This is a genomic window from Mesorhizobium kowhaii (assembly GCF_003253745.1).
Lineage (GTDB): Bacteria > Pseudomonadota > Alphaproteobacteria > Rhizobiales > Rhizobiaceae > Mesorhizobium > Mesorhizobium kowhaii.
The window spans coordinates 1-53,705 of sequence record NZ_MZXV01000082.1; the positions used below are offsets into that span (position 1 = coordinate 1).

64 protein-coding genes and 1 pseudogene are annotated in these 53,705 nt (G+C 61.8%); 54 read left to right on the forward strand and 11 right to left on the reverse strand.

What is annotated here, in order from left to right:
• From B5V02_RS37495 to B5V02_RS37680, 38 genes and pseudogenes are all read left to right on the forward strand, one after another.
• Positions 1–134: EF-Tu C-terminal domain-related protein (locus B5V02_RS37495; protein WP_477422135.1), on the forward strand; the 134-nt coding region annotated here is incomplete at its 5' end.
• Positions 135–203: 69 nt separating this feature from the next.
• Positions 204–512, forward strand: coding sequence for a 30S ribosomal protein S10 (gene rpsJ, locus B5V02_RS37500; RefSeq protein WP_010909272.1), 309 nt, complete (start codon positions 204–206; stop codon positions 510–512).
• 61 nt (positions 513–573) lie between these two features.
• A complete protein-coding gene (rplC, locus tag B5V02_RS37505) occupies positions 574–1,287 on the forward strand; it encodes a 50S ribosomal protein L3 (RefSeq protein ID WP_111548978.1) in 714 nt (237 codons plus the stop codon).
• Positions 1,287–1,907 (forward strand): 50S ribosomal protein L4, encoded by a 621-nt coding sequence (gene rplD, locus B5V02_RS37510; RefSeq protein WP_111548979.1) that lies wholly within the window; start codon positions 1,287–1,289, stop codon positions 1,905–1,907. Before rplC ends, rplD begins: the two co-directional genes overlap by 1 nt.
• The gene (locus B5V02_RS37515; protein WP_027028839.1) at positions 1,904–2,197 is read left to right on the forward strand and encodes a 50S ribosomal protein L23; all 294 of its coding nucleotides are present in this window, start codon (positions 1,904–1,906) and stop codon (positions 2,195–2,197) included. The genes rplD and B5V02_RS37515 overlap by 4 nt, the downstream gene beginning before the upstream one ends.
• 22 nt (positions 2,198–2,219) lie before the next feature.
• Positions 2,220–3,053 (forward strand): 50S ribosomal protein L2, encoded by an 834-nt coding sequence (gene rplB / locus B5V02_RS37520; protein WP_027026960.1) that lies wholly within the window; start codon positions 2,220–2,222, stop codon positions 3,051–3,053.
• Between the two features lie 16 nt (positions 3,054–3,069).
• Positions 3,070–3,348 carry a 30S ribosomal protein S19 gene (gene rpsS, locus B5V02_RS37525; RefSeq protein WP_006205463.1) on the forward strand — a complete coding sequence of 93 codons (279 nt, stop codon included), beginning with the start codon at positions 3,070–3,072 and terminating at the stop codon, positions 3,346–3,348.
• Positions 3,349–3,350: 2 nt separating this feature from the next.
• A complete protein-coding gene (gene rplV / locus B5V02_RS37530) occupies positions 3,351–3,740 on the forward strand; it encodes a 50S ribosomal protein L22 (protein WP_006205462.1) in 390 nt (129 codons plus the stop codon).
• Positions 3,740–4,465: a 30S ribosomal protein S3 gene (rpsC, locus tag B5V02_RS37535; RefSeq protein WP_023672753.1), complete on the forward strand. Its 726-nt coding sequence runs from the start codon at positions 3,740–3,742 to the stop codon at positions 4,463–4,465. The genes rplV and rpsC overlap by 1 nt, the downstream gene beginning before the upstream one ends.
• Before the next feature lie 27 nt (positions 4,466–4,492).
• Positions 4,493–4,906 (forward strand): 50S ribosomal protein L16, encoded by a 414-nt coding sequence (rplP, locus tag B5V02_RS37540; RefSeq protein ID WP_013531427.1) that lies wholly within the window; start codon positions 4,493–4,495, stop codon positions 4,904–4,906.
• A gap of 13 nt (positions 4,907–4,919) precedes the next feature.
• Entirely contained in the window at positions 4,920–5,120 is a 201-nt protein-coding gene (gene rpmC / locus B5V02_RS37545) for a 50S ribosomal protein L29 (RefSeq protein ID WP_006205459.1), read from the forward strand.
• An 11-nt stretch (positions 5,121–5,131) separates the two neighbouring features.
• Positions 5,132–5,371 carry a 30S ribosomal protein S17 gene (gene rpsQ / locus B5V02_RS37550; protein ID WP_010909280.1) on the forward strand — a complete coding sequence of 80 codons (240 nt, stop codon included), beginning with the start codon at positions 5,132–5,134 and terminating at the stop codon, positions 5,369–5,371.
• A gap of 72 nt (positions 5,372–5,443) precedes the next feature.
• Complete coding sequence (rplN, locus tag B5V02_RS37555) at positions 5,444–5,812, forward strand: 50S ribosomal protein L14 (protein WP_006205457.1); 369 nt, start codon at positions 5,444–5,446, stop codon at positions 5,810–5,812.
• A gap of 12 nt (positions 5,813–5,824) precedes the next feature.
• Positions 5,825–6,139 carry a 50S ribosomal protein L24 gene (gene rplX / locus B5V02_RS37560; protein WP_006205456.1) on the forward strand — a complete coding sequence of 105 codons (315 nt, stop codon included), beginning with the start codon at positions 5,825–5,827 and terminating at the stop codon, positions 6,137–6,139.
• Complete coding sequence (gene rplE, locus B5V02_RS37565; protein ID WP_111548980.1) at positions 6,132–6,731, forward strand: 50S ribosomal protein L5; 600 nt, start codon at positions 6,132–6,134, stop codon at positions 6,729–6,731. Before rplX ends, rplE begins: the two co-directional genes overlap by 8 nt.
• Before the next feature lie 27 nt (positions 6,732–6,758).
• Complete coding sequence (gene rpsN / locus B5V02_RS37570; RefSeq protein WP_013895695.1) at positions 6,759–7,064, forward strand: 30S ribosomal protein S14; 306 nt, start codon at positions 6,759–6,761, stop codon at positions 7,062–7,064.
• A 12-nt stretch (positions 7,065–7,076) separates the two neighbouring features.
• Entirely contained in the window at positions 7,077–7,475 is a 399-nt protein-coding gene (rpsH, locus tag B5V02_RS37575; RefSeq protein ID WP_006205453.1) for a 30S ribosomal protein S8, read from the forward strand.
• A 92-nt stretch (positions 7,476–7,567) separates the two neighbouring features.
• Positions 7,568–8,101, forward strand: a complete 534-nt coding sequence (gene rplF / locus B5V02_RS37580; RefSeq protein WP_013531432.1) for a 50S ribosomal protein L6 — start codon at positions 7,568–7,570, stop codon at positions 8,099–8,101.
• A gap of 87 nt (positions 8,102–8,188) precedes the next feature.
• Positions 8,189–8,548 carry a 50S ribosomal protein L18 gene (gene rplR / locus B5V02_RS37585; RefSeq protein ID WP_111548981.1) on the forward strand — a complete coding sequence of 120 codons (360 nt, stop codon included), beginning with the start codon at positions 8,189–8,191 and terminating at the stop codon, positions 8,546–8,548.
• A gap of 135 nt (positions 8,549–8,683) precedes the next feature.
• Entirely contained in the window at positions 8,684–9,247 is a 564-nt protein-coding gene (rpsE, locus tag B5V02_RS37590; protein ID WP_006333394.1) for a 30S ribosomal protein S5, read from the forward strand.
• Positions 9,248–9,271: 24 nt separating this feature from the next.
• A complete protein-coding gene (gene rpmD, locus B5V02_RS37595; protein WP_023736690.1) occupies positions 9,272–9,469 on the forward strand; it encodes a 50S ribosomal protein L30 in 198 nt (65 codons plus the stop codon).
• 22 nt (positions 9,470–9,491) lie between these two features.
• Positions 9,492–9,965: a 50S ribosomal protein L15 gene (gene rplO / locus B5V02_RS37600; RefSeq protein WP_111548982.1), complete on the forward strand. Its 474-nt coding sequence runs from the start codon at positions 9,492–9,494 to the stop codon at positions 9,963–9,965.
• A 184-nt stretch (positions 9,966–10,149) separates the two neighbouring features.
• On the forward strand, positions 10,150–11,490 hold the full coding sequence (gene secY / locus B5V02_RS37605; protein ID WP_111548983.1) for a preprotein translocase subunit SecY: 1,341 nt from the start codon (positions 10,150–10,152) through the stop codon (positions 11,488–11,490).
• Entirely contained in the window at positions 11,487–12,083 is a 597-nt protein-coding gene (locus B5V02_RS37610) for an adenylate kinase (RefSeq protein WP_111548984.1), read from the forward strand. The genes secY and B5V02_RS37610 overlap by 4 nt, the downstream gene beginning before the upstream one ends.
• Before the next feature lie 191 nt (positions 12,084–12,274).
• Positions 12,275–12,643: a 30S ribosomal protein S13 gene (rpsM, locus tag B5V02_RS37615; protein WP_006205445.1), complete on the forward strand. Its 369-nt coding sequence runs from the start codon at positions 12,275–12,277 to the stop codon at positions 12,641–12,643.
• Between the two features lie 139 nt (positions 12,644–12,782).
• Positions 12,783–13,172 (forward strand): 30S ribosomal protein S11, encoded by a 390-nt coding sequence (gene rpsK, locus B5V02_RS37620; protein WP_006205444.1) that lies wholly within the window; start codon positions 12,783–12,785, stop codon positions 13,170–13,172.
• A 104-nt stretch (positions 13,173–13,276) separates the two neighbouring features.
• Positions 13,277–14,287, forward strand: coding sequence for a DNA-directed RNA polymerase subunit alpha (locus B5V02_RS37625; RefSeq protein ID WP_013531438.1), 1,011 nt, complete (start codon positions 13,277–13,279; stop codon positions 14,285–14,287).
• Positions 14,288–14,384: 97 nt separating this feature from the next.
• Positions 14,385–14,816, forward strand: a complete 432-nt coding sequence (rplQ, locus tag B5V02_RS37630; RefSeq protein WP_056588614.1) for a 50S ribosomal protein L17 — start codon at positions 14,385–14,387, stop codon at positions 14,814–14,816.
• Positions 14,817–15,014: 198 nt separating this feature from the next.
• Positions 15,015–16,502 carry a DegQ family serine endoprotease gene (locus tag B5V02_RS37635; protein WP_111548985.1) on the forward strand — a complete coding sequence of 496 codons (1,488 nt, stop codon included), beginning with the start codon at positions 15,015–15,017 and terminating at the stop codon, positions 16,500–16,502.
• Positions 16,503–16,549: 47 nt separating this feature from the next.
• Complete coding sequence (locus B5V02_RS37640; RefSeq protein WP_111548986.1) at positions 16,550–17,857, forward strand: replication-associated recombination protein A; 1,308 nt, start codon at positions 16,550–16,552, stop codon at positions 17,855–17,857.
• 57 nt (positions 17,858–17,914) lie between these two features.
• Positions 17,915–17,992, forward strand: a pseudogene (locus B5V02_RS42110) (DUF930 domain-containing protein); the annotation flags it as partial.
• Between the two features lie 22 nt (positions 17,993–18,014).
• Complete coding sequence (locus B5V02_RS42115; protein ID WP_245446389.1) at positions 18,015–18,173, forward strand: DUF930 domain-containing protein; 159 nt, start codon at positions 18,015–18,017, stop codon at positions 18,171–18,173.
• A gap of 180 nt (positions 18,174–18,353) precedes the next feature.
• The gene (locus B5V02_RS37650) at positions 18,354–19,184 is read left to right on the forward strand and encodes an aspartyl/asparaginyl beta-hydroxylase domain-containing protein (protein ID WP_111548987.1); all 831 of its coding nucleotides are present in this window, start codon (positions 18,354–18,356) and stop codon (positions 19,182–19,184) included.
• A gap of 181 nt (positions 19,185–19,365) precedes the next feature.
• Positions 19,366–19,740 carry a fluoride efflux transporter CrcB gene (gene crcB / locus B5V02_RS37660; protein ID WP_111548989.1) on the forward strand — a complete coding sequence of 125 codons (375 nt, stop codon included), beginning with the start codon at positions 19,366–19,368 and terminating at the stop codon, positions 19,738–19,740.
• A gap of 60 nt (positions 19,741–19,800) precedes the next feature.
• Positions 19,801–20,781: an RluA family pseudouridine synthase gene (locus B5V02_RS37665; protein WP_024505072.1), complete on the forward strand. Its 981-nt coding sequence runs from the start codon at positions 19,801–19,803 to the stop codon at positions 20,779–20,781.
• Positions 20,782–20,828: 47 nt separating this feature from the next.
• Positions 20,829–21,701, forward strand: a complete 873-nt coding sequence (locus B5V02_RS37670; RefSeq protein ID WP_167458824.1) for a DMT family transporter — start codon at positions 20,829–20,831, stop codon at positions 21,699–21,701.
• A 12-nt stretch (positions 21,702–21,713) separates the two neighbouring features.
• Positions 21,714–22,505, forward strand: a complete 792-nt coding sequence (locus tag B5V02_RS37675; protein WP_111548991.1) for an ATP12 family chaperone protein — start codon at positions 21,714–21,716, stop codon at positions 22,503–22,505.
• A 193-nt stretch (positions 22,506–22,698) separates the two neighbouring features.
• Positions 22,699–24,588, forward strand: a complete 1,890-nt coding sequence (locus B5V02_RS37680) for an MFS transporter (protein ID WP_111548992.1) — start codon at positions 22,699–22,701, stop codon at positions 24,586–24,588.
• Positions 24,589–24,676: 88 nt separating this feature from the next.
• Here the strand turns inward: B5V02_RS37680 and B5V02_RS37685 are convergent, their stop codons facing one another.
• Complete coding sequence (locus B5V02_RS37685) at positions 24,677–24,874, reverse strand: DUF2735 domain-containing protein (protein ID WP_111548993.1); 198 nt, start codon at positions 24,872–24,874, stop codon at positions 24,677–24,679.
• Positions 24,875–25,189: 315 nt separating this feature from the next.
• Between B5V02_RS37685 and B5V02_RS37690 the strand changes: the two genes are divergently transcribed.
• Positions 25,190–26,230, forward strand: coding sequence for a glutamine synthetase beta-grasp domain-containing protein (locus B5V02_RS37690; protein ID WP_111549040.1), 1,041 nt, complete (start codon positions 25,190–25,192; stop codon positions 26,228–26,230).
• A 1,141-nt stretch (positions 26,231–27,371) separates the two neighbouring features.
• On the opposite strand, the gene glnA is transcribed toward B5V02_RS37690, so the two are convergent.
• Both glnA and B5V02_RS37705 read right to left on the reverse strand, forming a co-directional pair.
• Entirely contained in the window at positions 27,372–28,781 is a 1,410-nt protein-coding gene (glnA, locus tag B5V02_RS37700; protein WP_111548994.1) for a type I glutamate--ammonia ligase, read from the reverse strand.
• Positions 28,782–28,847: 66 nt separating this feature from the next.
• Entirely contained in the window at positions 28,848–29,186 is a 339-nt protein-coding gene (locus B5V02_RS37705; RefSeq protein WP_006205430.1) for a P-II family nitrogen regulator, read from the reverse strand.
• Positions 29,187–29,545: 359 nt separating this feature from the next.
• Here B5V02_RS37705 and B5V02_RS37710 point away from each other — a divergent pair, with 359 nt between their 5' ends.
• Together B5V02_RS37710 and B5V02_RS37715 are read left to right on the forward strand one after the other, a co-directional pair.
• Positions 29,546–31,078: an NAD(P)H-hydrate dehydratase gene (locus tag B5V02_RS37710; protein ID WP_111548995.1), complete on the forward strand. Its 1,533-nt coding sequence runs from the start codon at positions 29,546–29,548 to the stop codon at positions 31,076–31,078.
• Positions 31,075–33,078: a hypothetical protein gene (locus tag B5V02_RS37715; protein ID WP_111548996.1), complete on the forward strand. Its 2,004-nt coding sequence runs from the start codon at positions 31,075–31,077 to the stop codon at positions 33,076–33,078. Before B5V02_RS37710 ends, B5V02_RS37715 begins: the two co-directional genes overlap by 4 nt.
• Before the next feature lie 46 nt (positions 33,079–33,124).
• Here the strand turns inward: B5V02_RS37715 and B5V02_RS37720 are convergent, their stop codons facing one another.
• Complete coding sequence (locus B5V02_RS37720; protein WP_111548997.1) at positions 33,125–34,657, reverse strand: acyl-CoA carboxylase subunit beta; 1,533 nt, start codon at positions 34,655–34,657, stop codon at positions 33,125–33,127.
• Positions 34,658–35,067: 410 nt separating this feature from the next.
• Here B5V02_RS37720 and B5V02_RS37725 point away from each other — a divergent pair, with 410 nt between their 5' ends.
• Positions 35,068–36,480 carry a DEAD/DEAH box helicase gene (locus B5V02_RS37725; RefSeq protein WP_111548998.1) on the forward strand — a complete coding sequence of 471 codons (1,413 nt, stop codon included), beginning with the start codon at positions 35,068–35,070 and terminating at the stop codon, positions 36,478–36,480.
• 120 nt (positions 36,481–36,600) lie between these two features.
• Here B5V02_RS37725 and B5V02_RS37730 read toward each other — a convergent pair whose 3' ends face one another.
• The gene (locus tag B5V02_RS37730) at positions 36,601–37,575 is read right to left on the reverse strand and encodes an alpha/beta hydrolase (protein WP_111548999.1); all 975 of its coding nucleotides are present in this window, start codon (positions 37,573–37,575) and stop codon (positions 36,601–36,603) included.
• A 96-nt stretch (positions 37,576–37,671) separates the two neighbouring features.
• Complete coding sequence (locus B5V02_RS37735; protein ID WP_111549000.1) at positions 37,672–38,493, reverse strand: SDR family oxidoreductase; 822 nt, start codon at positions 38,491–38,493, stop codon at positions 37,672–37,674.
• Between the two features lie 226 nt (positions 38,494–38,719).
• On the opposite strand from B5V02_RS37735, the gene B5V02_RS37740 reads away from it, so the two are divergent.
• The 5 genes from B5V02_RS37740 (at position 38,720) to B5V02_RS37760 (ending at position 42,623) form a co-directional block, all read left to right on the forward strand.
• Complete coding sequence (locus B5V02_RS37740; protein WP_111549001.1) at positions 38,720–39,754, forward strand: cysteine synthase A; 1,035 nt, start codon at positions 38,720–38,722, stop codon at positions 39,752–39,754.
• Positions 39,754–40,497 (forward strand): alanyl-tRNA editing protein, encoded by a 744-nt coding sequence (locus B5V02_RS37745; RefSeq protein ID WP_111549002.1) that lies wholly within the window; start codon positions 39,754–39,756, stop codon positions 40,495–40,497. The genes B5V02_RS37740 and B5V02_RS37745 overlap by 1 nt, the downstream gene beginning before the upstream one ends.
• A 138-nt stretch (positions 40,498–40,635) precedes the next feature.
• Positions 40,636–41,487 carry a 3-mercaptopyruvate sulfurtransferase gene (gene sseA, locus B5V02_RS37750; RefSeq protein ID WP_111549003.1) on the forward strand — a complete coding sequence of 284 codons (852 nt, stop codon included), beginning with the start codon at positions 40,636–40,638 and terminating at the stop codon, positions 41,485–41,487.
• A 5-nt stretch (positions 41,488–41,492) separates the two neighbouring features.
• The gene (locus B5V02_RS37755) at positions 41,493–42,056 is read left to right on the forward strand and encodes a GNAT family N-acetyltransferase (protein ID WP_111549041.1); all 564 of its coding nucleotides are present in this window, start codon (positions 41,493–41,495) and stop codon (positions 42,054–42,056) included.
• Between the two features lie 99 nt (positions 42,057–42,155).
• On the forward strand, positions 42,156–42,623 hold the full coding sequence (locus B5V02_RS37760) for a DUF1203 domain-containing protein (RefSeq protein WP_111549004.1): 468 nt from the start codon (positions 42,156–42,158) through the stop codon (positions 42,621–42,623).
• Positions 42,624–42,848: 225 nt separating this feature from the next.
• On the opposite strand, the gene ald is transcribed toward B5V02_RS37760, so the two are convergent.
• Positions 42,849–43,964 carry an alanine dehydrogenase gene (gene ald / locus B5V02_RS37765; RefSeq protein WP_111549005.1) on the reverse strand — a complete coding sequence of 372 codons (1,116 nt, stop codon included), beginning with the start codon at positions 43,962–43,964 and terminating at the stop codon, positions 42,849–42,851.
• 156 nt (positions 43,965–44,120) lie between these two features.
• Between ald and B5V02_RS37770 the strand changes: the two genes are divergently transcribed.
• Positions 44,121–44,594, forward strand: a complete 474-nt coding sequence (locus B5V02_RS37770) for an Lrp/AsnC family transcriptional regulator (protein ID WP_010909317.1) — start codon at positions 44,121–44,123, stop codon at positions 44,592–44,594.
• Here the strand turns inward: B5V02_RS37770 and B5V02_RS40325 are convergent.
• Together B5V02_RS40325 and B5V02_RS37775 are read right to left on the reverse strand one after the other, a co-directional pair.
• Complete coding sequence (locus B5V02_RS40325) at positions 44,591–45,007, reverse strand: hypothetical protein (RefSeq protein ID WP_146606218.1); 417 nt, start codon at positions 45,005–45,007, stop codon at positions 44,591–44,593. The two genes, B5V02_RS37770 and B5V02_RS40325, sit on opposite strands and share 4 nt — an antisense overlap.
• A gap of 329 nt (positions 45,008–45,336) precedes the next feature.
• On the reverse strand, positions 45,337–45,987 hold the full coding sequence (locus B5V02_RS37775; RefSeq protein WP_111549006.1) for a 5-formyltetrahydrofolate cyclo-ligase: 651 nt from the start codon (positions 45,985–45,987) through the stop codon (positions 45,337–45,339).
• Between the two features lie 165 nt (positions 45,988–46,152).
• Here B5V02_RS37775 and B5V02_RS37780 point away from each other — a divergent pair, with 165 nt between their 5' ends.
• Both B5V02_RS37780 and B5V02_RS37785 read left to right on the forward strand, forming a co-directional pair.
• Positions 46,153–47,418 carry an NAD(P)/FAD-dependent oxidoreductase gene (locus B5V02_RS37780; RefSeq protein WP_111549007.1) on the forward strand — a complete coding sequence of 422 codons (1,266 nt, stop codon included), beginning with the start codon at positions 46,153–46,155 and terminating at the stop codon, positions 47,416–47,418.
• Positions 47,419–47,567: 149 nt separating this feature from the next.
• The gene (locus B5V02_RS37785) at positions 47,568–49,544 is read left to right on the forward strand and encodes a bifunctional 2',3'-cyclic-nucleotide 2'-phosphodiesterase/3'-nucleotidase (RefSeq protein ID WP_111549042.1); all 1,977 of its coding nucleotides are present in this window, start codon (positions 47,568–47,570) and stop codon (positions 49,542–49,544) included.
• A 46-nt stretch (positions 49,545–49,590) separates the two neighbouring features.
• On the opposite strand, the gene B5V02_RS37790 is transcribed toward B5V02_RS37785, so the two are convergent.
• Positions 49,591–50,847 (reverse strand): SAM-dependent methyltransferase, encoded by a 1,257-nt coding sequence (locus B5V02_RS37790; RefSeq protein ID WP_111549008.1) that lies wholly within the window; start codon positions 50,845–50,847, stop codon positions 49,591–49,593.
• Between the two features lies 1 nt (position 50,848).
• Complete coding sequence (locus B5V02_RS37795) at positions 50,849–51,046, reverse strand: DUF1365 family protein (protein ID WP_425374453.1); 198 nt, start codon at positions 51,044–51,046, stop codon at positions 50,849–50,851.
• A 146-nt stretch (positions 51,047–51,192) separates the two neighbouring features.
• Between B5V02_RS37795 and B5V02_RS42360 the strand changes: the two genes are divergently transcribed.
• The 4 genes from B5V02_RS42360 to kdsA all read left to right on the forward strand — a co-directional run bounded on the left by B5V02_RS42360 (position 51,193) and on the right by kdsA (position 53,582).
• The gene (locus tag B5V02_RS42360) at positions 51,193–51,327 is read left to right on the forward strand and encodes a hypothetical protein (protein WP_281005072.1); all 135 of its coding nucleotides are present in this window, start codon (positions 51,193–51,195) and stop codon (positions 51,325–51,327) included.
• Positions 51,328–51,511: 184 nt separating this feature from the next.
• Entirely contained in the window at positions 51,512–51,802 is a 291-nt protein-coding gene (locus tag B5V02_RS37800) for a Dabb family protein (protein ID WP_111549010.1), read from the forward strand.
• A gap of 44 nt (positions 51,803–51,846) precedes the next feature.
• Positions 51,847–52,740: a VOC family protein gene (locus B5V02_RS37805; RefSeq protein WP_111549011.1), complete on the forward strand. Its 894-nt coding sequence runs from the start codon at positions 51,847–51,849 to the stop codon at positions 52,738–52,740.
• A complete protein-coding gene (gene kdsA, locus B5V02_RS37810) occupies positions 52,737–53,582 on the forward strand; it encodes a 3-deoxy-8-phosphooctulonate synthase (RefSeq protein ID WP_111549012.1) in 846 nt (281 codons plus the stop codon). The genes B5V02_RS37805 and kdsA overlap by 4 nt, the downstream gene beginning before the upstream one ends.
• Positions 53,583–53,705: the final 123 nt, after the last annotated feature.

A 53,705-nucleotide genomic window follows, 5' to 3' on the forward strand; every position in this document is an offset into this window, starting at 1 on the left:
TGATGCCGGGCGACAACATCACGGTCGATGTCGAACTGATCGTGCCGATCGCCATGGAAGAGAAGCTGCGCTTCGCCATCCGTGAAGGCGGCCGCACCGTCGGTGCCGGCATCGTCGTCACCATCAAAGAGTAATTTGGACTTAAACCGATCTGTCGCGGGCGCAGGAGTTGCCCGCGCCGCGCCAGAACAAGGAAGTGACGCATGAACGGACAGAATATCCGCATCCGCCTGAAGGCGTTTGATCACCGCGTGCTCGACGCCTCGACGAAGGAAATCGTGTCGACGGCCAAGCGCACCGGTGCCAACGTCCGCGGCCCCATTCCGCTGCCGACGCGGATCGAAAAGTTCACGGTCAACCGGTCGCCTCACGTCGACAAGAAGAGCCGCGAGCAGTTCGAGATGCGCACGCACAAGCGTCTGCTCGACATCGTCGATCCGACCCCGCAGACAGTCGATGCTTTGATGAAGCTCGATCTGGCCGCCGGTGTGGACGTCGAGATCAAGCTCTAAGGGAATGAGAGCGCGGTAAGGGGCGGTGCCCCTGGCCCGGAACTCTAAAGGAATTGAACCGATGCGTTCAGGTGTGATTGCAAAGAAGGTGGGAATGACCCGCATCTACAACGATGCCGGGGAACATGTTCCCGTCACCGTTCTCCAGATGGAGAACTGTCAGGTCGTGGCGCAGCGCACGCAGGAGAAGAATGGCTACACCGCCGTTCAGCTCGGCGTTGGCCTTGCCAAGGTGAAGAACACGTCGAAGGCGATGCGCGGCCATTTCGCGACCGCTTCCGTCGAGCCGAAGGCGAAGGTCGCCGAGTTCCGCGTCTCTGCCGACAACATGATCGATGTCGGCGCCGAGATCACCGTCGAGCATTTCGTCCCCGGCCAGAAGGTCGACGTGACGGGCACGACGATCGGCAAGGGTTTTCAGGGCGTCATCAAGCGCCACCACATGGGCGGTGGCCGCGCGACGCACGGTAACTCGGTCTCGCACCGTACGCACGGTTCGACCGGCCAGCGCCAGGACCCGGGCAAGGTGTTCAAGGGCAAGCATATGGCTGGCCACATGGGCGACACCCGCGTCACCACGCAGAATGTCGAGATCGTTTCGACCGACGCCGACCGCGGTCTGATCCTGATCCGCGGTGCGGTTCCCGGATCGAAGGGCGCCTGGATCCTGGTCCGCGATGCGGCCAAGGTGGCACTGCCGGCCAATGCGCCGAAGCCTGCCGCGATCCGCGCCGTTGTCAAGAATGAGGCTCCGGCCACAGAGGGAGCGGAATAATGGATCTCAAGATCACAACGCTTGGCGGCAAGGACGCCGGCAAGGTGGAACTCTCCGAGGAGATTTTCGGCCTTGATCCGCGTGAAGACATCCTGCAGCGCGTCGTGCGCTGGCAGCTCGCCAAGAAGCAGCAGGGCACGCACAAGGCCAAGGGTCGCGCCGAGATCGCGCGCACCGGCGCCAAGATGTACAAGCAGAAGGGTACGGGCCGCGCCCGTCACCATTCGGCACGCGCTCCGCAGTTCCGCGGCGGCGGCAAGGCTCACGGCCCGGTCGTTCGCAGCCATGAGCACGAACTGCCCAAGAAGGTTCGCGCGCTTGGCCTCAAGCATGCTCTCTCGGCCAAGGCCAAGAGCGCGTCGATCATCATCATCGACGAGCTGAAGCTGACCGAGGCCAAGACAAAGGCGCTGATCGCGAATTTCGCGACGCTGGGCCTGACCAACGCTTTGGTGATCGGCGGTGCCGAGCTTGACAATAATTTCAAGCTGGCAGCGACGAACATCCCCAACATCGACGTGCTGCCCATTCAGGGCATCAACGTCTACGACATTCTGCGCCGCGGCACGCTGGTCCTTTCGAAGGCCGCCGTCGAGGCTCTCGAGGAGCGCTTTAAATGACCGACCTTCGTCATTACGACGTGATCGTCTCGCCGGCGATCACCGAAAAGTCGACCATGGCCTCCGAGAACAATCAGGTCGTCTTCAACGTCGCCAAGAAGGCGTCGAAGCCGGAAATCAAGGCCGCCGTCGAAGCGCTGTTCGGCGTCAAGGTGATGGCCGTGAACACGCTTGTCCGCAAGGGCAAGATCAAGCGCTTCCGTGGCACGGTTGGCCGCCAGAGCGACGTCAAGAAGGCGATTGTGACGCTGGCCGACGGCCAGTCGATCGACGTCGCGACGGGTCTCTGAGCAAGGCCGCGAGGACAGAAACATGGCACTGAAAAAATTCAACCCGGTAACGCCCAGCACCCGTCAGCTGGTCATCGTCGACCGCTCGGGCCTCTACAAGGGCAAGCCCGTCAAGGGTCTGACCGAAGGCCTGACCAAGTCGGGCGGCCGCAACAATCACGGTCGCATCACCGCCCGCTTCATCGGTGGTGGCCACAAGCGTTCGTACCGCATCATCGACTTCAAGCGCCGCAAGTTCGACGTTGTCGGCACGGTCGAACGTATCGAATACGATCCGAACCGCACCGCTTTCATCGCGCTGATCAAGTATGATGATGGCGAGCTGTCCTACATCATCGCTCCGCAGCGTCTGGCTCCCGGCGACAAGATCGTGTCCGGTGAAGCCGTCGACGTGAAGCCGGGCAATGCGATGCCGCTGGCCTCGATGCCGGTTGGCACCATCGTCCACAACATCGAGCTGAAGCCGGGCAAGGGCGCTCAGGTCGCCCGTTCGGCCGGTGGTTATGGCCAGCTGGTCGGTCGCGACCAGGGTATGGCGATCCTGCGCCTCAACTCGGGCGAGCAGCGCGTCGTGCACGGTTCGTGCATGGCCACCGTCGGTGCCGTGTCCAATCCGGACCACGGCAACATCAACGACGGCAAGGCTGGCCGTACGGTTTGGCGTGGCAAGCGTCCGCACAATCGCGGCGTGACCATGAACCCGGTCGACCATCCGCACGGCGGCGGCGAAGGCCGCACCTCGGGTGGCCGCCATCCGGTTTCGCCCTGGGGCAAGCCGACCAAGGGCAAGAAGACGCGGTCCAACAAGGCGACCGACAAGTTCATCCTGCGCTCGCGCCATCAGCGCAAGAGCTAAGAAGAGGTAACGCCAAGTGACTCGTTCTATTTGGAAAGGCCCCTTCATCGACGGCTACCTTCTCAAGAAGGTGGACAAGGTTCGTGAAGGTGGTCGCAATGAGGTGATCAAGATGTGGAGCCGTCGCTCCACCATCCTGCCGCAGTTCGTCGGCTTCACCTTCGGTGTCTACAACGGCCAGAAGCATGTGCCCGTTTCGGTGAACGAGGACATGGTCGGTCACAAGTTCGGTGAATTCGCTCCGACCCGGACCTATTACGGTCACGGCGCGGATAAGAAGGCGAAGAGGAAATAATCATGGGCAAGGCCAAAGCTCCGCGCAGGCTTGCTGACAACGAAGCGCGCGCCGTGTTGCGCACGATCCGTATCAGCCCGCAGAAGCTGAACCTGGTTGCCGCGCTGATCCGCGGCAAGAAGGTCGCGACAGCGCTTTCCGATCTTGAATTCTCGGCCAAGCGGATTTCCGGCACGGTCAAGAAGACGCTGGAATCGGCAATCGCCAACGCCGAAAACAACCACGACCTCGATGTCGATGCACTGATCGTGGCGGAAGCCTATGTCGGCAAGTCGATCGTCATGAAGCGGTTCCATGCCCGTGGCCGTGGTCGCGCCAGCCGTATCGAGAAGCCGTTCTCGCACCTCACGATCGTCGTTCGTGAAGTCGAAGAAAAAGGGGAGGCCGCATAATGGGCCAGAAAGTCAATCCGATCGGTCTTCGCCTCGGCATCAACCGCACCTGGGATTCGCGCTGGTTCGCGAACACCGGCGAGTACGGCAAGCTGCTGCATGAGGACATCAAGATCCGCAAGTATCTTGAGAAGGAACTCAAGCAGGCCGCGATCTCGAAGGTCGTCATCGAGCGCCCGCACAAGAAGTGCCGCGTCACCATCCATGCCGCGCGCCCGGGTCTGATCATCGGCAAGAAGGGCGCCGACATCGAGAAGCTTCGCAAGAAGCTGATGGAGATGACGAAGTCCGAGACGCACCTCAACATCGTTGAAGTGCGCAAGCCGGAAATCGACGCGACCCTGGTCGCCCAGTCGATCGCCCAGCAGCTCGAGCGTCGTATCGCCTTCCGTCGCGCCATGAAGCGCGCCGTGCAGTCGGCGATGCGCCTCGGTGCCGAAGGCATCCGCATCAACTGCGCCGGCCGTCTTGGCGGCGCCGAGATTGCGCGCATGGAATGGTACCGCGAAGGCCGCGTGCCGCTGCATACGCTACGTGCGGACGTCGATTACGGCACGGCCGAAGCGCATACCGCCTATGGTATCTGCGGCGTCAAGGTCTGGGTGTTCAAGGGCGAGATCCTCGAGCACGACCCGATGGCTTCGGAGCGTCGTGCGACCGAGGGCGATGCTGCACATGGCGGTGGTGGTGATCGCGAACGCGGTCGTCGTCGCGAAAACGCCTGAGACATTTAGGAATTTGGAGTTAGAACGATGCTGCAGCCAAAGCGCACAAAGTTCCGCAAGCAGTTCAAGGGCCGTATCCATGGTACCGCAAAGGGCGGCACCAACCTGGATTTCGGTGGTTTCGGGCTGAAGGCGCTTGAGCCGAACCGCGTCACCGCACGTGAGATCGAGGCGGCTCGCCGTGCGATCACGCGTGAAATGAAGCGCGCCGGTCGCGTCTGGATCCGTATTTTCCCGGACGTGCCGGTCACTTCGAAGCCGACCGAAGTCCGCATGGGCAAGGGCAAGGGCGCGGTCGATTACTGGGCGGCGCGCGTCAAGCCGGGCCGCATCATGTTCGAGATCGACGGCGTGAATGAAGAAACCGCCCGTGAGGCACTGCGTCTCGGCGCGGCCAAGCTCTCGGTCAAGACGCGCTTCGTGCAGCGCATCGCAGAATAAGGACGGGCTGATCATGAAAGCCGAAGACATCCGGACCAAGACCCAGGACCAGCTGACCGACGACCTGGCCAGCCTGAAGAAGGAGCAGTTCAACCTGCGCTTCCAGAAGGCCACCGGCCAGCTCGAGAAGACCGCGCGCGTGAGACAGGTCCGCAAGGACATTGCGCGTATCAAGACCATCGCTGCGGAAAAGTCCGCGGCTAAGAAGGCTTAAGGACGAAAACCATGCCAAAGCGCATTCTGCAGGGCACCGTCGTCAGCGACAAGAACGAGAAGACGGTTGTCGTCAAGGTCGAACGGCGCTTCACGCATCCCGTGATGAAGAAGACCGTACGCATGACCAAGAAGTACAAGGCGCACGACGAGAACAACGCCCACAAGGTTGGCGATCAGGTGTTCATCCAGGAATCGAAGCCGATTTCCAAGGATAAGCGCTGGATCGTCGTGTCTTCGGACCAGGCGTAAACAAACGAATTTTGGACAGACCGGGGAGGGGTTTAGAGCCCGTCCCGTTAGAAAAGAAGAAGGCGGCCAGTCATGATTCAGATGCAAACAAACCTCGACGTCGCGGATAATTCCGGCGCCCGTCGTGTCATGTGCATCAAGGTGCTGGGCGGCTCGAAGCGGAAATACGCTTCCGTGGGCGACATCATCGTGGTGTCGATCAAGGAAGCCATCCCGCGCGGCCGCGTGAAGAAGGGCGATGTGATGAAGGCGGTCGTGGTTCGCACGGCCAAGGACATCCGCCGCCCGGACGGCAGCGTGATCCGTTTCGACAAGAACGCGGCCGTTCTCGTCGACAACAAGAAAGAGCCGATCGGCACGCGTATCTTCGGACCGGTTCCGCGCGAACTTCGCGCCAAGAACCACATGAAGATCATCTCGCTCGCGCCTGAAGTGCTGTAAGGAGCCGGACCAATGCAAAAGATTAGAAAAGGCGACAAGGTCGTCGTGCTGGCCGGCAAGGACAAGGGCCGTTCGGGCGAAGTCCTCTCGGTTCAGCCGAAGGATGACACCGCGCTGGTGCGCGGCGTCAACATGATCCGTCGTCACCAGAAGCAGTCCCAGTCCCAAGAGGGTGGGATCATCACCAAGGAAGCGCCGATCCAGCTGTCGAACATCGCGCTGGCCGACCCCAAGGATGGCAAGCCGACCCGCGTCGGTTTCATCTTCCAGAAGGACGGCAAGAAGGTGCGCGTCGCCAAGCGCTCGGGAGAAGTCATCAATGGCTAAGGCTCAAACCACGAAGCCCAAGGCTGAAAGCAAGCAGTCCAAGGCCCAGAACACGCCGCGCCTCAAGCAGGTCTACAACGAGACCATTCGCAAGGCGCTGCAGGAACAGTTCGGCTACGAGAACGAGATGCAGGTTCCCCGCATCGACAAGATCGTGCTGAACATGGGCGTTGGCGAAGCGACCGGCGATTCGAAGAAGCCTTCGATCGCGGCCGAAGACCTGGCGATGATCGCCGGCCAGAAGGCCGTCGTCACCCGCGCCCGCAACTCGATCGCCGGCTTCAAGGTCCGCGAGAAGATGCCGATCGGCGCCAAGGTCACGCTGCGCAAGGAACGCATGTACGAGTTCCTCGACCGCCTCGTGAACATCGCACTGCCACGTGTCCGCGATTTCCGCGGGCTCAATCCGAAGAGCTTCGATGGCCGTGGCAACTACGCCATGGGCATCAAGGAACACATCGTGTTCCCGGAGATCAACTACGACAAGGTTGATCAGATCTGGGGCATGGACGTCATCGTTTGTACGACTGCGAAGACGGACGACGAAGCCAGGGCATTGCTCAAGGCTTTCAACTTCCCCTTCCGCCAGTAACGGCAGCGAGAAAAGGAAAAATCTGAAATGGCAAAGACCAGCTCAGTCGAGAAGAACAACAGGCGCCGCAAGCTTGCCGACCAGTACGGTCCCAAGCGCGCCGCGCTCAAGGCGATCATCATGGATCAGTCCAAGCCGATGGAAGAGCGTTTCCGCGCTCAGCTCAAGCTTGCCGCCATGCCGCGCAACTCGGCCAAGATCCGCATCCGCAACCGCTGCGAAGTTACCGGCCGTCCGCGTGCCTACTATCGCAAGCTCAAAGTATCGCGCATCGCGCTTCGTGATCTCGGCAATAACGGCCAGATCCCGGGCCTGGTCAAGTCGAGCTGGTAAGGAGGACATAACATGTCATTGAGCGATCCTCTCGGCGATATGCTGACCCGCATCCGCAACGCCTACGGCCGCAAGAAGTCGAGCGTTTCGACGCCGGCCTCGCGCCTGCGTACCCGCGTCCTCGACGTGCTGAAGGCTGAAGGCTATATCCGCGACTACAGCCAGACCGACTTCGACAACGGCAAGTCCGAAATCGAGATCGAGCTGAAGTATTTCGACGGCGCGCCGGTCGTGCGCGAAATCGCCCGCGTCTCGAAGCCAGGCCGCCGCGTCTACGTTTCGGCCAAGTCGATTCCGCACGTCGCCAACGGCCTCGGCATCGCCATCCTTTCGACACCGAAGGGCGTGATGGCCGACCACGAAGCGCGTGAACAGAACGTCGGTGGTGAAATCCTCTGCCAGATCTTCTGATCTGGCGTGTGACCGGGAAAATTGGAATCCGGTCTTCGGGATCATGCCCGAAGACAGAGACCTGAAACAAGAGAAGTGACGAGGACAACAAAATGTCTCGTATTGGAAAGAAACCCGTTTCGCTGCCGCAGGGCGTGACCGCGACCGTCAACGGCCAGACCGTGACGGCGAAGGGCCCCAAGGGTGAGCTGAAGTTCGTGGTGAACGACGAAGTTCTGGTCAAGATGGAAGGTAGCGAGATCGCTGTCCAGCCGCGCGACCAGACCAAGACCGCCCGCTCCAAGTGGGGCATGTCGCGCACGCAGATCGTCAACATCCTGCAGGGCGTCAAGGACGGTTTCGAGAAGAAGCTCGAAATCACCGGCGTCGGCTATCGCGCCGCCCTTCAGGGCAAGAACCTGCAGCTGGCGCTTGGCTTCAGCCATGATGTCGTCTACGAGACGCCGCAGGGCATCACCATCACCGTGCCGAAGCCGACCGAAATCACCGTTGCCGGAATCGACAAGCAGCAGGTCGGCCAGGTTGCCGCCGAGATCCGCGAATACCGCGGTCCCGAGCCCTACAAGGGCAAGGGCGTCCGCTATGCTGGCGAGAAGATTGTCCGCAAGGAAGGCAAGAAGAAGTAATTGTAACGCCGCGGGGAGCGGTCGCGGGAGGCGCTTTCGCCTACCGCATATGGCGGCCCCCTTTTTTTGAAGGCAAGGAAGACTATCATGGGTACCAAGGAATCCACGCAGCGTCGTGCGCAGCGCGTTCGCCGCCAGATCAAGAAGGTCGCCGGCGACCGTCCGCGTCTGTCGGTCCACCGCACGTCGAAGAACATCTATGTGCAGGTCATCGACGACGCCAAGGGGCACACCATCGTCGCTGCTTCGACACTCGAGAAGGACCTCAAGGGTTCGCTCAAGACCGGCGCCGACACCGCCGCTGCCGCCGCGATCGGCAAGCTGATCGCCGAGCGCGCCACCAAGGCCGGCGTCAAGGAAGTCGTCTTCGACCGCGGCGCCTACATCTATCACGGCCGCGTCAAGGCGCTCGCCGAGGCTGCCCGTGAAGGTGGTCTTAGTTTCTAATGCCTGATCCCGAAAAGTTGCAGACTTTTCGGATAAGATCATGCAAGGGAAAAAATAACTTTCGCCCCCGGTGACCCACAGAGGCGCCGGATATTATCAGCAACCGTGCTTCCGGAAAAAAACAAGGAACAGGATATGGCACAGGAACGTAGGGATGGCGGCCGCGGCCGCGATCGTGAAGAACGCGATGACGGCATGGTGGACAAGCTCGTCCACATCAACCGCGTCGCCAAGGTCGTCAAGGGCGGCCGTCGCTTCGGTTTTGCAGCACTCGTCGTCGTCGGCGACCAGAAGGGCCGTGTCGGCTTTGGTCACGGCAAGGCGCGCGAAGTGCCGGAAGCTATCCGCAAGGCAACTGAATCAGCCAAGCGCGACATGATCTTCGTGCCGCTGCGCTCGGGTCGTACGCTGCACCACGACGTCGAAGGACGCTGGGGCGCCGGACGCGTGCTGCTGCGCGCTGCCAAGCAAGGTACCGGCATCATCGCCGGTGGCCCGATGCGCGCTGTCTTCGAGACGCTCGGCATGCATGACGTGGTCGCCAAGTCGATGGGTTCGTCGAACCCCTACAACATGGTTCGCGCCACCTTCGACGCGCTGAAGAGCCAGATGCATCCCAAGGATGTGGCTGCTGCTCGCGGCATCAAGTATTCGACCCTTCAGGCCCGCCGCGGCACCGCCGTTGCGGCTGAAGAATAGTCGATCTGACCAGGGATTTTGACCATGGCCAAGAAAGCAACAAAGACCGTCACCGTTGAGCAGATCGGCTCGCCGATCCGCCGCCCGAAGGAACAGCGCGCGACGCTGGTCGGGCTCGGCCTCAACAAGATGCACAAGCAGCGCACGCTGGAAGATACGCCCTCCGTGCGCGGCATGATCGCTGCCGTCCAGCATCTCGTCCGCGTCGTGGACGAGGGCTGAGCCAGAGCGCAGGAGAACTCAGATGAAACTCAACGATCTGCGTGACAAGGACGGCGCGACGCACTCCAAGAAGCGTCTCGGCCGTGGCATCGGCTCCGGCACCGGCAAGACCGGCGGTCGCGGCGTCAAGGGCCAGAAGGCGCGCTCCGGCGTCGCCATCAACGGCTTCGAGGGTGGCCAGATGCCACTCTACCGGCGCCTGCCGAAGCGTGGCTTCAACAACATCTTCGCCAAGAGCTTCACCGTCGTCTCGCTGGCCCGTATTCAGGTCGCCATCGACGCCAAGAAGCTCGACGCCAAGGCAACCGTGACGGCTGAATCGCTGGTCGCTGCCGGCGTCATCCGCCGCGTCAAGGACGGCGTGCGTATCCTCTCGGACGGCGAGATCAAGGCGAAGCTCGCCTTTGACGTTGCCGGCGCCTCCAAGGCCGCGATCGAGAAGATCGAAAAGGCTGGCGGCTCGGTCAAGTTGCCGGAAAAGGCAGCTGCCGAGTAACGGCAATTTGAAGCGCGAGCGGGATCCGTTTTTGCTCACGATTGCGCTTTGATCTGCTCAATTAGGCGGCCGCGTCAACGCGGCCGCTTGCATGTTTAGAGCCCGGAGCTTATCTCGTGAGCTTCGGTGAAACGCGCCGCCTGACCTCAAGGGCCATCAAGCGTTACCAAGCGGAGAATCAGGCATGGCTTCGGCTGCTGAACAACTAGCCTCGAATCTGAATTTCTCGGCCTTCGCCAAAGCGGAGGACCTGAAGAAACGCATCTGGTTCACCATCGGCGCGTTGCTCGTCTATCGCCTCGGCACCTATATCCCGCTTCCCGGCATCAACCCAGACGCCTTCGCCCAGGCTTTCTCCTCGCAGAGCAAGGGCGTGCTTGGCATGTTCAACATGTTCGCCGGCGGCGCCGTGCAGCGCATGGCGATCTTTGCGCTCGGCATCATGCCGTACATCTCCGCCTCCATCATCATGCAGCTGATGACCTCGGTCATCCCGTCGCTGGAAGCGCTGAAGAAGGAAGGCGAACAGGGCCGCAAGGTCATCAACCAGTACACGCGCTACGGCACCGTGCTGCTTGCGCTGGTTCAGGCCTATGGCATTTCGGTCGGCCTGGAGGGCGGTAACGGCATCGTCAACGATCCTGGCATGTTCTTCCGCCTCTCGACCGTCGTCACGCTGGTCGGCGGCACCATGTTCCTGATGTGGCTAGGCGAACAGATTACCGCACGCGGCATCGGCAACGGCATTTCGCTGATCATTTTCTCGGGCATCGTCGCCGGCCTGCCGCGCGCCATTTCCGGCACGCTGGAGCTTGGCCGCACGGGCGCCTTGTCGACCGGCCTGATCCTGGCGATCATCGTCCTGGCCATCGTCGTCATCGCGCTCATCGTGTTCTTCGAACGTGCTCAGCGCCGCTTGCTGATCCAGTATCCGAAGCGTCAGGTCGGCAACCGCATGTTCCAGGGCGATACCTCGCATCTGCCGCTGAAGCTCAACACGTCAGGCGTCATTCCACCGATCTTTGCCTCGTCGCTGCTGTTGCTGCCGGCCACCGTCGCCGGCTTCTCGCAGACCACCAACATGCCGGCCTGGGCAAGCACCATCCTGGCGTCGCTCGGCCACGGCCAGCCGCTCTACATGGCATTCTACGCGGCGATGATCGTGTTCTTCGCCTTCTTCTACACTGCGATTGTCTTCAACCCGAAGGACACCGCCGACCAGCTCAAGAAGCATTCGGGCTTCATCCCGGGCTATCGTCCGGGCGAGCGCACCGCCGATTACATCGATTACGTTCTCACCCGCATCACCGTCGTCGGCGCCATCTATCTGGTGCTGGTGTGCCTGCTGCCGGAGTTCCTGATCTCGGCGACTGGCGTACCATTCTACCTTGGTGGCACATCGCTTCTGATCGTGGTCAGTGTCACGCTCGATACGGTTGCGCAGATTCAGGGCCACCTGATCGCGCACCAGTATGAAGGCCTGATCAAGAAGTCGAAGCTGCGCGGGGGGAAGAAAGCCAGATGAGGTTGATATTGCTTGGGCCGCCAGGGGCGGGCAAGGGGACACAAGCACAAAGACTGGTAGAAAAACACGGCATACCCCAGCTCTCCACGGGCGACATGCTGCGTGCTGCAGTCCAGGCTGGCACCGAAGTCGGCAAACGCGCCAAAGCGGTGATGGATGCCGGTGAACTGGTTTCCGACGCCATCGTCAACGCCATCGTCGCCGAACGTATCGATCAGCCGGATTGCGCGAAGGGTTTCATCCTCGACGGATATCCGCGGACCCTGGTGCAGGCGGACGCGGTTGAGCAGATGCTTTCGGATCGCTCGCAAGGCCTCGATGCGGTCATCGAACTTGTCGTCGACGACAAGGCGCTGGTTGGTCGTATCGTCAAGCGCGCCAACGAGGCACAAGCCGCCGGTCAGCCCGTGCGCAAGGACGACAATCCGACCGTGTTCGAGGAGCGTCTGAGGGAATACTACAAGAAGACGTCGCCGCTGATTGGCTACTATTATGCCAAGGGCAAGCTCCGGAGTGTCGACGGCATGGCCGATATCGATGCCGTGACGGAACAGATCGAAGCGGTGCTCAGGGACGCAACGCGGGGAATTTAACGATTGCACTTGACGGGAGCGGTTCGCTGCGGTATGGCGGCCCGTCTTCCTATCAGGCATCGGCTTTGCTTGTCCGCAAGGGCAAGGCAGCCGCTTTGAACTGGAAACTCCCGCATGGGCCGGCCTCCACCGGACGCGGGGCAACTTAAGATAGCGCCGGTTCGTCCGGCCCACATGGAGAAGAGAAGAATATGGCTCGTATAGCCGGCGTCAACATTCCGACCAACAAGCGCGTTGTCATCGCGCTTCAATACATTCACGGCATTGGCAAGAAGTTCGCCCAGGAGATCGTCGACAAGGTCGGCATCCCGGCCGAGCGTCGCGTCAACCAGCTCACCGATGCTGAAGTGCTGCAGATCCGCGAAACCATCGACCGCGACTATCAGGTCGAGGGCGACCTGCGCCGCGAAGTCTCGATGAACATCAAGCGGCTCATGGACCTCGGCTGCTACCGCGGCCTGCGTCACCGCCGCTCGCTGCCGGTTCGCGGCCAGCGCACGCATACCAATGCGCGCACCCGCAAGGGCCCGGCCAAGTCGATCGCCGGCAAGAAGAAGTAATTTAGGGCAGTAAGGGAGTAGGGCAGTAAGGCAATAGGATCGGCAGACATACTGCCCTACTGCCATATTCCCCTACTGCCTTCTCCCTGGTGGAGCCGCTGGCATTACGGCGGTGTAGAGATCAACTGAAAGGACTATCATGGCCAAGGAAGCCGCTCGTGTTCGCCGTCGCGAACGCAAGAACATCTCGTCGGGCGTTGCCCACGTCAATTCGACCTTCAACAACACGATGATCACCATCACCGACGCACAGGGCAATTCGATTGCCTGGTCGTCGGCCGGTGCCCAGGGCTTCAAGGGTTCGCGCAAGTCGACCCCGTTCGCTGCCCAGATGGCTGCCGAGGACGTTGCCAAGAAGGCCCAGGAACACGGCATGCGCATGCTCGAAGTCGAGGTCTGCGGACCCGGCTCCGGTCGTGAATCGGCACTGCGCGCTCTGCAGGCGGCCGGCTTCACCATCACCTCGATCCGTGATGTGACGCCGATCCCGCACAATGGGTGCCGCCCGCGCAAGAAGCGCCGCGTCTAAAAAAATTACCGAACGCCGCGCGAGCGCCCTTGGGGCGCTCCTCCACGGCATTCCAGGTCGCCCGCCACGATTGGATGGTGGCGGGTCAACGGAAGGAAAGCATCATGATCCAGAAAAATTGGCAAGAACTGATCAAGCCGAACAAGATCGAGTTCTCGTCGAAGAAGAAGACGCTGACCACGCTGGTCGCCGAGCCGCTCGAGCGTGGCTTTGGCCTGACGCTGGGCAACGCGCTGCGCCGCGTGCTTCTGTCTTCGCTGCGCGGTGCGGCTGTTACCGCCGTGCAGATCGACGGTGTTCTGCATGAATTCTCGTCCATCGCCGGCGTGCGCGAGGACGTGACCGACATCGTCTTGAACATCAAGGAAATCGCCATCCGCATGGAAGGCGATGGCCCCAAGCGCATGGTCGTGCGCAAGCAGGGACCGGGCGCGGTTCTCGCCGGCGACATCCAGACGGTTGGCGACGTCGAAATCCTCAACCCCGACCACGTCATCTGCACGCTGGACGAAGGCGCTGAAATCCGCATGGAATTCACCGTCGACACTGGCAAGGGTTACGTACCGGCCGACCGCAACCGCGCCGAAGACGCGCCGATCGGCCTCATCCCGGTCGACAGCCTCTATTCGCCGGTCAAGAAGGTCTCCTACAAGGTCGAGAACACCCGCGAGGGCCAGGTTCTCGACTATGACAAGCTGACCATGACGATCGAGACCGACGGTTCGATCACCGGCGAGGACGCGGTGGCTTTCGCTGCCCGCATCCTGCAGGACCAGCTCGGCCTGTTCGTCAATTTCGACGAGCCGCAGAAGGAAGTCGCCGCCGAAGCCGTCACCGAGCTCGCCTTCAACCCGGCGCTGCTCAAGAAGGTCGACGAGCTCGAGCTTTCGGTGCGTTCGGCCAACTGCCTGAAGAACGACAATATCGTCTATATCGGCGACCTGATCCAGAAGACCGAAGCCGAGATGCTGCGCACCCCGAACTTCGGCCGCAAGTCGCTGAACGAGATCAAGGAAGTCCTGGCGGCGATGGGCCTGCACCTCGGCATGGAAGTGCCGGACTGGCCGCCGGAAAACATCGAAGACCTCGCCAAGCGTTACGAAGATCAGTATTGAGCATGATCCCGAAAAGTTGCGCGACTTTTCGGGCAAGATCATGCGGCTAACCAGTTGAGGCTGAGGCCTCTTGAACCCGCAATGAAGGAGAAGAGCCATGCGCCACGGATTTAAGGGCCGCCGGTTCGCCCGCAGCATAAGCCACCGCAAGTCGATGTTCGCCAACCTGGCCGTGTCGTTGCTCGAGCACGAGCAGATCGTCACCACCCTGCCGAAGGCGAAGGACCTGCGTCCGATCGTCGAGAAGCTGGTGACGCTCGGCAAGCGTGGCGACCTGCACGCCCGCCGCCAGGTGATCGCGCAGATCGGCAATGAAGGCGTCGTCAAGCGCCTGTTCGACACCATCGCGCCGCGCTACGCCACCCGCAATGGCGGCTATCTGCGCATCATGAAGGCAGGCTTCCGCCACGGCGACAATGCCGCGATGGCGGTCATCGAGTTCGTCGATCGCGACACCTCGGCCAAGGGCGCCGGCGACCGCGCCCGCATCGAAGCCGAAGGCACCGACGCGGACGCCGCAGCCGCATAAGGCTTGGCTTTCCGGAATGAATTCAAAGGGGCCTGCGGGCCCCTTTTGTTTTCTGGAGGCAGCAGATTGCGGCTAAAGGCGATCTTCTGGCCGGAACCGAGGCTCTTTGGCCAAAATAATCGGATTTCAGCGGCTTAGCCTTTCATTTTGCACAATCGTCGGGACAATGCCCCCGAACTTGCCTTGGAGGATTCGCGAATGCGCGCCAACCGACTGTCCCTTGTTCTGCTCTTCGCCATAATGGCGTTCGCAGCCGCACCGGCGGTCAGGCAGGCATTGGCCGAGGAGACCAAGACCGATCCCGGCCTGTCCGACGTGCTGACCGACCTGCTGCATGGCGTCGAAGGCGAGAACTCTACGTCGGGTCCCGACAAGCGCGTGCCGTTCGGCCGCGAGGAAGTGCAATTGTCGTTCGCACCGCTGGTCAAGCAGACGGCGCCGGCCGTGGTCAATGTCTATGCCTCGCAGACCGCCAAGGTGACGTCGCCCTTCGACGGCGATCCGTTCTTCGAGGAATTTTTCGGCCGTTCGCAGCCGCGTGCGCAGTCATCTCTGGGCTCCGGCGTGCTGGTCGACCCGACCGGCGTCGTGGTCACCAATTACCACGTCATCAAGGATGCCGATCAGGTCAAGGTGGCGACCGCGGACGGGCGTGAATTCGACAGCAAGGTGATGCTGAAGGACGAGACGCTCGACCTTGCGGTGCTCAAGATCACCTCGGACAAACCTTTTCCGGCCATCGCCATCGGCGATTCCGACGCCCTCGAGGTCGGCGATCTGGTGCTGGCCATCGGCAATCCCTTCGGTGTTGGCCAGACCACCACCAGCGGCATCGTTTCGGCCCTTGCCCGCAGCCATATCGGCGTCTCCGATTCCAGCTTCTTCATCCAGACCGACGCCGCCATCAACCCCGGCAATTCGGGCGGTGCGCTGATCAACATGGGCGGCCAGCTGGTCGGCATCAACACGGCGATCTACAGCCGCAGCGGCGGCTCGATCGGCATCGGCTTTGCCATCCCCGCAAACATGGTGCGCGCCTTTGCCGATGCGGCCAAGGCCGGACTGGATTTCTTCGAACGGCCCTATATCGGCGCCGAGTTCGAAGATGTGACGCCGCAGATCGCCGAATCGCTCGGCATGGAGAAGCCGACCGGTGCACTGGTCGCGTCGGTCGAGGCGACCGGCCCGGCGGCCAAGGCGGGGCTCAAGCCCGGCGACGTCGTGCTGCAGCTCAACAGCAAGCCGGTCGAAAGCATCGAAGCGCTGGATTACCGGATGGCGACATTGTCGATCGGCACCACCGCCAATTTCGCGGTTCTGACCAAAGGCCAGCAGGCGGCGATGGACATCGCCCTGGAGCGCGCTCCCGAAGGCATGAAGGCTGCTGAAGTGACGTTGCACGGCCGCAGCCCGTTCTCGGGCGCCAAGGTCGCGGAACTGTCGCCCCGGCTAGCCCAGAAGCTTGGCCTGCGCACCGACATCAAGGGCGTCACCGTGGTCGACATCGACCGTGACTCGCCGGCCGCCGATTTCGGCTTCCAGCCGGGTGACATCGTGCGCGAGGTGAACGGCACCACCATCGATACCGCGGCGACCCTGGAGCAGGCAGCCAAGGCGGATACGCGCTGGTGGCGCTTTACCGTCGAGCGCGGCGGGCAGATACTGCGTCAGGTGTTGCGTTATTAGGCACGGCCCCGAGCATTCGGGCTCATGCTCCAACCAAAAAGAAGTGCATGGCCGATCTGTTCAGCGTCGATGAACCGGAAAAGGCGTCGCCCGGGCGGCCGCTGGCCGACAGGCTGCGGCCGAAGAACCTCGGCGAGGTCGTCGGCCAGGAACATCTGACCGGCCCTGACGGCGCGCTGACCAGGTTGATCGGTTCGGGCTCGCTCGGCTCGATGATCTTCTGGGGACCGCCCGGCACCGGCAAGACCACTGTAGCGCGGTTGCTTGCCGGTGAAACCAGCCTCGCTTTCGAGCAGATATCGGCGGTGTTTTCCGGCGTCGCCGACCTGAAAAAAGTGTTCGAAGCCGCCAAGCTGCGCCGCACCAACGGTCGCCAGACCTTGTTGTTTGTCGACGAGATCCATCGCTTCAACCGCGCCCAGCAGGATTCTTTTCTCCCGGTCATGGAGGATGGCACCGTCGTGCTGGTTGGCGCCACAACCGAAAACCCGTCCTTCGAGTTGAACGCGGCTCTGTTGTCGCGCGCGCGCGTGCTGGTCTTCCACTCATTGGGCGAGGAAAGCATCGCCCAGCTGATGGTGCGAGCCGAGGAAACCGAGGGCAGGGCGCTGCCGCTCGACGATGACGCAAGGGCGATGCTCATCCGCATGAGCGATGGCGATGGCCGCGCCTCACTGACGCTTGTTGAAGAGGTCTGGCGGGCGGCAAAGTCGGGCGAAATCTTCAACCCCGAGGGTCTGCAGCGCATCGTCCAACGCCGCGCGCCGATCTACGACAAGGGCCAGGACGGCCACTACAATCTGATCTCGGCGTTGCACAAATCGGTGCGCGGTTCGGACCCCGACGCCGCGCTCTATTATCTCGCGCGCATGTTCGATGCCGGCGAGGATCCGCTCTATCTCGGCCGTCGGCTGGTGCGCATGGCCATGGAAGACATCGGCCTTGCCGACCCGCAGGCGCTTGTCGTCGCCAACGCCGCCAAGGACGCTTATGACTATCTCGGCTCGCCCGAGGGTGAACTCGCCTTTGCCGAGGCCACCGTCTATCTCGCCACCGCGCCCAAATCCAACGCCGTCTACACCGCCTTCAAGGCAGCCACGCGTGCAGCGAAGGAACATGGCTCGCTGCTGCCGCCGAAGCACATCCTCAACGCGCCGACCAAGCTGATGAAAGAGGAGGATTACGGCGCCGGCTATCGCTACGACCATGACGAGCCGGACGCCTTTTCAGGCCAGGACTATTTTCCGGAGAAGATGGGTCGGCAGACCTTTTATGATCCGCCTGAACGCGGCTTCGAGCGCGACATCAGAAAGCGGCTCGATTATTGGGCGAAGCTGCGCAAAGAGCGGGAATAGCGGGCTTGCGTGGCCCGGTCGTCGTCACGCATGGTGCAATTGTGCAATCTGGAAGCCATGGATCAGATCCGCAAATGGCGCACGGATTTTCAGCCTGAGCGGGTCGTGCCTTACGCCACAATCGAGGAAAAGATCACCGGCGCGACGATCGCCGCCAATGGCGCTGCCTTTCGCAGCCGCGGAAACTGGGTGCGGTCTGAAGTTCAAATGCCGGCTCGCGCAGGATGGCGAGAGCGTCATCGGCTTCGAGTTCCTGGTCGGTGATCCCGTGGCCAGGGAGAAATGGGACGAGCTTGGTTTGCCTGCGGTGCATTGAAGGATGCTGCCCTAAATCATATCCGCACTGCCAAACCGCTCAAGGTGCTGGAGCGTCGGCCGCGCTGGGCGTTGTGCGGCGGCCCAAAAAACCTTATCAAGGCGCACGGCCGGGCAGTGGTCGATGCCATGATTTTGGCGCCACTCTTTCGCAACAGGATCGCGCTTCGCGCGTGGAAAAATGACAAAAACGCTTCGCAAAACCCTTCGCAAATTCGCCATTGCCATCCCGCTTCTTGCCCTTGGCTTTTACTTCATCCCGATCCTGACATCGGTCTTTGTCGTCCTCGGCCTCATCGATGTCCTGCGCAACGACCGCAAGGACCTGTCGCTGTTCAGCGGCTATTTCCTCGGCAACGGCCTGTTCACCTGGCTGCTTTCGCCCTTCAATCTGCTGGTCGATCTCTTGTGCTACCGGAATCCGGGCGTCTGGAAATTGGAGCAGTTTCCCGCTGACTATCAGCGCGAGGTCAATGAGGTCCTGGACATCTTCAAGGCGCGCAAGGACGAGATCATCGCCGACATCGACGCCAATTTCGGCGCCGGCCGACGCGGCATGTATGTCTATCAATGGTACGGCAAGCACAAGATCGACAACGTCGCCGAGTTCAACAAGGATTTCAAATACATCAAGACGATCGCCGTCTCCGTCTTCAGCAAGCGCGAATCGACCTCATGGCATTTCGGCCCACTGCGGCTCAGCCTGCGCATTCTCTACAATCTGATCCCGGTGAAGTCGGAGATTTTCGTCGAATGCGGCAACGTCAAGAACTACTGGTATGACAATCCGCTGTTCATTTTCGATGACACGCTGCTGCATCGCTCGGTCAACGAGTATGACGGCCGCCGCTACTGCGTTTTCATGGACATCATTCGCCCATCGCCGGTTCCAGGCCTCATCGCTGGCATGCTCGCCGTCGTCTCGGTGAGCGTCGAGCGCATCAACTCGATGTTCTACAAGAACTGGAAGATGATCGGCTCGACCAAGCCGAAGAATGCCGGGACGACCTGAGCTTAAGATCATCAATGCTGCCGGCCTTGCCGGCGGCATTGGGGCGCTTTGCCCGCCGCTCATGGCAACGCCCGTGCATCGCCAAGCCGCCGACGCGTTCGATTGTCTGCGCGATCCCAACCGCATCGTCGTCAGCTTCAGGGGATTGACCAGGCCGCCCTTGTGGAGGCAGTAAACGGTCATGTTCAATCTGCTTCTCGTTATGGTCGGCGGCGGCATCGGCGCCGGCATTCGTCATCTCATCAACTTCGGCGCGCTGCGCCTTGTCGGCCCCAACTATCCCTGGGGCACGATGGCTATCAACATCATCGGCTCCTTCGCCATGGGCCTGTTCATCGCCACCCTGGCGCGCCGCGGCGGATCGAACGAACTCAGACTGTTCGTCGCCACCGGCATTCTTGGCGGCTTCACCACCTTTTCCGCGTTTTCGCTCGATTTCGCGACCTTATGGGAGCGGGGAGCCACACTGCCGGCGTTTGGATATGCCCTTGCCAGCGTCATTGGCGCCATTATCGCCCTGTTTCTGGGACTTTGGCTCGCAAGAACCGTTTCATAATGTTATTGCCGCGCCGAGAGCGGGCCGAACCCTGCTCGGGAAACGGATAAGCGAAAAAAAATGGCAGGCGTTGAACAGATCACAGTGGAGGCCGGCGAGGCGGGCATGCGGCTCGACCGCTGGTTCAAGACCCACTTCCCGGGCCTTGGCTTCGGCCATCTGCAAAAGCTGCTGCGTTCCGGCCAGATCCGCGTCGATGGTGGCCGCGTCAAGGCCGACACCCGTGTCGAGCCCGGCCAGATGGTGCGCGTTCCACCGCTCGAGGTGGACAAGAAGGGCGAGAGCGCGCTGACCGGTCACTCGATCCGCAACCAGGGCGACGCCGACGTCCTGTCGAAAATGCTGATCCATGAAGATCCCAAGGTCTTCGTCTTCAACAAGCCGGCAGGCCTTGCGGTGCAGGGCGGATCGGGCGTCACCCGCAATGTCGACGACATGCTGGAAGCCTGGCGCAACCAGAAGGGCGAAAAGCCGCGGCTGGTCCACCGGCTCGACCGTGACACTTCGGGCGTGCTGGTCGTCGCCCGCACCCGGCTTGCCGCCATGAAGCTGTCGGAAGCGTTTCGCGCCCGCGAGACCAAGAAGACCTATTGGGCGCTGGTCAAAGGCGTGCCGCCGAAGCGCGAAGACAAGATCTCGACCTGGCTGATCAAGGAGCCGACGCCCGATGGCGATCGTGTGCGCGTCGCCGCGCATGGCGAAAAGGGCGCCGACCACGCGGTGTCCTACTACCGTATCATCGAGCAGGCGGCGCAGACGATGACCTGGCTGGAAATGGAGCCCTACACCGGCCGCACGCACCAGCTTCGTGTCCACGCCGCCTATATCGGCTGCCCGATCCTCGGCGACCCGAAATATTTCGAGGCCGACACCAACTGGGATTTTCCCGGTGGCATTCAAAACCGCCTGCATCTGCATGCGCGCCGCATCATCATTCCGCATCCGGACAAGGGCGTCATCGACGTCACCGCGCCGATGCCGCCGCATATGCGCCAGAGCTGGAACCTGATCGGCTTCGACGACGCCAGCGCGGAGGACTGATCGTGAGCGGCGCGACCGATACGCTCGACCGGCGCGACACGGTCGACATGGCCGCCGCCGCGATCATGGTCGGCCTGACCTTTTCCTGGGGGCTGAACTACGTCGCCGCTAAGATCTCCTACGCCGGTTACGATCCTGTCTTTCTGTCGATCGCGCGCTCGATCATCGGCGGTCTGTGTGTCTTCGCCTGGTGCCGCTGGCGCGGCATCGCGCTTTTCACGCGCGATGGAACATTGCTCGCCGGCATCGCGGTTGGCGCGCTTTTCGGCGTCGAGTTCCTTTTTCTTTATGTAGGCCTGGAGCACACGACCGTCGCCCGCAACACACTGCTGGTCAACACAATGCCGTTCTGGATGTTGATTGGCGGCCAATTCCTGCTTGGCGAGGAGATCACCCTGCGCAAGTTCCTCGGCCTGCTGCTGGCCTTTGCCGGCCTTGCCGCGGTCTTTTCCGACAAGCTTGGCGGTGGCGGAGACATGCTGTTCGGCGATCTTCTGAGCCTTGGCTCCGGATTTTTCTGGGCTCTGACCAACATCCTCATCAAGCGGTCGAAGCTGGTCGAGGCGAGCGCCGAGAAGCTGCTGCTCTATCAACTCGCAGGTGCGGCAATCGTTGGCATACTGGTGCTGCCGCTCGCCGGTCCGCCCGTCCGCGACCCTGCCGTGCTGCCGACATTGGCTCTGCTTTTCCAAGCGGTTTACATCGTCGCCTTCACCTATGTGCTTTGGTTCTGGCTGCTGCGGCGCTATCCGGCCTCAGGCCTGTCCAGCTTTACCTTCCTGTCGCCGGTTTTCGGCGTGCTGTGCGGCGCCATGTTCTTGAATGAGCCGCTGACCATGCGCATTTTCCTGGCACTTGGCCTGATCGCCGCCGGCTTGATCATTGTCAACCGGCCGGTGCGCAAGCTGACACCGGTGTAAGAGAGACTTTCCATGCGTGATATCCTCAACGACCTCGAAGCGGGAAAGCAGCTTTCCGATCCGGATCCGGTGCGCCGCGCCCAGATCCAGATGAAGACGCATCTGCCGAAGCGCTTCTACAAGACCGTTTCGGTGGCGCCGGTGGAGGACGGCTTTGCGGTGCATCTCGACGGCAAGCCGGTGCGCACGCCTGGCAAGGCGCTGCTGGCGCTGCCGACCGAGAGAGCGGCGGCACTCGTCGCCGACGAATTCGCCGCGCAGGGCGAAGCCATCAACCCGGTGACGATGCCGGTGATGCGCCTCGTGAACACCGCTATCGACGGCGTCGCCAGCGATCCGCAGGCGGTGCTGGAAGACATCCTGCGCTTCGCCTCGTCCGATCTGCTCTGCTACCGCACCGACGCGCCGCAAGGCTTGGTGGAGCGGCAGAACGAACATTGGGATCCGGTCCTTGATTGGGCGCGCGGCAGCCTCGGGGCTCGCTTCAATCTCGCTGAAGGCATCATCCATGTCGAGCAGCCGCGCGAAACCATCGCCGTGCTGGGAAGTCATCTTGCCCAGCGTGCCGAACCGCTGCGGCTCGCGGCCATCCACGTCATGACCTCGCTGACCGGTTCGGCGCTGCTGGCGCTGGCCGTCGATTTCGGCGAACTCGACGCCGAGGCGGCCTGGGCCGCCGGCCATGTCGACGAGGACTGGCAGATCGAGCATTGGGGACAGGACGCCGAAGCGGTGGCGCGCCGCTCGGCCCGCAAGCGCGACATGATGGCTGCCGTCGGCCTGTTGGAAGCGCTCAAGGGCTGACGGCTCCACCGCTGGCTCCACTTCATCCCGCACCGCACCTAATACCAAAGTCATAATCCCAAAGACGCCCTGACGTTGGCGCGCGCTTTCTGTCATTTTTTCCGCGATCGCTGTGCTTGAGTCCGTGTTCGGAGGAGGACGCGGACAGTGACTCGCAGCATCGAGGCAATGGGTCTCACGGGAGGACAATTCTATGGCAATGGCATCGACTGCCGGCGGAGCTAGCCGCGGCATGACTCGGGAGGAGAAGAAGGTCATCTTCGCTTCCTCGCTCGGCACCGTTTTCGAATGGTACGATTTCTATCTCTACGGCTCGCTGGCAGTGTTCATTGGTTCGACCTTTTTCAGTCCAACCATTCCGGAAGCGACGCGCAATATCTTCGCGCTGCTGGCTTTCGCCGCCGGCTTCCTGGTGCGCCCGTTCGGTGCACTGCTGTTCGGCCGCATCGGCGACCTTGTCGGCCGTAAATATACTTTCCTTGTCACCATGACGATCATGGGCCTGTCGACCTTCCTGGTCGGCCTGCTGCCTGGATATGCGACTTTGGGCATCGCGGCTCCCGTGATCCTGATTGTCCTGCGCATGTTGCAGGGCCTGGCGCTGGGCGGCGAATATGGCGGCGCCGCCACCTATGTCGCCGAGCACGCGCCGGACAACCGGCGCGGTTACTACACATCGTGGATCCAGACGACGGCCACGCTCGGCCTGTTCCTGTCCCTGATCGTGATCCTGATCGTGCAAGGTTCGATGAGCAAGGAAACCTACGCTGCCTGGGGCTGGCGCATTCCGTTCATCGTCTCCTTCCTGCTGCTCGGTATCTCGATCTGGATCAGGCTTTCGCTCTCCGAATCGCCGACCTTCCAGCGCATGAAGGACGAGGGCAAGGGCTCAAAGGCGCCTTTGACGGAAGCTTTTGGCCAGTGGAAGAATGCCAGGATCGCGCTGCTGGCGCTGCTCGGCCTGACCGCCGGCCAGGCCGTGGTCTGGTACAACGGCCAGTTCTACGCGCTGTTCTTCCTGCAGAACGTGCTCAAGGTCGAGGCGCAGTCGGTCAACATCATGATCGCCATCGCTCTGGCGATCGGCTCGATCTTCTTCGTCGTCTTCGGCTGGCTCTCCGACAAGATCGGCCGCAAGCCGATCATCATGGCGGGCCTTGCTTTGGCGATCGTCTGCACCTTCCCGTTGTTCAAGGCGCTGACCTGGGCCGCCAATCCGGCGCTCGCCAAGGCCCAGCAGAACACGCGTGCGACGGTGACGGCGGCACCCGGCGACTGCAGGTTCCAGTTCAATCCGGTCGGTACGGCGAAGTTCACGACGTCTTGCGACATCGCGACCTCGTTCCTGACCAAGAACTCGGTTCCCTATGACGTGGTGTCGACGGCCGCGGCCGGAACGGCTGCGTCGGTCAAGATCGGCAATGAGACGGTGGACTCCTACGACGCCATCGCCGCCGGCGATCAGGCGAAGGCCAAGGACGCCGCCTTCGTCAAGGCCGTCAACATGTCGTTGCGGGACGGCGGTTATCCGCTGAAGCGTGCGGCGATCAAGGTGCCGGACCAGAAACTCGACGGTTTCGTCGCCGCCAATCCGGAGCTGAAGCTCGATGCCGCCGCCATCCGCGCCGGCGAGAAGGCGACGGTCCCCACCGACCAGGCGATCAAGGACAAGCTGCTGACCGCCGACGAGGCCGCGGGCGCCCCTGAAGTCACCGTCTACAACATACCGGGTGGAGGCGCCTTCGCCATGTTCGCCGACCCGGCGGGGATCAACTGGCCGATGACGATCGGCATCCTGTTCGTCCTGGTCCTGTTCGTGACCATGGTCTATGGCCCGATTGCCGCGATCCTGGTCGAGATGTTCCCGACCCGCATCCGCTACACCGGCATGTCGTTGCCCTATCACATCGGCAATGGCTGGTTCGGCGGCCTGCTGCCGGCGACCGTGTTCGCACTCAGTGCCTACAGGGGCGATATCTACTTTGGTCTGTGGTATCCGGTGGTCATCGCCGCGATGTCGCTGGTCATCGGCATGATCTTCGTCAGGGATACGCTTGGAACCGACCTGAACACCAAGCAGTAACGGACTGCACGGTAGCCAACAAAAAACCCGGCGCGAGCGATCGCGCCGGGTTTTTCAATGCATGGCGATATGCGACCAGGATAGGCGGTTAGCTTTGCCGGTCCTGCTTCGCGTCCTCGATGGCTGCCTCGTGATACCAGCCGTCGCCGAAATCCGTCCGTACACCGCGCAGCGAGGCAAGCTCTGCTGCAAACTTAGCCTTGCCGCTCAAATTTGAGGCAGAGATGCGCGCTGCCGCCGGGAACATCAGAATTTTGGCCGACGGACGTGTGGAAATGATTTCCATTGTCGGGCTCCTTCTTCTGCCGAACCTTGTCGATTCAACTTAGCTTCAAGATAAGGTCTGCAATCAAGTTAGGCAATATGCCTACGAAAAGATCAGTATTCGCCTATTATTTGTGCGAATTGCGATTGTGATTGATCCGAACGCATTGCTTAGGCGGCTTGCCAACGTCAATCGAATGCGGCGTCAAATTTGCCGCACCTTCCAGGTCAAGAGTGGCACACGAATTGCATTTTATTGATCCGGCAGGCCGGCTGCTGGTGGCAGACGCATGTCGACGCCGTCCAGTGTTCGGTGATCAAGCAACGAGAGGCTAGAATGACGAAATACAAGCTCGAGTACATTTGGCTCGATGGATACACCCCGGTTCCCAATCTTCGCGGCAAGACGCAGATCAAGGAATTCGCCGAATTCCCGACGCTCGAGCAGCTTCCGCTGTGGGGCTTTGATGGCTCGTCGACGATGCAGGCCGAGGGCCACAGCTCTGACTGCGTGCTGAAGCCGGTCGCGGTCTATCCGGATCCGGCCCGCAGCAACGGCGTGCTCGTCATGTGCGAAGTCATGATGCCCGATGGTGTCACGCCGCATGCCTCCAACAAGCGCGCCACCATCCTCGATGACGAGGGTGCCTGGTTCGGCTTCGAGCAGGAATATTTCTTCTACAAGGACGGCCGCCCGCTCGGCTTCCCGGAGAGCGGCTATCCCGCACCGCAGGGCCCGTACTACACCGGCGTCGGCTACTCCAATGTCGGCTCCGTCGCGCGCCAGATCGTCGAAGAGCATCTCGACCTCTGCCTTGCGGCCGGCATCAACCACGAAGGCATCAACGCCGAAGTGGCCAAGGGCCAGTGGGAATTCCAGATTTTCGGCAAGGGCTCCAAGAAGGCCGCCGACCAGATGTGGATGGCCCGCTACCTGATGCAGCGCCTGACCGAGAAGTACGGCATCGACATCGAATACCACTGCAAGCCGCTCGGCGACACCGACTGGAACGGCTCGGGCATGCACGCCAACTTCTCGACCGCCTATATGCGCGAAGTCGGCGGCAAGGCCTACTTTGAAGCGCTGATGGCGGCCTTTGACAAGAACCTGATGGATCACATCGCCGTCTATGGCCCGGACAACGACAAGCGTCTGACCGGCAAGCACGAGACCGCGCCGTGGAACAGGTTCAGCTATGGTATCGCCGACCGCGGTGCTTCGATCCGCGTGCCTCATTCCTTCATCAAGAACGATTACAAGGGTTATCTGGAAGACCGCCGTCCGAATTCGCAGGGCGACCCCTACCAGATCGCCTCGCAGATCCTGAAGACGATCGCCTCGGTGCCGGCGAGCGCACAGGTTTCGGCGGCCGCGTAAGCGTTCGTCACGGCGAAACCATGCCGTGACCGTCTCAGGTCCATACTATGGTCCGTCCAAGCAAGAACCCCGGCGAAAGCTGGGGTTCTTTTTTGCAATGCGGGTTTGGCGCGCGCCGCTCCATCTTCGTTGCCTAGAGATAGATGGATAGACTTATGACCGGGTGAATCCGGTCATGAAAATTGGAGAGATGACTGAAAGACGAAGACTGAATCTCCAGAACCGCAGTTCTGGGACGCGCCGTTGTGTTCGCCGGTTGAGTCGAGCATTATTGCTTGCCAAGAGGTCTGTCGTTCGGAGGGCGGCTTACTGCCGCCGTCCAGAATACGGCGTGCCAGGGATCATCTGACAATGACGAGACGCGCCTTCAGTGCGGCAACGACCTTCGCGTGGGCAGGGCAGGCATGCGGTTGCCGTCGCGGCTGATCATGTAGTGGTTGGCGACCAGGGCTTGAGTACCGCCTCTTCGGTCGCCTGCACGACAGCGGCGTAGAACGCGCGTCCATCCCCCCCATGAAGTTGAAGTCCATATGGCCGTTTTTTTGCGCTTACCCGGCAAATCGGATCTCGGGCAAAACATACCCAGAAAAAGTCAGGCAATTCAGCCAGTCACAAATCTGGACGAAGGAGCGGCCGCCGCTGTTTCAGTCTCCAGCGGTAGCCGTCAGAAAGCCCGGAAAACTGCCTTTTTGAACACTTTTTGTGACCGATCACCGTTCCATAAGCCGCTGTTCAAGCTCCAAAATCGGCGATGCGCACCCCGGCGAGCGGCGTTGACAGATTGCAGTGCAGCATGCGTATTCGCAGCTCTTGGGGTTACGTCACGCGATGCTGTTCGGACGGGCGGGGTTTTCTTGAACGGCAGCATAGGCGTGGGCGCCGGACGAGCGGTCACTGTAGCCTGAGGCAGTGCTCCGCTCGCTCCTGGCTTCATCTTCACCATCGACCGAGCTGTTTCTGCCTGCCGATGAATCGCGGGCTGGGCAACCCAGGCATTCCCACGCCGAAAGGCTCAATGACAAGAAAGACACGCCGATCACGATGGGCGCGGGCCTGTCGGTACACGCGTGGCCTGTGGGAGCGCAGCAAAAAGCCCTTGAAAGAGGGAAATCTTTCAAGGGCTTGAATATTATATCGAATCTTAGACCGAATAGTACATGTCGTACTCGACCGGATGCGGGGTCATTTCGAAGCGCATCACCTCGGCCATCTTCAGCTCGATGTAGCTGTCGATCTGGTCGTCGTCGAAGACGCCGCCGGCTTTCAGGAAGCCGCGATCCTTGTCGAGGCTCTGCAGCGCTTCGCGCAGCGAACCGCAGACGGTCGGAATCTTCTTCAGCTCCTTCGGCGGCAGATCGTAAAGGTCCTTGTCCATCGGCTGGCCGGGGTGGATCTTGTTCTTGATGCCGTCGAGACCGGCCATCAGCATGGCGGCGAAGGCGAGGTAGGGGTTCGCGCCCGGATCGGGGAAGCGGACCTCGACGCGCTTGGACTTGGGCGACGAGCCGAACGGGATGCGGCAGGAAGCCGAGCGGTTGCGCGCCGAATAGGCGAGCAGCACCGGCGCTTCGTAACCCGGCACCAGACGCTTGTAGGAATTGGTCAGCGGGTTGGTGAAAGCGTTGATCGCCTTGGCGTGCTTGATGATGCCGCCGATGTAGAACAGGCAGCTTTCCGACAGGCCGGCATATTCATTGCCAGCGAAGGTCGGCTTGCCGTTCTTCCAGATCGACTGGTGGACATGCATGCCCGAACCATTGTCGCCGAAGATCGGCTTCGGCATGAAGGTGGCCGTCTTGCCGTAGGCGTTGGCAACCTGGTGCACGACATATTTGTAGATCAGCATCTTGTCGGCGTTGCGGACCAGCGTGTCGAACTTGATGCCGAGTTCGTGCTGGGCAGCGGCGACCTCGTGGTGGTGCTTTTCGACGCGCACACCCATTTCGGCGAGCACGGTCAGCATCTCGGAGCGCATGTCCTGCGCGGAATCGATCGGCGGCACCGGGAAATAGCCGCCCTTGATGCGCGGACGGTGGCCGAGATTGCCGGTCTCGTAGTCGGTGTCGTCGTTCGACGGCAGTTCGGTGGAATCGAGCTTGAAGCCGGTGTTGTAAGGGTCGGCCTTGTACTTCACATCGTCGAAGACGAAGAATTCGGCTTCCGGGCCGACGAAGATCTGGTCGCCGATGCCTTCCGACTTCATGTAGGCCTCGGCCTTCTTGGCCGTGCCGCGCGGATCACGGTTGTAGGATTCGCCCGAAACCGGATCGAGAATGTCGCACAGGATGACCATGGTCGACTGCGCGAAGAACGGGTCCATGTGGACCGTGTCCGGGTCGGGCATCAGCACCATGTCGGACTCGTTGATGGCCTTCCAGCCGGCAATCGAAGAGCCGTCGAACATCACGCCATCGGCGAACATGTCTTCCTCGACCTCGATGACATCCATCGTCACGTGTTGCAGCTTGCCCTTCGGGTCGGTGAAGCGCAGGTCGACGAATTTCACGTCGTTGTCCTTGATCTGCTTCATGATGTCTTTGGCTGTCGTCATGTCATGTATCCCTGTTTGATGACGTTTTTTGATGATGACGGTTTTCAGGCGGATGGCCGGGCCGGATCAGACCGCGTCCATACCGGTTTCGCCGGTGCGGATTCGCACGACCTCCTCGATGTTGGAGACGAAGATCTTGCCGTCGCCGATACGGCCTGTCTGGGCCGCCTTGCGGATGGCCTCGATCGCGCCTTCGACAGCGTCATCGCCGAGCACGACCTCGATCTTCACCTTGGGCAGAAAATCGACGACATATTCGGCGCCGCGGTAGAGTTCGGTATGGCCCTTCTGACGACCGAAGCCTTTCGCCTCGGTAACCGTGATGCCTTGCAGTCCGGCCTCCTGAAGCGCTTCCTTCACTTCGTCCAGCTTGAATGGCTTGATGATCGCTTCGATCTTTTTCATGTAAAAAGTGGCCTCCACTGCCAAAAAAACGGGTTGTGAGCCCCGCTTGCGCCTCCATCAAGCACGAACTGTGCCAATTGGACGGATTTGAAGCGGTCTCATACGATTTCAAAGCCGCGCCGCGCCGGGATGCAAATTCGCGTCATTCACTGCATCAGGTGCGGCATGGGCTGCTGAAGCCTACACAGCGCCAGCATGTGCGTCCGCACAACAATTAGGCATATCGCCTATCCGGTGGGCAGTTTTGTGCCTGCGATGCCCTCATCCCAACGAAATGACCCGCAAATTTTGCCAACTCCCCTTTGTTTGCTTCGGATCGAAAATTGGACAATGCTTGATCGAATGCGGATCGGCAATCCATGAGCAACGAACTTCTTTCCCCGGCCGAAATGAGCGAGGCCGATCGGCTGACGATTGCCGCCGGTCCAACCGACGGTATCGACCTGATGCGGCGCGCCGGCGAAGCGGTCGCAGCTGTGGTCCTCAAGCGCTACCCGGCGGCGACGCACGTCCACGTGCTTTGCGGACCAGGCAACAATGGCGGCGATGGCTATATCGTTGCCCGCATCCTAGCCGGCAGCGGCGTCGGCACGACGATCTGGGCAAGCGGGACGCCGAGGCCGGAAAGCGATGCGGCACTCGCCGCCGCGCAATGCCCGGTCAAGCCTCGACCACTGTCGGATTTTGCCGCCGAGGCCGGCTCGATCGTTGTCGACGCGCTCTATGGGGCAGGGCTGTCCAAGCCGCTGTCCGGCGATGCCGCGAAAGCCGTCGATACTGCCACAGCCCTGCGCCTGCCTGTCGTCGCGGTCGACCTGCCGTCGGGTGTCTCTGGGGCCAGCGGCCAAATATTGGGCAAGGCGTTTCGCGCCGAGGTCACCGTCACCTTCGCGCGAAAAAAGCCTGGCCACCTGCTGCTCCCGGGACGGGAACGATGCGGCGAGATCGTGCTCGCCGATATCGGCATCGGCGACGGCATCATCGCCCAGCTCGCCGTGTCGACCTTCGAGAATGTGCCGGACCTGTGGTTACGGGAATTTCCGGTGCCAGCTGTGGACGCACACAAATACAAGCGCGGCCACGTCGGCGTCTTTTCCGGCGGTCCCGGCGCCACAGGCGCGGCACGGCTGTCGGCACTTGCCGCAGCGAGAAGCGGGGCAGGGGCGGTCACCGTGCTGCCGCCAGCCAATGCCATGCAGGTCAATGCCGCGCATCTCACCTCGATCATGTTGCGCAAGGCCGACGACAGCGTCGATGTCGATGCGTTCATCGGTGAGCGCCGGCCGTCGGCCTTTGTTCTCGGGCCAGGCTTTGGCGTTGGCGAAAAGACGCGGAAATTTGCACTCGCGCTGCTCACCTCTGGCGAGCAGCGGGATACCTCAACCCGGATTGACGGCCTCGTGTTCGACGCCGACGCGATCACCTCGTTTCGCGAGGCGCCCGACGTCTTGTTCCAAGCTTCTCGCCAACCGGACGCACCGGCTCTGGTGATGACGCCGCATGACGGAGAGTTCGCCAGGCTGTTTCCCGGCATCGCCGATGACGTTGCCACATCCAAACTGGCCAGGGCGCGTTTGGCCGCGGCACGTGCAAATGCCATCATCGTCTACAAGGGCGCCGACACCGTGATCGCGGCGCCGAACGGCCTTGCGGCGATCAACAGGAACGGCGCGGCATGGCTTGCAACCGCAGGCTCGGGCGACGTGCTGTCCGGCATCATCGCCGGGCTGCTTGCGCAAGGCATGCCGGCGTTCGAAGCGGCCTGCGCCGCGGTGTGGATCCATGCCGAAGCCGGCAGCCGGTTCGGGCCGGGGCTGATCGCCGAGGATCTGCCGCGGGCGCTGGTGCCGGTGCTGCGCGAACTTGTCGAAGCGCGTACGGGCGCTCTATGAGCCGCGTCCTGGCTCTGCGGCTCGCCACCTTCTTTGCTGTGTTCGCGGCGTCTGAAGCGCGCGCCGAAGGTCCTGTGACGATCGTCGGTGACCCGGCAGTGCTCGCGGTGCTCGATGCCAAGGGGTATGGCTTCGCCGGTCTTTTTAGCACGCCAGACGAGGGTGATCTAAAAACCCTCTACGACAAGGCGCCAGCCTATCACGCTGTCGTCGAGACTGTAGCGGCCGATGTTGCCGCACTGCGCGCCGACATGAAGGCCGGCGGGCGGCCGCTCTACGAGGTTACCGACGGCAATGTCGGCCGCATCATGGACATGCGCTGGCTGAAGACCGATGCCGCGCGCTTCCGACTGGTCGGCGTCGTCAACCGGCTCGACCGTCGCGACTTCGCGGTGCTGCTGGGTGACAGGAGCTGCGGCGAGGTGCGCTTCATCTACCGACTTGCCTACAGTTTCCGGAAAAACGGCAAGCTGCTGGCGTCGCGTCTGCCGTTCAATTTCAACGCCGTCTACAGCGCGGCACCCGATGCCGATGGTGGCTGCGTCGGCGTTGCCGGACGCTGGACGCCACAGCTTGACGAGACCGTCGATGCTGGCTGGCTGACCGGCGGACCGCTGGAGAAAGCCGGGCTGACCTTCAAGCAGCTGGAACTCAACGCACAGGTGGTGCGCTTTCCCTCCGGTCAGGAAACCGAGTTCGGCGGCCAGGCAGCCTATCTCATGCGGATATTCGGCATCGATGGCGGGACGGTCAGCGAGAAGCCGCTGGAGAACACGCCGGACACCGCACGGCTCTCGCAAGACGCGGCGCTGAAGGCAAGGCTCGCCGCCTATGTCAGCGCCAATCTGCCGGCGGTCGATGAAGGCGTCTACGAAATCCCCGACGAGTTCCTGGCCAGGAAGGTCATCTCCTGGTCGACCTTCGGCAGTGCGCGGCAGGCCAACCACCCGTTCACGCCGCTGTTCCAACCCGGGGAATTCGCGTCGCTCGATTATTCCGGGCTGAAACTGGTGCGCACGCCGGAAGCGCTGGTCGAGCGGCTGGATAATGGCGCCTGCCAGGGGTGCCATCAGGCTGGTTCGACGGCGGGGTTCCACTTCATTGGTCTCGACGACAAGACGACGTCGCCGTTGAACCGCATCGAGGTCGGCATTTCGCCGCATCTTCACGCCGAAATCCCGCGCCGTCAGGCTTGGCTGCGCGCCATGGCGCAAGGCAAGGAGCCGAACCGCTTCCGTCCGCTCTCCTTTGCACCGCCGGCTGCCTGGACGGACGCCGGCGCGGTCGACTACGCGCCGGCAGAGATGGCAATGCCGTGCCTGATGCCGGAAGATGCCGCCCGCTTCGGCACCACCTGGCAGTGCGGCAGCGGCACGGTCTGCACGCCGCTGGCGACGGCATCGGGGGTGCGGACCAAGCTGGCACAATGCCTGCTGCCCAAGGACAGCGAAAAGATGTTTTCCGGCCATCCCTGCCTGACCGGCTCGATCGCCAGCAACGAAGCGCAGCCGTTCAACGACCGCTACAGCATATCGGGCCAGTTCGCGGCTTTCGCACCGGACGTCTCGCGCACCGCTTACACCTGCCGTCCGCCGAAGATCGGTGTGCCTGCCGGAATTGCTTATCGCGGCTGCGACGACAAGGACCGTGTCTTCGCGGCCTTCAAAGCCGGTAAGCCGATGCCGAACGAGATCTGCGGGCTGGTCGGCGGCAAGAAATTCGACATCTGCGTGGCCACCAACAACTTCGACCAATGCCTTGGCGGCGCCGTCAATCGCGGCAACCGGCCGGCCTGTTCGGCCGATCATTTCTGCCGCGAGGACTATATGTGTCAATCGCTGCCGCCCGATACGCCTGGCATCGGCAAGATCAGGGGCATCGGCTTCTGTTCGCCGACCTATTTCATCTTCCAGATGCGCATCGACAACCATGCGACGCCTTGGGGCAGTTCCGTGCGTGCCACCATGGGAGCGGGGTTTGGCGCGGCGGAAGAGGAATGATCTGCCCTGTTGCGACCAACTGGATACGTCCGCCCGACAGGATGCCTCACAGCGGGATATTGTCGTGCTTCTTCCAGGGGTTCTGCATGTCCTTGTTGCGCAGCATCCGGAGCGCGCGCGCGATGCGGCGGCGGGTCGAGTGCGGCATGATCACCTCATCGACATAACCGCGCTCGGCGGCGACGAAGGGGGACAGGAAGCGATCCTCGTAAGCCTTTGTATGGGCTGCGATCTTTTCGGCGTCGCCGATGTCCTTGCGGTAGATGATCTCGACCGCGCCCCGGGCGCCCATCACGGCGATCTGTGCAGTCGGCCAGGCATAGTTCATGTCGCCGCGCAGGTGTTTTGACGCCATCACGTCATAGGCGCCGCCATAGGCTTTTCTGGTGATGACGGTGATCTTCGGCACGGTGGCCTCGGCATAGGCGAACAGGAGTTTCGCGCCGTGCTTGATCAGCCCGCCATATTCCTGCGCCGTGCCGGGCAGGAAGCCGGGAACATCGACAAAGGTGACGATCGGGATCGAAAAGCAGTCGCAGAAGCGCACGAAACGGGCAGCCTTGCGGCTGGCGTCCGAATCGAGCACGCCCGCCAGCACCATCGGCTGGTTGGCGACGAAGCCGACGGTGCGGCCCTCGACGCGCCCGAACCCGGTGACGATGTTCTTGGCGAAATTCTGCTGGATCTCGAAGAAGTCGCTTTCATCGGCGACCTTCAGGATCAACTCCTTGATGTCGTAGGGCTTGTTGGCATTGTCGGGGATCAGCCGGTCGAGCGACAGATCGTGGTCGGTGACCGACTGGTAGCATTCGATCTCCGGGAGCTCCGATGTGTTGGAGGCGGGCAGCAGGTCGACCAGCCGGCGCATCTGCAGCAGTGCCTCGACGTCATTGTCATAGGCGCCGTCGGCGATCGAGGATTTCGTCGTGTGGACGGAGGCGCCGCCGAGGCTCTCGGCGGTCACCGTCTCATTGGTGACGGTCTTCACCACATCCGGTCCGGTGACGAACATGTAGGAGGTGTCGCGCACCATGAAGATGAAGTCGGTCATCGCCGGCGAATAGACATCGCCGCCGGCACAAGGACCCATGATCAGCGAAATCTGCGGAATGACACCGGAGGCGAGCACATTGCGCTGAAAGATCTCGGCATAGCCGCCCAGTGCCGCCACGCCCTCCTGGATGCGCGCGCCGCCGGCATCATAGAGGCCGATGATCGGCGCACGGTTGCGCAGAGCCATCTCCTGCACCTTGATGACCTTTTCGGCATGCGCTTCCGACAGCGAACCGCCGAACACGGTAAAGTCCTTGGCGAACAGGTAAACCGGGCGGCCGTTGACGGTGCCCCAGCCGGTGACCACACCGTCGCCGGCGATCTTGGTCTTCTCCATGCCGAAGTCGGTCGAACGGTGCTCGACATACATGTCGAATTCCTCGAACGAGCCCTCGTCGAGAAAGACCTCGATGCGTTCGCGCGCGGTGAGCTTGCCCTTCTTGTGCTGCGCATCGATGCGGGCCTGGCCGCCACCCATGCGAGCGATGTCGCGGCGGCGCTCGAGTTCCTTCAGCACGTCCTTCATCGATTACCTCCCAGGCCAGCGGCATTTCGTGGTAATCGTGCCGGCAAGCGAGTGCAAGCACCGCTTGCGCCATGGTTTTGTTGCGCTGCAGCATGACGCCCCTTGCATTTGGCCGCGAACTGGGCCATATGCGGCGACATAGGCGCTTGGGCCGGGAACAATCCGGCCTTCTCGACAAATGAGACTGGTTGCGTCTGTTTTCCCTCTTTCCGGTATATCGGCCCCCTCTTTCCGGTACATCACAAAGCGGCGAAAAAGCCCCGTGGTATGATGCCTGCGGGCACGACAGCGCAGCCGAGTGGACGATCCCGTCCGCCCGCCTTGTCGTTTCATGACAATTTATCCGACGGCAGGTTGCGCCCTGCCGCCATTGATGTTTGCGGCCAGGAGCCGCGTGAAAGAAGAATATTTTGACCAACGAAAACACTTTGCTCGGTACTGGGGAACTCTCTGGTTTCGCAGCACTTGGAATTACGGGCGCGCTGCTCAAGGCGACCCATGCCGCCGGCTTCACCGAGCCGAAGCCGATCCAGACCCAGGCGATCCCGCCGCAGCTGGAAGGCCGTGACATTTTCGGCATTGCCCAGACCGGTTCGGGCAAGACCGCGGCCTTTGCGCTGCCGATCCTGTCGAAGATCATCGCTCTCGGCACCAAGCGCCGGCCGAAGACGGCGCGTGCGCTGATTCTGGCGCCGACGCGCGAACTCGCCGTGCAGATCGAGGACATGATCAAGTTGCTCGCCAAGGGCGCGCATGTCTCGACCGCGCTCGTGCTCGGTGGCGTCTCGCGCTTCAGCCAGGTGAAGAAGGTTGCGCCCGGCGTCGACATCCTGATCGCCACACCAGGCCGGCTGACCGATCTGGTGCGTGAGGGCGACCTCGTGCTTGCCGACACCAAATGGCTGGTGCTGGACGAAGGCGACCGCATGCTGGATATGGGCTTCATCAACGACGTCAAGCGCATCGCCAAGGCGACCGCGCCCGACCGTCAGACGGTGCTGTTCTCCGCGACCATGCCAGCCGAAATCGCCGAACTGGCGAAAGGCCTGTTGAAGAACCCGATCCGCGTCGAAGTCGCCCCCCACAGCACGGCGGCAGCCGAGATTGTGCAGGGCGTCGTCTTTGCCCGCACCAAGCAGAAGCGCCAGGTGCTGTCGACCATGCTCGCCGACGAGGCGATGAAGTCCGTCATCATCTTTTCGCGCACCAAGCATGGTGCCGACCGGGTGACCAAGGACCTCGAGCGCGACGGCTTCAAGGCCGCCGTCATCCATGGCAACAAGTCGCAGAACGCCCGCCAGAAGGCGCTGAACGATTTCCGTGAGGGCTCGGTGCGCATTCTGGTGGCGACCGACATCGCGGCGCGCGGCATCGACGTGCCCGGCATCAGCCATGTCGTGAATTTCGACCTGCCGGACGAAGCCGAGAGCTATGTCCACCGCATCGGCCGCACCGGCCGCAACGGTATGGACGGTATCGCCATCACGCTCTGCGATCCGTCGGAAAACAGCAAGCTGCGCCAGGTCGAGCGCATCATCCGCACCAAGCTGCCGATCGTTGCCGACCATCTCGGCAGCCCTGATCCGCTGCGCAATCCGGCTGAAAAGAACGAGCGCTTCGAGCCGGCCAATGACCGCAACGGCAATGGTCGTCGCGACGGCAGGCGGCCCGGTGGCGAGAACAAGGGCAACGGCTTTGGCAAGAAGCGCTTCGGCGACAAGCCTGCCTTCGCTGGCGAGCGCAAGCCGGAAGGCGCCAAGCCTTTCAAGGGCAACAACAAGCGCCGCTTTGGCGGTAAGCGTCCGGCTGCGCGGGCTGCGTAAGCCAGAACGCGTTGTAATCAGTCAAGCTTAGGCTGGCTGATTGCCCGTGAGTGACAAAGACGTGAGTGACAAAGAAAGGGCGGCTGAAGCGATGCTTCGGTCGCCCTTTTCGTCTGGAGGCTACTTGGCCACCGCCTCGACCCAGACGGCGATCCTTTGCGCCAGAAAGGTCGTGGTCGATGGCGACAGTGCATCGCCGGCGATGACGTGGTTGTCGGGATCGCCGGTGTCGTCGACCGGAACCAGTTCATGCGGCGCGCCCCAGCGCCCGGCGCTTTCGCGGGTGCGGTCTTCGCGCACCACTCTGTCGGAATCGGAGAAGATGAAGAGAGCCGGTATGGTCGCCTTTTCCACCGGCGCGGCGTAGGCGAGCTCGGTCAGCGCTGCCATCGGCAGTGTCGCGGCCATCGGATATTTGTGCGTCCAGAATTTCTCGTGCAGGGCGTTGCGGGTCGGAAAGCTGCGTTCCTTGCCGCCGACGAGCTCGGCAATCTGCTTGCCCCAGGGCATGGTCAGGATCTCGGCGCCGGACGCCTTGACGCCGAAATTCGGCGAGATGAACGCAATCGCCGCCACACCGTCCGACGCGCCCGGCTGCGTTGCCGCCCATGTCGCCAGCGAGCCGCCGGTCGAGGTCGAGATGACGATCACCTTGTCGCCGATCGCCCGGCCGATGGCGAGCGCCTCCTCATAATCGTTGATCCAGGCATTGACGCTGCCTTGCGTCATCGCCGCGCCGTCCTGCCCGTGACCAGTAAGGCGGGTGTAGAACAGATTGGCGTCGAGCTGGTCGGCCACCTCGTCCGGCAGCGGGCGGACCTCGCCCTTCGATGCGGAAAAGCCGTGGATATAGACGATCGACAGCGGCGTCCTGGCATGCACCATCGGATTGGCCCAGACGATCTCCTTCTCCAGCCCGTCACGGATTCCGGGTGTGGCGGCTTCTATCTTCGCCACATAGGCCTGCGGATCGTCGCCGATGACCGAGGGATCGAAACGGATCGTGGTGTCGACTTTGACGCGCGGGCCAAGCACGAAAGCCAGTGCGAGGACAATGACAAGGCCCAGCACAGCAAGCACGATCCGTCGCCCCATCGCAGACTCCACGCAACAATTTCTCAGCCTATGGCGGCGGTCACAAACAGGCAACGCCCTGCCCGGAGAGGGGAGCCTGCCAATCTCGATGGCGTTCTATTCGCTTTGTGGCTTGCGGTCGTAGTGCAACGGCCGCGCCTTCCAACTGGTCATCAGGCTGATCACCCCTCTGCACAGCGGCCTCGGTAGCAGGCTGAGCAGTTTCAGAGGCCAGCTCAGCCGGCGCGGGAAGGTGACTTCGAAGCCGCCGGACTTGATGCCCCGGGCCATACGGCGCGTCGCGCGGCTGACCGGCATCAGCCCCGGCATCGGCAGCATGTTCTTCTCGGTCAGAGCGGTGTCGATGAAGCCCGGGTTGATCACCTGGATACGCACATTCATCTTGTCGAAGTCATATTTCAGCGACTCGGCCAGGATGTTGATCGCCGCCTTGGTGCCGCCATAGGCGGCCGTGGTCGGCCAGCCGAAATAGGCGGTGACCGAGCCGACCAGCACGACGTGGCCGCGTGCCCGCACACGCATGCGCTGGATGACGGGCACCAGGCCGTTGATGATGCCGAAATAGTTGACATCGAAGGACCGGTGAAAGTCGTTGACGACTAGATTTTCTCCCGGCGTCGAAATGTAGTTCCCGGCATTGAAGACGGCGAGCACGATAGGCCCGAGTTCCTTCTCGATCGCGGCGACGGTTTTTGCCATGCGCGGCTCGTCGGTGACATCACAGGGAAAGGCCGTGACACTGCCCGGCATCTGCGCGGTCTCGACGACAAGCGTGTCGATCGGATCGTCGTCGAGCGCTGTCACCGCGACGGCATAGCCCTGGGACGCAAGATCCCTGGCCAGTGAACGGCCGATGCCGCTGCTGCCGCCCGTGATCCAGGCGACGCCGTGATTCGGATTGGCTCGATAGAGTGTCATGCTGCGCCCTGTCGACTTGTTCGTGCCTTGCTCTAGCGATGAAGAAATCGAATGAAAAGAGTGCTTTCATCACAGTGAGGAAATGAACTGTGGGCCATGAAGGCGATATTGAGAAGCGTCGGCGCGGCAACAGTGCCGCAAATGCGACTGGTCCAGACAAATTCTTGCCTTGAAACCGAAGCTTCGGGTTTCTACGGTTTCGGCGCAGCTACACAAGGAATCCTGAATGCCCCGTTCTGTGATCGACGTGATCGGCAACACGCCTCTGATCCGCCTCAACAAAGCGTCTGAACAAACCGGTTGCGAGATCCTGGGCAAGGCCGAGTTCATGAATCCGGGCCAGTCGGTCAAGGATCGCGCCGGTCTGTTCATCATCCGCGACGCCGAGCAGCGCGGGCTGCTGAAGCCCGGCGGCGTCATTGTCGAGGGAACGGCCGGCAATACCGGCATCGGGCTGACGCTGGTCGCCAAGGCGCTGGGATACCGCACCGTCATCGTCATTCCCGACACGCAGAGCCAGGAAAAGAAGGACACCATCAAGCTGCTCGGCGCCGAGCTGATCGAGGTGCCTGCGGTGCCTTACAAGAACCCCAACAATTACGTGAAACTGTCGGGGCGGCTGGCCGAGCAGATGGCGCGGACGGAGCCGAACGGCGCCATCTGGGCCAACCAGTTCGACAATGTCGCCAACCGCGACGGCCATATCCGCACCACGGCGCAGGAGATCTGGAACCAGACCGGCGGCAAGGTCGACGGCTTTGTCTCGGCGGTCGGCTCGGGCGGAACGCTGGCCGGCGTCGCCTTCGGATTGAAAGCCAGGAGCAAGGACGTCAAGATCGCGCTCGCCGATCCGCTGGGGGCCGCGCTCTACAGTTTCTACACCAGCGGTGAGTTGAAGTCCGAAGGCAGCTCGATCACCGAAGGCATCGGGCAGGGGCGCATCACCGCCAATCTCGATGGCTTCACGCCGGATTTTTCATTCCAGATCCCGGACGAGGATGCGCTGCCGATCGTCTTCGACCTGATCCAGGAAGAAGGCCTTTGCGTCGGTGGCTCGACCGGCATCAACATTGCCGGCGCGATCCGTCTGGCACGCGAACTTGGGCCCGGCCACACCATCGTGACCATCCTTTGCGACTATGGCACGCGCTATCAATCGAAGCTGTTCAACCCGGAATTCCTGCGCGAGAAGAACCTGCCGATACCGGGCTGGATGGAGCAGCGGAGCACGATTTCGGTGCCGTTCGAAAAGGTCTCGTGATGGCGCACCGGACCGAAGCGCTGTTTCGCGACGACGCCTATCTGCGCACGGCGGATGCCACGGTCGTTGCCGTCAACGACCGCGGCGGCATCATTCTCGACCGGACGATCTTCTACGCCACCTCGGGCGGCCAACCGGGCGATACCGGTTATCTCGAACGCGCCGATGGCAGCCGCATCGCCATCGCCGCCACCATTACGGGCGAGACCAAGGACGAGATCATCCATGTGCCGGCGCTGGAGCAGAGGGTTCCAGAGGTCGGTGATCGCTTGAGCCTGGCGATCGACTGGGAGCGCCGGCATCTTTTGATGCGCATGCACGCGGCTTGTCACCTGCTCACTGTGGTCTGCCCGTTCCCGATCACGGGCGCGTCTGTTTCCGAGGATGACAGCCGCGTTGATTTCGATATTCCCGACGCCAGCTTCAATAGGGAAGAGGTGACGGCGAGCCTGATGGATCTGGTGCGGGCCGATCACCCGATCTTCACCAGGCTGATCAGTGACGAGGAACTGGCCGCCAACCCCGGCCTGGTGAAATCCAAGAACGTCCGGCCGCCGGTCGGCACCGGTAAAATCCGCCTGGTCTGCATCGGTGACAACGCTTCGGTCGACAGCCAGCCCTGCGGCGGTACCCATGTCAAAAGCACCGGTGAAGTCGACGAAATCCATGTCGGCAAGATCGAGAAGAAGGGCCGCGAGAACCGACGCTTCCGCATCCGCTTCGGCCCGATGCCGGCGAACTGATGCATGTCGCCCAAAAGTGGCCCCGGTTTGGGACAACGACATGCATAAAAACAAGACTTAAAGCGCGTCACCGGAACCCGTTTCAACGCGAAGCGCTTTAATCGGACAATCACCGCCAAAAGGCGAGCAGGAGAAAAAATGGCCGAGGACAGTCCTTTCACCGTCGACGCGGATTGGCTGCAGCAGCGCCTCGGCGAGCCGGGTCTGACGATCATCGACGCATCCTGGTATCTCCCGGCGCAGAAGCGCGATGCGCGCGGCGAATACCAGGCCGCCCACATTCCGGGCGCACGGTTTCTGGATCAGGATGCGGTTTCGGACCCGGATTCGCCGCTGCCGCATACGTTGCCGTCACCGCAGCATTTTGCCCAGTATGTCGGGTCGATGGGTGTTTCGGCCGACGACACCATCGTCGTTTATGACGGTCCGGGTTTCTTCTCAGCGCCTCGGGCGTGGTGGATGTTTCGCGTGATGGGCGTCTTCCAGACCTATATTCTGGACGGCGGCTTCGATGGCTGGAAAGCGGCCGGCCGGCCGGTAACGGCCGAACCGACCAAGATCGCGCCAAGTGTGTTTCATGCCAATTTCGACGCCGGTCGCGTCGCCAGCCTCGCCGACATGCGCCGGATCGTCGATACCGGGGAAAGCCAGATCGCCGATGCCCGTGGACCGGGCCGCTTTTCCGGCACGGAGCCTGAACCGCGCGCCGGTATCCGCTCCGGCCATATGCCTGGCGCGCGCAATCTGCCCTATTCGGCGCTGTCGGAAAATGGCGAGCTGTTGTCGAAGGACCGCCTGCGCAAGGTGATGGAGGCGGCGGGCATCGATCTGTCGAAACCCGTCATCACTTCGTGCGGTTCCGGCATTACAGCCGCGGTGGCGACGCTGGCGCTGGAAACGCTTGGCCATACCGACAACAGGCTCTACGACGGTTCGTGGACGGAGTGGGGTGGGCGTTCCGACACGCCCGTCGTGACCGGCAAGGAATGAAGACGATGGAAAACGGCGCGCTGGAAGACATCGAAGTCACGGTGACGTTTCTCGAGATGCATGTGCCGCCGGCCTATTCGCCACCGGTGCCCTATAACCGTCAGGTCGCGCTGTTGAAGACCAAGGACATTCCCCTGCATTTCTACCGCTATTTGATGGACCGGGTGGGACGCAAATGGCACTGGGTCAATGTGCTGAGGCTGGATGACGACGAGCTTTCAGCCGGCATCCACCGCGAGGACCGCGACATCAGGGTGCTCTATCTCGACGGTGCGCCGGCCGGCTTCTTCGACCTCAAGCCGCATCTGCCGGAAGAAGTCGAACTCGCCTATTTCGGCATGATGGAACATGCGACAGGGCAAGGCATCGGCCGCTGGTTCCTGGGTGCGGCGATTGCAGCGGCGTGGTCGTACGGGCCCAAGCGGGTGACGGTGCAGACCTGCACGCTCGATCATCCGGCGGCTTTGCCGCTCTACCAGAAGCTCGGCTTTGCACCGGTGGCGCAGAAGAAGGAAATCGTGCATCCGCTGACTTTCGGTGAACGCTCGGCCAGTGTCATGCGGCCGTGACATCAGCCAAAATCTGAATCATCCGCTAACGCGCAAGAATCGGGTGGGAAGCATCAGCCTGAGCGCATAATTTCCGGTCACGACACCGGAGATTTTACCATGACCATTCAGTTCAAAGCTCTGCCGACCCGGGATGTCAGGGCCCTGCAGTTTGGCGGTCCCGATGCTTACGGCCATACGCCCGAGCGAAAGATTTCCGACGGGGACGGCATGCCTTGCCGGCACTGTCTGAAGAACATCGCCGCCGGCGACGCTTACCTCGTTCTGGCTTACCGGCCATTCCCGGACCTTCAGCCCTATGCCGAAACCGGGCCGATCTTCCTGCATGCCGAAGAATGCGACCGCGCCGCCGAGACCGAGGGGCTACCCGAGATTCTCGAAAGCCCCGACTACATCGTGCGCGGCTACGGCAGGGATAATCGTATCGTCTACGGCAGCGGCGGTGTCATCCCGACCGGAGCAATTGCTGCGCGAGCCGAAACTTTGTTCGAGCGCGACGATATCGCCTATGTCCATGTCCGCTCGGCGCGCAACAATTGCTACCAGTGCCGCATCGAGCGCGCATGAGGCATCAGAACCGCCGGGCGGAGAGGGCTTGTCGTACTCCCGTCGCACAATCGCGCTAGAAAGCGATTGTCGATCGATTTGCCGACCGCGGATGAACCGGCGGCAAATCTCGATATCGAGGAAGCGGGGCTTTGGCTCCGCTTTTTTGTTGCCCGTCGTCAGGTTAAGAAAAAACCCGCCGGAATGAACCGGCGGGCTGACGGGAGGTCGCTTTTAAAGGTGAAATCAGGCCGCGAGAACGGCTTTCGGCTCAACCAGTTCATAGCCGAGCGCCTCGGCAACCGCGCGGTTGGTGATCTTGCCCTTGTGGACATTGAGGCCGTTGCGCAGGTGGTGGTCGTCGACAAGCGCCTTCAGGCCCTTGTCGGCAAGCTGCAGGCCATAGTGAAGCGTCGCGTTGTTGAGCGCGTGGGCTGACGTGACCGGCACCGCGCCGGGCATGTTGGCGACGCAGTAATGGATGACGCCGTCAACCTCGTAGGTCGGCTCGGCGTGGGTGGTGGCGTGCGATGTCTCGAAGCAGCCGCCCTGATCGATGGCGACGTCGACCAGCACGGAACCCTTCTTCATGCCCGAGAGCATCTCGCGCGAAACCAGCTTGGGTGCCGCGGCGCCCGGAATCAGCACGGCGCCGACGACGATGTCGGCCGAAAAGCACTCTTCCTCGAGCGCCTCGACGGTCGAGTAACGGGTGTGCACCCGGCCGGCAAAAAGGTCGTCGAGCTGGCGCAGGCGCGGGATCGAGCGGTCGATAATGGTGACGTCGGCGCCGAGACCCGCCGCCATCCTGGCCGCGTGTAGGCCGACGACGCCGCCGCCGAGCACGGTGACCTTGCCGGGCAGCACGCCGGGCACGCCGCCGAGCAGCACGCCGCGGCCGCCATTGGCCTTCTGCAGCGCCGTGGCGCCGGCCTGGATCGACAGCCGTCCGGCGACTTCCGACATCGGCGCCAGCAACGGCAGGCCGCCACGGTCGTCGGTCACGGTCTCGTAGGCGATTGCGGTCACGCCGGAAGCGAGCAGGCCCTTGGTCTGCTCCGGATCCGGAGCCAGGTGGAGATAGGTATAGAGAATCTGGCCTTCGCGAAGCTGCGCCCATTCATTGGGTTGCGGCTCCTTGACCTTGACGATCATGTCCGACTTGGCGAACACGTCGGCTGCCGTCTTGGCGATCGTTGCGCCAGCCGCGCGGTAGGCGTTGTCATCGGCGCCGATGCCGGCGCCGGCGCCGGTCTCGACCAGCACTTCATGGCCATGGGCGACATATTCGCGAACCGAGCCCGGCGTGAGGCCGACGCGATATTCGTGGTTCTTGATTTCCTTGGGGCAGCCGACGCGCATTGTCTTCTCCTGATCCGGCCCTTTGGGCTCGTTTCCCTGTATCAGTAGAGTGAACCACGAATCGCTGTGCAGGTGTTTGCGAATGCGCTTGCGCGAACAGCTCGGTTTCGATAATCGTTGCGCAAAATAGTGGAATATTCGCAGGATTCACGAAAAATGCCGCTCGACAGGATCGATATCGCCATTCTCGAGACTTTGCAGAAGGATGGCAGGATACCCAATGCAGCACTTGCCGAGAAGGTTGGCCTGTCGCAGTCGGCGTGTTCGCGCCGGCTCGACAATCTGGAGAAATCCGGAACCATCCGCGGCTACCACGCCCGGCTTTCCAATGCCGCACTTGGCCACCAGATGACGGCGATCGTGCATATATCGCTGTCGGGGCAGTTCGAGAAGACACTGTCGGACTTCGAGGCGGCGATCAAGCGCTGCCCCAACGTGCTGTCCTGCCATCTGATGTCGGGTGAATATGATTATATTCTACGCATCGCGGCCAAGGATCTCGTCGACTATGAGCGCATCCACAAGGAATGGCTGTCGGCGATGCCACATGTGACCAAGATCAACTCGTCGTTTGCGTTGCGTGAAATCGTTGACCGTACCGCGATGGGCATGAAGCCGGAAATGGCTTAACGCCAAAGGCACACCCGGACGTCCTTCCCAACATAGCATGCGCCTTCGCGGCGAAGTTCTCCCCAATCTCCTGGTTCACCGTGGGTTGCGCGAATGTCCGAGTTCCCATAGCCTTCCCAAAAATCACCGTCCTTGTAGATAACTGCCCAGTAATCTTTGGACATTTCACCAGCCCCACTATTCGTATCAGGATAGTCGATACCTGCAAAAACTTGCCGAGGCCCCTGGATATTAAAATCGCCGCCCTTCTCGATTTGATAGGAGCATCTTCCGGATATGCGAGTCTGACCGTTAACAACAAGCAGGCAGCGGCCCCACTTATAACCGCTCGGTAAACGATGCTGTGGTTGCGCATGCGAAGGCGAAAAGGAAAACGCAATTGCAAGGGCAGCCGCTATAGTTCGTCCGATCATCCTATCATCCGTTGTGAAGCAGCCGATCTAAAGAGCGACCGGACACTGTTGGATCCACCCGGAGCGCATGTCGAAACCGTCCAACGCAGCATGGTCCCCTTAAAGATCAAAATATTTATCGACCAAGTCGGATTTTTGTCACGTGACATTCGCGCTGCTACACGGCGGGATTATGTTTCGATTGAAACGCGTTGGTCCGTACCTGAGGTTGTTTTTACGTCGAGTGATCCCGGCCAACTGGCCGCGCTGCTGTCGTGTCCGCGTTTCAAGGGTGAATCATATTCGCAGCGAAACAGAAATCCAGCCGGTCTCATTTTCCAAACAGGGTCTTAGGCCTCGGTGACGATCCGATCCATCGGGATGTCGTGCGGCTGCGGGTAGATGGTGGCGATGCGCTGCAGGCCGTAGCCGACGCCGATGATCAGCGGCTTGAAAGGCATCGCAGCCAGCGTGCGGTCGAAGAAGCCGCCGCCATAGCCCAGGCGGTAGTTGCCGGGATCGATGCCGACGATAGGCGAGATGACGATGTCCGGCAGCACCGGATCGCCCTCGGCCGGTATCGGGATGTTCCAGACACCCTTTTCCAGCCGGTCGCCTGGCACGTAGGCGCGGAAGATCAGCGGCTGCCCTTTCTCGACAACGACGGGCAGGGCGGTGCGGCCGCCGCGTGCGTTGATGGACGCCATCCATGGCCGCAGGTCCGGTTCGCCGCGAAACGGCCAGTAGAGACTGACCATGCGGCCGGCGATCTTGCCGACGATTGCGTCGAGACCTTCCGCAATGCGCTGCGACATCACCGTTCTCGCGTCGGCCGAAACGGCAAGACGGGCGGCGATCAGGCGTTCGCGCTCGGCTTTGCGCCAGCGTCTCACGTCGGTCCAGTCGCTCAACGGAGCGCGAAACTCCTGATCCAATTCATGCATGAAGCAAGGCGGCGAAGAATACTGCGCCGGGCCTTCTTCGTCATGATCGTCAGCCATGCCTCACCTCGTCTTGCTGTTTCGAGAACGCTATACCCGGCCACGGGGTCCGACATGTGCATTCACGACATTCAAGGGCGACTCCCAGGCAATCATCAAAGGACGGAACGTTGTTGCGGTGCACAAAAATACCTACATGAGATCGGATGCATTGGGGTGAATGAGATGAACCAGGCCAGCCATCACATCGTCGTTGTCGGCGCGGGTTTCGGCGGTCTCGAATTCACCCGAGCGCTTGCCGGCGCGCCGGTCCGCATCACCATGATCGACAAGCGCAACCATCACCTTTTCCAGCCGCTGCTCTACCAGGTGGCGACCACGGCGCTGGCGACGTCCGAGATTGCCTGGCCGGTCCGCCACCTCCTGCGCAAGCGCAAGGATGTGACGACGCTGCTCGCCAATGTCGTCGGTGTCGACCGGCCCAGCAAGCGCGTGCTGCTCGATGATGGCAGTGCGGTCGCCTACGACACGCTGCTGCTCGCCACCGGTGCCCGCCACGCCTATTTCGGCCATGACGAATGGGAACCTTTCGCGCCCGGCCTGAAGACGCTGGAGGACGCCACCACTGTTCGGCGGCGCATTCTTTTGGCCTTCGAGCAGGCCGAGCGGGAGACCGATCCCGCCAAGCGCCAGGCGCTGCTGACCATTGCGATCGTCGGTGGCGGGCCGACCGGCGTCGAGCTTGCCGGCACCATCGTCGAACTGGCGCATGACACGCTGCGCGGTGAATTCCGCAACATCGATACACGGCAAACGCGCGTCGTTCTGATCGAGGCCGGCGACCGTATTCTGGCCAATTTTGCACCGAAACTTTCCGACTATGCCATGAAGGCGCTCGAGCGGCTCGGCGTGACGATCGAACTCGGCCGGGCCGTTACGCGGTGCGACGCCGAGGGCGTCGTCTTCGGCGACAAGCATCTGGCGGCAAGCACAATCCTGTGGGCGGCGGGCGTCGCCGCCTCGCCAGCCGCCGAATGGCTCAGCGCGGCCGCGGACCGGGCGGGCAGGGTGCTGGTCGAGCGTGACTTGAGCGTGCCGGGCAGCCCGGAGATTTTCGTCGTCGGCGACGCCGCTCATGTGCTGAGGCCGGACCGGCGGCCCGTTCCCGGCGTTGCGCCGGCCGCCAAGCAGCAGGGCCGGCATGTTGCCGCCACGCTGAAGGCGCGGCTTGCCGGCGACACCAGCCCACGGCCATTTCGCTATAGACATGACGGCGACCTCGCCACGATCGGCAAGCGCGCCGCGGTGATCGATTTCGGCTGGATCAAGCTGACCGGCTGGGCGGCCTGGTGGCTGTGGGGCATAGCCCACATCTATTTCCTGATCGGCTTTCGCAACCGGCTTGCGGTTTCGTTGAGCTGGCTATGGATCTACGCGACGGGCCAGCGCAGCGCGCGGCTTATCACCCAGGGCGACGACGACAAGGGCTGATTTCTTCACCCAGGCCGTTCATCCGCACGTCATCTGGAACTGATCGACTGGCGGCTTGATGCGCGCGACTTGTTGAATGGACTCAGATGGGTTTCGGCGCGAAGTTCGCTTCGGGGCAGGGCTGTCACGTTGTCGAAGAAGGAGAACTCATGTCGCGACTGCTCTATCCCGTCTCCCGCCGCGATCTCCTTGCGGGTGCTGCCGCCGCAGGAGCGTTGATCATGCTGCATCCGTTCTCCGCCCGCGCACAGGCCAACCAGGCCCATCTTAGGATCATGGAAACCACCGACATCCATGTGAATGTGCTGCCTTACGATTACTACGCCGACAAAGCGAACGACACGATGGGCCTGTCGCGCACGGCTTCCCTGATCGACGCAGTGCGCAGGGAAGCCGTCAATTCGATGCTGATCGACAATGGCGACCTGCTGCAGGGCAATCCGATGGGCGACTACATCGCCTATGAGAGGGGCATGAAGGATGGTGATCTGCATCCGATCATGAAAGGCATGAACCTGCTTGGTTACGAATGCTCGACGCTGGGCAACCACGAGTTTAACTACGGCCTGTCGTTCATGGACAAGGTGCTGGCCGGTGCCAATTTTCCCTTCGTCTGCGCCAATTTGATCCGTGGCACAGAGCTTGCCGCGAACCCGCGCGACGACAAGCTCTATCTCAAGCCCTATGTCATCCTCGACAAGAAGATCAAGGACGGTTCGGGCGTCGATCAGCCGATCAGGATCGGCATCATCGGCTTCGTGCCGCCGCAGATCATGGTCTGGGACCTCAAGAATCTGGAGGGCAACGTCAAGACGCGCGACATCGTCGAGGCGGCCAAGGCCTGGGTGCCGCAGATGAAGGAGGAAGGCGCCGACATCGTCATCGCGCTCTCGCACTCCGGCATCGACGTGAAGCAGGGTGACATGATGGAAAACGCATCGTTCTTCGTCGCCGGTGTCGACGGCATCGATGCGGTGTTCACCGGCCATCAGCATCTGGTCTTCCCCGGCAAGAAGGATTTCCAGTCGCTGGACGGCGTCGACACGCAAAAAGGCACGCTGCAGGGCAAGCCCGCCGTGATGGGCGGCTTCTGGGGCTCGCATATGGGGCTGATCGACCTGATGCTGGAGCGCGACGGGTCAAAATGGAAGGTCGTTTCCGCCACATCCGAGGCGCGACCGATCTTCGAACGCGTCGACAACAAGGCCAAGCCGATAGTCCCTGATGACAAGCGCATCATCGCGGCACTCGAGCAGGACCACCAGGCGACACTGGCCTATGTGCGGCGGCCTGTCGGCAAGACCTCCGCTCCGCTCTATTCCTATTTCGCGCTGGTCGCCGACGATCCGTCGGTGCAGGTCGTCAGCCAGGCGCAGACCTGGTACCTCAGAGACATTCTCAAGAACACGCAGTGGAAGGACGTGCCGTTGCTGTCGGCCGCCGCTCCCTTCAAGGCCGGCGGACGCAGCGGCGCCGACTACTATACCGACGTGCCGGCGGGCGACATCGCCATCAAGAACGTCGCCGATCTCTATCTCTACCCGAACACCGTGCGAGCCGTCGAAATCACCGGCGCGCAGGTCAAGGAATGGCTGGAAATGTCGGCCGGCATCTTCAACCGGATCGAACCGGGCAAGGCCGACCAAGCGCTCATCAACACCGACTTCCCGTCCTACAATTTCGACGTCATCGACGGCGTTAGCTACAAAATCGACCTATCGCAGCCGCCGAAATACGATGCCAAGGGCGGGCTGGCGAATGCCGGCGCCAATCGTATCGTCGACCTGATGTTCGATGGAAAACCGATTGATCCCAAACAGAAATTCGTCGTTGCGACAAACAACTACCGTGCCGGCGGTGGCGGCAATTTCCCTGACATCAATGCCTCGAAGATCATTTACGAGGCGCCGGACACCAATCGCGACGTCATCGTTCGCTACATAAGCGAGGGCACGATCAACCCGTCGGCGGACGGCAACTGGTCGTTCGCGCCGCTGCCTGGAACCAGCGCCGTGTTCGAAACCGGCGCCAAGGCGAAGGATTTCATTGCCGAGGTGAAGTCGCTGAAGATCGAGCCGGCGGGTGAGGGCGAAGCGGGATTTGCGAAATACCGCATCCTTCTCTGATTGTTGCCATATGGACTCAAGTCCGCGCCGTAACTGCGGCGTGGACCTATGCCTTGTAGACCACCTGGCGCACGTCGATGTAGCTGGCGCGGAAGCCGGCCTCGCAATAATGCAGGTAGAACTCCCAGAGCTTCTTGAAGCGGTCGTCGAAGCCGAGCGGGACGATCTTTTCCCATGACGCCCAGAACCGGTGACGCCATTCGGCGAGCGTACGCGCGTAGTCATCCGGAAAAACGCGCTCGCGCAGATGGGCAAGGCCATGATCCTTGCCGAGCGCCTTCAGGATCGACGGCGTCGGCAGCATGCCCCCCGGGAAAACGTAGCGCTGGATGAAATCCGGCCTTGCGCGATAGGTGTCGTAAGACGCTTCGTTGATGGTGATGATCTGCAGGCCGGCGGTGCCGCCGGGCTTCAGGCAGGCCTTCATCTTGCTGAAGAACACAGGCCAATATTTCTCGCCGACCGCCTCGAACATCTCGATCGAGGCGATGCGGTCGTAGGTGCCGGTTTCGTCGCGATAATCCTGCAGCTTGATGTCGACCTTGTCGGCAAGCCCGGCCTTGGCGATGCGCGCCTTGGCGAAATCGTGCTGCTCGCGGCTGATCGTCAGCCCGGTCACACGGCAGCCGATCTCGCGTGCCGCGAATTCGGCGAAGCCGCCCCAGCCGCAGCCGATCTCCAGCACGTGGTCCTTCGGACCGATGCCCGTATCCTTCGCCAGGGCGCGATATTTGGCGGCCTGGGCGCTTTCGAGGTCATTGGCGCCGGTCGCGTAGAGCGCCGAGGAATAGGTCATGCTCGGATCGAGCCATTCCTTGTAGAAGGCGTTGCCGAGGTCGTAATGCGCCGAGATATTGCGCTTCGAGCCGGTGCGTGTGTTCTCGTTGAACCAGTGCCGGATGCGCTGGACGGTGTTGATGAGCCAACTGGCGCCGCCGGCGACGCGTTCGCCGATGGCCGAATTGACCACGAACAGCTCCAGGAAGCTGGTGACGTCAGGGCTTTCCCAATCGCCGTCCATATAGGATTCGGCAACGCCGATCGTGCCGCCGGAAAAGGCACGGCCGGGCAAGCGCCAGTTCTTGAGCACCAGTTCGGCGTCTGGGCCAGGTCCTTTGCCCCCGACCAGGACGGCGCGTCCGTCCGGCATCCTGACCTTCAGCGATCCGCGCGGCAGGTTCATCGCCGCCGACAGCACCATGCGCGCCTTCGCCGGCAAGCCCTTGACGATTTCGGCGAAATTGAATTCGTCCAGCCTGACCGCGTCGCTCAACGCCAGACCATGATGTTCCTTGTGTGCCATCTCACGCCCCTGGACTTCCGCGGTGTCGGCGCAAATTGCCGAGCCTCGGTTCTCGCGGTTCATTCGCCAGGTTCGAGCGCCATTGCCTGATCCCGGCAGCTGACCGGTTCGGCGACGGGCGGGCTCGAACGAAGCGCGCGCCCTTTAACCAGAGCTTCAGCGCTTCCCAGTGAATCCCTGCCACAATCTTCCACGTCATAGGGGGGAACTTCAAGGGGCAGGCTGCAAGCTGGGCTGTGCCAAGTCGAGGGCACTCGCCGGCGTGGATCTGGCTTTTACACAGCAAAGGCCGAACACGCCCAAAACGCCTATGGCTGCAACCCTGCTTGTGCGATAGTTTTAGCCATGCGTTATGTAATCGTCATTGCCGCGGTCGCCTTTTTCCTGATCTGGGACGGCCTCTACAATCAGGGCCGGTACCTCGACACCGCGGTAAGGGGTGTCACGCACGTCGTGCGATCCGTCACCGGCAAGACCTAGCGTCCATCCGCATGACTCGCTGCCGCGACATCCTTGTCGATTGACGCGGCCGTCCTGCCGTCACAAAAGACCCCGGCACTTAATGCATGTCGCCCAAAAGTGGCCCCGGTTTTGGGACAACGACATGCATTAAAACAAAGACCTGAAGCGCGTCGCTGACGCGCTTTCGATCGAGGAGGCGGGGTTGATCCGGCATATCGTTTTCTTCAGCGCGCGGCGTAAAGAGGATGTGGAGGCCGTGCACACCGGCCTGCAGGCGCTCGGCAAAATTCCCCATTCCAGCCTGTTCGAGGTGACGCTCAACACCAAGGTTGACCCGCTGTCGGACGAGATCGATGTGGTCGTCTATGCCGAGTTCGCCGATGACGCGGCATTGGCCGCCTACAAGGCCCACCCGCTCTATGCGCAGACGACCAGCAAGGTCAAACCGATGCGTGAACTGCGTTATTCCGCCGATGTCGTGGCCGGCAGCTGATCAAGTCTTGAACCCGTTTGCGGAATGATGCACATCGCGCTTGCATGAACCCAACAACAGCCGCCGACACACACCCGCTCGATCATCTGGTGCTGCCGACGCAGAGTCTCGATGTGGCGCGAGCCCGGCTCGCCGCGCTTGGCTTCGTCGTTGCCCCGACCGGGATCCATCCCTTCGGAACGGAAAACTGTTGTGTTTTCCTCGCCGACGGCACCTTTCTCGAACCGCTCGCTGTCGGCGACGAACAGGCCGCGATGAAGGCCATTGCCGAGGGCAATGTCTTCGTCGCGCGTGACCGCGTGTATCGTGATAGCCATGGCGATGAGGGATTTTCCGCTGTGGCTCTTGCCACCGGCAATGCGGATGCCGACCATGCGCGCTATGTCGAAGCTGGTCTATCGGCAGGAGACACGCTGAGCTTTTCGCGCGCTTTCACGGACGCGGTGGGCAAAAGCGACATCGCATCGTTTAAGCTCGCCTTCGCATCCGATAGCAACGCTACGGATGCTTTCCTGTTTGCCTGCGAACGGGTCAACGCGCCGAAAGTGGACCGCACGGCTTTGCAGGCGCACGCCAACGGCGCCACCGGCATTGTCGAAGTGGTGGCGGTCAGCGGCCGGCCCGCCGAACAGCACCGATTAATTTCCGTGGCGGTGAATGATCCAACCGCCAGCGGACAAGGCGGCGCGTTTCACTTGCCGAATGCAATCTTGAGCGTGTTCGACCCTGCGTCTTTCACCGCACGCTTTGGCTTGCCTGCCGGCGCGCCGACAGATCTTCGCCTCGCCGCGGTGGTCTTTTCGGTCCGCAGCGCCGATATCACTGCGAGGCTGCTTGCAGCCAATTCCATCAAACACGATATAGCGGGCAATAATGATATTGTCGTGCAGCCGGCATCCGGACAGGGCGCGGCTTTCATCTTCCGGGAGATCCAATGAGCAAGCCCCTGGCGCCCAATTCGTCGGTAACCGTCGGCAATGTCGTCTTCGACAACAATGCGGCTTTGTCGCTGATCGCTGGTCCTTGCCAGTTTGAATCGCGCCAGCATGCCTTCGACATGGCCGGCGCCCTGAAGGAACTGACCGGCAGGCTTGGCATAGGCCTCGTCTACAAAACCAGCTACGACAAGGCCAACCGCACCTCGCTATCGGCGACGCGCGGCGCAGGCATGGACGCCGCACTTCCCGTCTTCGACGAACTGCGCAAGGAATTTTCGCTCCCGGTGCTGACCGATGTCCACACCGAGGAACAGTGCGCGATCGTCGCGCCGCATGTCGATGTCCTGCAGATTCCGGCCTTCCTGTCGCGCCAGACCGACATGCTTGTCACCGCCGCCAGGACCGGCAAGGTGATCAACGTGAAGAAGGGGCAGTTCCTTGCTCCCTGGGACATGAAGAACGTGGTTGCCAAGATCACCGGTTCCGGCAACGCCAATGTTTTGACCACCGAGCGCGGCGCGTCGTTCGGCTACAACACGCTGGTGTCCGACATGCGCGCTCTGCCGATCATGGCCGAGATCGGCGCGCCTGTGATCTTCGACGCCACGCATTCGGTTCAGCAGCCGGGCGGGCAGGGCGGTTCCTCGGGTGGCGAGCGCCGCTTCGTCGAGACGCTGGCCCGCGCGGCCGTCGCCGTCGGCGTTGCCGGCGTGTTCATCGAGACCCACCAGGATCCGGACAATTCGACCTCTTCCGACGGACCGAACATGATGCCGCTGAAGGATATGCCGGCACTCCTGGAAAGACTGATGGCATTCGATCGTATCGCCAAGGGTCACTAGCGCCTTCCAAAGGGACGCTCCAGCGTCGCAGGTGACAATGACCCATGGCCCGCCGGCGCTTGTGGGAGACATAAGCCGGCTGTACGCTTGCCCCGCAAATGAGCGTTTTGGCAGGAGGAAGCC

What these genes read in the sequence shown, in the direction of transcription:
- rpsJ (WP_010909272.1), top strand. Translation starts at nt 204, where the DNA reads ATGAACGGACAGAATATCCGCATCCGCCTGAAGGCGTTTGATCACCGC.
- rplC (WP_111548978.1), top strand. Translation starts at nt 574, where the DNA reads ATGCGTTCAGGTGTGATTGCAAAGAAGGTGGGAATGACCCGCATCTAC.
- rplD (WP_111548979.1), top strand. Translation starts at nt 1,287, where the DNA reads ATGGATCTCAAGATCACAACGCTTGGCGGCAAGGACGCCGGCAAGGTG.
- B5V02_RS37515 (WP_027028839.1), top strand. Translation starts at nt 1,904, where the DNA reads ATGACCGACCTTCGTCATTACGACGTGATCGTCTCGCCGGCGATCACC.
- rplB (WP_027026960.1), top strand. Translation starts at nt 2,220, where the DNA reads ATGGCACTGAAAAAATTCAACCCGGTAACGCCCAGCACCCGTCAGCTG.
- rplV (WP_006205462.1), top strand. Translation starts at nt 3,351, where the DNA reads ATGGGCAAGGCCAAAGCTCCGCGCAGGCTTGCTGACAACGAAGCGCGC.
- rpsC (WP_023672753.1), top strand. Translation starts at nt 3,740, where the DNA reads ATGGGCCAGAAAGTCAATCCGATCGGTCTTCGCCTCGGCATCAACCGC.
- rplP (WP_013531427.1), top strand. Translation starts at nt 4,493, where the DNA reads ATGCTGCAGCCAAAGCGCACAAAGTTCCGCAAGCAGTTCAAGGGCCGT.
- rpmC (WP_006205459.1), top strand. Translation starts at nt 4,920, where the DNA reads ATGAAAGCCGAAGACATCCGGACCAAGACCCAGGACCAGCTGACCGAC.
- rpsQ (WP_010909280.1), top strand. Translation starts at nt 5,132, where the DNA reads ATGCCAAAGCGCATTCTGCAGGGCACCGTCGTCAGCGACAAGAACGAG.
- rplN (WP_006205457.1), top strand. Translation starts at nt 5,444, where the DNA reads ATGATTCAGATGCAAACAAACCTCGACGTCGCGGATAATTCCGGCGCC.
- rplX (WP_006205456.1), top strand. Translation starts at nt 5,825, where the DNA reads ATGCAAAAGATTAGAAAAGGCGACAAGGTCGTCGTGCTGGCCGGCAAG.
- rplE (WP_111548980.1), top strand. Translation starts at nt 6,132, where the DNA reads ATGGCTAAGGCTCAAACCACGAAGCCCAAGGCTGAAAGCAAGCAGTCC.
- rpsN (WP_013895695.1), top strand. Translation starts at nt 6,759, where the DNA reads ATGGCAAAGACCAGCTCAGTCGAGAAGAACAACAGGCGCCGCAAGCTT.
- rpsH (WP_006205453.1), top strand. Translation starts at nt 7,077, where the DNA reads ATGTCATTGAGCGATCCTCTCGGCGATATGCTGACCCGCATCCGCAAC.
- rplF (WP_013531432.1), top strand. Translation starts at nt 7,568, where the DNA reads ATGTCTCGTATTGGAAAGAAACCCGTTTCGCTGCCGCAGGGCGTGACC.
- rplR (WP_111548981.1), top strand. Translation starts at nt 8,189, where the DNA reads ATGGGTACCAAGGAATCCACGCAGCGTCGTGCGCAGCGCGTTCGCCGC.
- rpsE (WP_006333394.1), top strand. Translation starts at nt 8,684, where the DNA reads ATGGCACAGGAACGTAGGGATGGCGGCCGCGGCCGCGATCGTGAAGAA.
- rpmD (WP_023736690.1), top strand. Translation starts at nt 9,272, where the DNA reads ATGGCCAAGAAAGCAACAAAGACCGTCACCGTTGAGCAGATCGGCTCG.
- rplO (WP_111548982.1), top strand. Translation starts at nt 9,492, where the DNA reads ATGAAACTCAACGATCTGCGTGACAAGGACGGCGCGACGCACTCCAAG.
- secY (WP_111548983.1), top strand. Translation starts at nt 10,150, where the DNA reads ATGGCTTCGGCTGCTGAACAACTAGCCTCGAATCTGAATTTCTCGGCC.
- B5V02_RS37610 (WP_111548984.1), top strand. Translation starts at nt 11,487, where the DNA reads ATGAGGTTGATATTGCTTGGGCCGCCAGGGGCGGGCAAGGGGACACAA.
- rpsM (WP_006205445.1), top strand. Translation starts at nt 12,275, where the DNA reads ATGGCTCGTATAGCCGGCGTCAACATTCCGACCAACAAGCGCGTTGTC.
- rpsK (WP_006205444.1), top strand. Translation starts at nt 12,783, where the DNA reads ATGGCCAAGGAAGCCGCTCGTGTTCGCCGTCGCGAACGCAAGAACATC.
- B5V02_RS37625 (WP_013531438.1), top strand. Translation starts at nt 13,277, where the DNA reads ATGATCCAGAAAAATTGGCAAGAACTGATCAAGCCGAACAAGATCGAG.
- rplQ (WP_056588614.1), top strand. Translation starts at nt 14,385, where the DNA reads ATGCGCCACGGATTTAAGGGCCGCCGGTTCGCCCGCAGCATAAGCCAC.
- B5V02_RS37635 (WP_111548985.1), top strand. Translation starts at nt 15,015, where the DNA reads ATGCGCGCCAACCGACTGTCCCTTGTTCTGCTCTTCGCCATAATGGCG.
- B5V02_RS37640 (WP_111548986.1), top strand. Translation starts at nt 16,550, where the DNA reads ATGGCCGATCTGTTCAGCGTCGATGAACCGGAAAAGGCGTCGCCCGGG.
- B5V02_RS42115 (WP_245446389.1), top strand. Translation starts at nt 18,015, where the DNA reads ATGGCGCTGCCTTTCGCAGCCGCGGAAACTGGGTGCGGTCTGAAGTTC.
- B5V02_RS37650 (WP_111548987.1), top strand. Translation starts at nt 18,354, where the DNA reads ATGACAAAAACGCTTCGCAAAACCCTTCGCAAATTCGCCATTGCCATC.
- crcB (WP_111548989.1), top strand. Translation starts at nt 19,366, where the DNA reads ATGTTCAATCTGCTTCTCGTTATGGTCGGCGGCGGCATCGGCGCCGGC.
- B5V02_RS37665 (WP_024505072.1), top strand. Translation starts at nt 19,801, where the DNA reads ATGGCAGGCGTTGAACAGATCACAGTGGAGGCCGGCGAGGCGGGCATG.
- B5V02_RS37670 (WP_167458824.1), top strand. Translation starts at nt 20,829, where the DNA reads ATGGCCGCCGCCGCGATCATGGTCGGCCTGACCTTTTCCTGGGGGCTG.
- B5V02_RS37675 (WP_111548991.1), top strand. Translation starts at nt 21,714, where the DNA reads ATGCGTGATATCCTCAACGACCTCGAAGCGGGAAAGCAGCTTTCCGAT.
- B5V02_RS37680 (WP_111548992.1), top strand. Translation starts at nt 22,699, where the DNA reads ATGGCAATGGCATCGACTGCCGGCGGAGCTAGCCGCGGCATGACTCGG.
- B5V02_RS37685 (WP_111548993.1), bottom strand. Translation starts at nt 24,874, where the DNA reads ATGGAAATCATTTCCACACGTCCGTCGGCCAAAATTCTGATGTTCCCG.
- B5V02_RS37690 (WP_111549040.1), top strand. Translation starts at nt 25,190, where the DNA reads ATGACGAAATACAAGCTCGAGTACATTTGGCTCGATGGATACACCCCG.
- glnA (WP_111548994.1), bottom strand. Translation starts at nt 28,781, where the DNA reads ATGACGACAGCCAAAGACATCATGAAGCAGATCAAGGACAACGACGTG.
- B5V02_RS37705 (WP_006205430.1), bottom strand. Translation starts at nt 29,186, where the DNA reads ATGAAAAAGATCGAAGCGATCATCAAGCCATTCAAGCTGGACGAAGTG.
- B5V02_RS37710 (WP_111548995.1), top strand. Translation starts at nt 29,546, where the DNA reads ATGAGCAACGAACTTCTTTCCCCGGCCGAAATGAGCGAGGCCGATCGG.
- B5V02_RS37715 (WP_111548996.1), top strand. Translation starts at nt 31,075, where the DNA reads ATGAGCCGCGTCCTGGCTCTGCGGCTCGCCACCTTCTTTGCTGTGTTC.
- B5V02_RS37720 (WP_111548997.1), bottom strand. Translation starts at nt 34,657, where the DNA reads ATGAAGGACGTGCTGAAGGAACTCGAGCGCCGCCGCGACATCGCTCGC.
- B5V02_RS37730 (WP_111548999.1), bottom strand. Translation starts at nt 37,575, where the DNA reads ATGGGGCGACGGATCGTGCTTGCTGTGCTGGGCCTTGTCATTGTCCTC.
- B5V02_RS37735 (WP_111549000.1), bottom strand. Translation starts at nt 38,493, where the DNA reads ATGACACTCTATCGAGCCAATCCGAATCACGGCGTCGCCTGGATCACG.
- B5V02_RS37740 (WP_111549001.1), top strand. Translation starts at nt 38,720, where the DNA reads ATGCCCCGTTCTGTGATCGACGTGATCGGCAACACGCCTCTGATCCGC.
- B5V02_RS37745 (WP_111549002.1), top strand. Translation starts at nt 39,754, where the DNA reads ATGGCGCACCGGACCGAAGCGCTGTTTCGCGACGACGCCTATCTGCGC.
- sseA (WP_111549003.1), top strand. Translation starts at nt 40,636, where the DNA reads ATGGCCGAGGACAGTCCTTTCACCGTCGACGCGGATTGGCTGCAGCAG.
- B5V02_RS37755 (WP_111549041.1), top strand. Translation starts at nt 41,493, where the DNA reads ATGGAAAACGGCGCGCTGGAAGACATCGAAGTCACGGTGACGTTTCTC.
- B5V02_RS37760 (WP_111549004.1), top strand. Translation starts at nt 42,156, where the DNA reads ATGACCATTCAGTTCAAAGCTCTGCCGACCCGGGATGTCAGGGCCCTG.
- ald (WP_111549005.1), bottom strand. Translation starts at nt 43,964, where the DNA reads ATGCGCGTCGGCTGCCCCAAGGAAATCAAGAACCACGAATATCGCGTC.
- B5V02_RS37770 (WP_010909317.1), top strand. Translation starts at nt 44,121, where the DNA reads ATGCCGCTCGACAGGATCGATATCGCCATTCTCGAGACTTTGCAGAAG.
- B5V02_RS40325 (WP_146606218.1), bottom strand. Translation starts at nt 45,007, where the DNA reads ATGATCGGACGAACTATAGCGGCTGCCCTTGCAATTGCGTTTTCCTTT.
- B5V02_RS37775 (WP_111549006.1), bottom strand. Translation starts at nt 45,987, where the DNA reads ATGGCTGACGATCATGACGAAGAAGGCCCGGCGCAGTATTCTTCGCCG.
- B5V02_RS37780 (WP_111549007.1), top strand. Translation starts at nt 46,153, where the DNA reads ATGAACCAGGCCAGCCATCACATCGTCGTTGTCGGCGCGGGTTTCGGC.
- B5V02_RS37785 (WP_111549042.1), top strand. Translation starts at nt 47,568, where the DNA reads ATGTCGCGACTGCTCTATCCCGTCTCCCGCCGCGATCTCCTTGCGGGT.
- B5V02_RS37790 (WP_111549008.1), bottom strand. Translation starts at nt 50,847, where the DNA reads ATGGCACACAAGGAACATCATGGTCTGGCGTTGAGCGACGCGGTCAGG.
- B5V02_RS37795 (WP_425374453.1), bottom strand. Translation starts at nt 51,046, where the DNA reads ATGACGTGGAAGATTGTGGCAGGGATTCACTGGGAAGCGCTGAAGCTC.
- B5V02_RS42360 (WP_281005072.1), top strand. Translation starts at nt 51,193, where the DNA reads ATGCGTTATGTAATCGTCATTGCCGCGGTCGCCTTTTTCCTGATCTGG.
- B5V02_RS37805 (WP_111549011.1), top strand. Translation starts at nt 51,847, where the DNA reads ATGAACCCAACAACAGCCGCCGACACACACCCGCTCGATCATCTGGTG.
- kdsA (WP_111549012.1), top strand. Translation starts at nt 52,737, where the DNA reads ATGAGCAAGCCCCTGGCGCCCAATTCGTCGGTAACCGTCGGCAATGTC.